Origin of the sequence: Empedobacter sp. GD03861 (genome assembly GCF_029840885.1) — a bacterium.
Taxonomy (GTDB): domain Bacteria; phylum Bacteroidota; class Bacteroidia; order Flavobacteriales; family Weeksellaceae; genus Empedobacter; species Empedobacter falsenii_B.
The window spans coordinates 57,672-115,342 of record NZ_JAOCDJ010000003.1; the positions used below are offsets into that span (position 1 = coordinate 57,672).

Below are 57,671 nucleotides of genomic sequence, written 5' to 3' on the forward strand. Positions count from 1 at the left end.
AACTCTTCAAATTTCTTGAAGTTCGCTTTGAATTTATCTGCTAATTCTTTCGCATTTGCTTCGTATGCTGCTGTAGAATCAAAAGAAGTCGCTGGACTTAATTTTTCTGAAGCAACACCTTCGATTGCAACTGGAACTTCAAATCCGAAATAAGGATCTTTTTTGAATTCAGCGTTGTTCAAATCTCCGTTTAAAGCTGCATTGATAACCGCACGTGTATCTTTTAAAGACATACGCTCTTTTTTACCATTCCAACCTGTATTGATTAACCAAACATTTACACCAGTTTTCTCAACTTTATCGCTCAACATTTCAGCATATTTAGTTGGATGTAACGGCATAAATGGCGCACCAAAACATGTAGAGAATGTAGTTTGAGGCTCTGTAACACCAGCTTCTGTACCAGCAACTTTAGATGTATATCCTGAGATAAATAAGTAAGCCGCTTGATCTGGGTTTAATTTTGCAATTGGAGGGAAAACTCCGTAAGCATCAAACGATAAGAAGAAAATATTTTTAGGATTTTTTCCTACAGATGGAACTGCAATATTTTCGATATAATCAATTGGATAAGAAACACGTGTATTTTCTGTGATAGATGTATCTGTAAAATCAACCTCGTTAGTTCCTGGAACTAATTTACAGTTTTCTAATAACGCACCATCTTTGATTGCTGCAAAAATTTCTGGCTCACCTTCTGGAGATAAGTTGATAACTTTTGCGTAACAACCACCTTCAAAATTGAAAACAGTATTGTCTTCTGTCCATCCGTGTTCGTCATCACCAATCAAACGTCTGTTTTTGTCTGCTGATAAAGTTGTTTTTCCTGTTCCAGATAAACCAAAGAACATTGCTGTATCTCCATTTTCACCAGAGTTTGCAGAACAGTGCATTGGTAAAGTATTTCTAAATACGGGCATGATGAAGTTTAAGGCAGAGAAAATACCCTTTTTCATTTCTCCTGTATAACCAGTTCCTCCGTTTAAAACGATTTTACGTTTAAAATTTAAGATAGAGAAATTGTGTTGTCTTGTACCATCTTCATTAGCGTCTGCAACAAAAGTTGGCGCATTGATAATTGTCCATTCAGAATCACCAAAGTTTTTTAATTCTTCTTCCGTTGGACGAATAAACATGTTATAGATAAATAAATTAGCAGCAGGAGTTTCTGTAATTGCTCTAATCTTTGTTTTGTAAGAATCATCAGCACAAGCAAAAGCATCACGTACATAAATTTCGCGGTTGCTTAAATGCTCAACAACTTTATCATACAAAGCGTCAAATTTATCAGAATCAAAAGGAATATTGATGTTTCCATCCCACCAAACGTTTTCTGCAGTAATATCATCTTTTACAATAAAACGGTCTTTAGGAGAACGTCCTGTAAATTCTCCTGTTAACATATTTACTGCTCCAGAAGATGTAATTTCTCCTTGTCCTAGCTCTACCATTTTCTCCGTAAGCTCTTGAGGAGATAATTGATAGTTAATTTTGGAATTTTTTATTCCGTAAGATGCCAATTCTATGCTCATTTTTGTGATTTTTATAGTATTTTAAAATATTAAAGGTAAAAACTTTGGACAAAGTTACAATAAAAAGAAGCGTGAAAAATTTGACTTATGTCATTCACTTAAACGTTTTCGTGAATATTTATTCACCATATATTTGCAAGTTCTTATGCGTGCATATAAAAAAAAGCTTGTATTTAATATAAGTTTTATATTTTTGCACTAGTTTACAACAATTAAAATTAGAAAATTATGTCTGACATTACATCAAGAGTGAAAGCGATTATCGTAGATAAATTAGGAGTTGACGAAAGCGAAGTTACGCTAGAAGCAAGTTTCACTAACGATTTAGGAGCTGATTCATTAGACACAGTAGAATTAATCATGGAATTCGAAAAAGAATTTGATATCCAAATTCCAGACGATCAAGCAGAAAAAATTTCTACTGTAGGTCAAGCTGTAACATACATCGAAGACTTAAACAAGTAATAGTTCCTATTTTATGGAATTAAAAAGAGTAGTAGTAACAGGTTTAGGCGCGCTAACACCAATCGGAAATACATACCAAGAATATTGGAATGGATTAGTGAATGGTGTAAGTGGCGCTGCGCCTATTACGCTTTTTGACGCAACTCTTTTTAAGACACAATTTGCTTGTGAGATCAAGAACTTCAATATTGAAGATCATTTTGATCGTAAAGAGGCAAGAAAAATTGACCGTTGTGCCCAATTGGGAATTATTGCAGCTAGAGAGGCAATAAAACACAGTGGAATCTTAGAAGATGCAAATGTAAACAAAGAGCGTATCGGCGTTATATGGGGATCTGGTATCGGTGGAATTAAAACTTTTGAAGAAGAAGTTTCTAATTACGCAACAGGAAATGGAACACCACGTTTCAATCCTTTCTTTATCCCTAAGATGATTGCAGATATCACGCCTGGTCATATTTCAATGGAATTTGGTCTTATGGGACCTAATTATACAACTGTTTCGGCATGTGCCTCTTCTACAAATGCAATTATTGATGCTTACATGTTATTAAGACTTGGAAAAGCTGATGCAATTGTTGCAGGAGGGTCAGAAGCAGCAATTACAGCTGCAAGTATTGGAGGTTTCAATGCATTACATGCGTTATCTACACGAAATGATGATCCACAAACTGCTTCTCGTCCATTCGACAAAGACCGCGACGGTTTTGTAATGGGAGAAGGAGCTGGAAGTATTATTTTAGAAGAATACGAACATGCAATTGCACGTGGAGCTACAATCTATGCAGAATTAGTAGGAACAGGAATGACAGCAGATGCTCACCATATTACAGCACCACATCCAGAAGGATTAGGCGCACTTAATGTGATGAGAGAGGCTTTATTAGATGCCAATATCAACGTAGAAGACGTGGATCATATCAATATGCACGGAACATCTACACCATTAGGTGATATTGCAGAATCTAAAGCAATTCAAAAATTATTTGGAGAACATGCTTATAATATTCAAATCAATTCAACAAAATCTATGACTGGTCACTTATTAGGTGGTGCAGGGATTATTGAAGCGATTTCGGCTATTGGAGCAATCAATAACAGTATCGTTCCACCAACAATTAATCATTTTACGGATGATGAAAATCTTGATCCGAAAATCGATTATACATTTAACAAAGCAAAAGAGAAAAATGTAGATTATGCATTGAGTAATACTTTTGGTTTCGGTGGTCACAATGCTTGTGTGATATTTAAGAAGTATAAGTAATGTCTTTCTTAAAAAAATTATTTTCTTTTAAAAATCATCGTGATGATTCAAATTCATCTGATCCTTTTTTGAAATTTTTGAAGTCGATTTTGGGTTATACTCCTCGCAATGTTGAGGTTTTTAAAGAAGCATTTACCCACAGATCTGCACAGAAAAAAGATGAAAATGGAAACAGTATAAACTTTGAAAGATTAGAGTTTTTAGGAGATGCATTACTTGGTGCTTCTGCAGCAATGCACTTATACTACAAAGCGCCAGATCAACAAGAAGGTTATTTGACAAAAATGCGCTCTAAAATTGTTTCGCGTAAACAATTGAATGCCGTTTCCAAACAACTTGGCTTGTTAGATTATTTGGATCCAATGAACAATCACAACAATTTAGGTGAAGATGTAAATGGTGATATGTTGGAGGCGTTGGTTGGTGCAATTTATGTTGATGGAGGCATAGATGCTGTACAAAAATTTATTCAAGTCAAAATTATTGACCCTTATGCGGATTTAGACCGTTTGGAACACACGATTACAAGTCACAAATCGTTGATTTTGGAATGGAGTCAAAAAACGAGAAATACGATAAGATTCAATACATTTGAGGAGCAAAATGCAGAAGATTTGCAGGTTTTTGTATCAGTTATCCGTCTCAATGATAAAGTCATCTCGAAAGGGAGAGGAACTTCTAAAAAGAAAGCCGAAGAAAGCGCAGCAAAACGCGCGTACTATTCGCTACAAAAGAAAATAGAAAAAGTTTAGAAACATGGCAGAATTACTCTTATATGATGATTGGATAGATTTTCATCTCATAGGCGTAAATTCTAGTTTTAACACTTCTACACAATTTATTTTCCATCTCAACTCTACTTTTGATACGCGTTTTCAGCGTATTCAGGATTTGGATATTCGGTTAGATGAGCATACTTATTTTTTCGAAACCTATCAATGGTTAGATGAAGCAAATAAAATAGATTATCATATTATTAAAAATACGCCAAATCAATACGATTTTAAAAAAAATGAAGTAGATTTATCCAATCTTTTCAAAGGGAGCGTTATTCTTGTGCCAAATTACAAGGATTGCAACTATGTAGTAAAAATCTCTGGTTGGGAAGATGAACTACAATATCTTCAACTACCATTTGTAGAAAAAGATTTTATAAAAACGATCAAAAAAATAGATATCGATTTGATTAGCAATGCAGATCAATTGGTTTTCTAACAAAATATTGTGCATAAAAAAAGGGAAAAATTATGATTTACGATAGACAATATCTTAAAAAGACAAAAATTGTCGCGACTCTAGGTCCGGCAACCGATAGTCCAGAGATTTTATTAGAAATGATGAGAAAAGGAACAGATGTGTTCCGTATCAACTTTTCGCACGCAGATTATGCGGATGTGAAACGTAAGATTGAAACAATTCATCAATTAAATAACGATCATGGCTACAATACAGCAATTTTAGCAGATTTACAAGGTCCTAAATTGCGTATTGGAAAAATGGAACACGAAGATTTTATCATCAATCCAGGAGATATTTTAACTTTCACAAACGAAGATGTTGTAGGAACGAAAGAAAAAGTTTTTATGACGTACAAAAAGTTTGCGCAAGATGTGCAAGTGGGAGAAAATATTTTGATTGATGACGGAAAATTAATCTTCAAAGTAATCGAGACAAACGGAACAGATACTGTAAAAGCAGAAACGATTCAAGGTGGTCCATTACGTTCTAAAAAAGGAGTTAACTTACCAAATACAAATATTTCTTTACCAGCTTTAACAGAAAAAGATAAAGAAGATGCAAAATTCGCAATCGAAAATCGTGTCGATTGGTTTGCATTATCTTTCGTTCGTTCTGGACAAGATGTAAAAGATTTATCAGAATTTATCAAAGAAAATGGAACATTAAAAATTCCAATTATCTCTAAAATTGAAAAACCAGAAGCATTAGAAAATATCGATGATATTTTAGAATTTTCTGATGGATTAATGGTTGCTCGTGGAGATTTAGGAGTTGAGGTTCCGTTTGAAATCGTTCCAAAAGCGCAAAAACAATTAATTGACAAAGCGAAATTAGCGCGTAAACCAGTTATTGTTGCAACGCAAATGATGGAAACAATGATTTCTAGTTTGACACCAACTCGTGCGGAGGTTTCTGATGTTGCAAATGCAGTTTTTGATGGAGCAGATGCAGTAATGTTATCTGGAGAAACTTCTGTAGGACAATATCCTGTACAAGTTATCGAGAAAATGACGAAGATTCTTCAAACTGTTGAAGATGATGAGCACGTACATGTACCAGAACACAAACCAAAGATCAAAAACGAACGTTTCGTAACTGATATGGTTTGTTACAATGCAGCTAGAATGGCAGAAGATACAGGAGCGAAAGCAATTGCAACTTTAACGTATTCTGGTTATACAGCTTTCCAAATTTCTTCTCATCGTCCAAATTCATTTATTTTGGTTTTCAATCCAAGTAAACGTATTAACCGTATGTTGAATTTGTTATGGGGAGTAAAAGCTATCAATTACGATCCTCGCGATACTTCTACAGATCAAACGGTAACTGAAGTAAATATCTTGGCGAAAAATGCAGGTTATGTAGAATATGGTGATTATATCATCAATCTGAATGCAATGCCAGCATTTGAGAAAGGAATTACCAATACACTACGTATTTCGATGATTTAATAAAATCAATACTAATACTTTAAAGCGTTCAATTTTGAACGCTTTTTTTTGTGCTTAAAAGAAAAATCATAATAGAATGCAATGATATAGTAGTTTTTAATAACTTTACAAGTTCGAATTAGAAGAATTTATGTGTATTTATAATGTGATCTTATCTGGAGGAGTAGGAAGTCGTTTATGGCCACTTTCTCGTAAAAGTCATCCAAAACAATATTTACCTTTGTTTAATGAGCAATCATTATTTGAGTTAACGATTCAGAGAAATCGTCCAATTGCTGATAAATTAATGGTGATTGGGAATAAAGATAATGACCATTTAAGTCAAGAAGTACTTGATAAAATGAATGTTGAATACACAAAAATTGTAGAGGCTGTTCCTCGTAATACAGCTGCGGCGATTGCATTTGCAGCTTTGGCAGTTGAGGATGATGATATTCTAATTGTTACACCATCTGATCATTTGATCGAAGATATGGAAGCGTATCAAGTTGCGATGAAAAAAGCGATTGCGTTAGCCGAAAAAGATTATATCGTAACATTTGGTGTGCATCCAACTCGTCCAGAAACAGGTTATGGCTATATTGAGCACAAAGAAGACACTGTGTTATCGTTTCGCGAAAAACCAAATCATATTACGGCGCAAGATTTTATCGAGCAAGGGAATTTTTTGTGGAACAGTGGAATGTTTTGTTTCAAAGCACGTGTCTTATTGAAAGAACTAAAGAAATTTGAGAAAGATATTTACGAAAAATCTAAAATTGCTTGGTCTGAAAATATCAACGGAGAGTTGAACGAAGAACTTTCAATGAATATTCCATCAAATAGTATCGATTATGCTGTAATGGAACGAAGCAAGAAGATAAAAGTAGTTCCAGCAAAATTTGTTTGGAATGATTTAGGTTCTTTCGAATCCTTGTATGATTATTTTGTGATGAACGGACATTATGTCGATCGTAATGGAAACATGGTGATTGGAACAGATGTTTATACTTCTTTTGTTGGTTTGCAAAACACTATTTTTGTGAATACCCCAACCGCGAATTTAATTCTACAAAAAGAATATTCGCAGGAAGTAAAGAATGTTTATACGCATTTAGAAAAAAGAAATTCTGAATTAATTTAAATACCTAGCACTCGATTTGAGTGCTTTTTTTATGTCATAAAAGCTTACAATTAATTCAATATAAATCCCTAAATTTGTCGCTCCAACAATAGTATTATAAAATGACAACGGGAATTACATTCGGTATATTTGACTTGCTTCATGCAGGTCATGTGATGATGCTCGAAGAAGCTAAAAGACAATGCGACTACTTAATTGTAGGGCTTAATACAGATCCTGCAAGTGTAGACCCTTCAAAAAATAGTCCTACGCAATCCATCGTAGAGCGCTATATTCAATTAGAAGGTTGTCGTTATGTCGACGAAATAATCCCATACGAAACCGAACAAGATTTGTTTGATATGTTAAGTGCTTTACCAATAAATGTTAGAATTATAGGGGAAGAATACCGAAATATCGACTTTACGGGAAAACAATATTGTTTAGATAATCATATTCAAATTTACTACAACAAGCGTACACACCGCTTCTCTAGTTCAGGATTAAGAAAAGTAGTTGCGACTTCTGAAAAGGAGAAATAATGAAAACAGTATTCATAACTGGTGTAGCTGGTTTTATAGGTTACCATTTAGCTGAAAAATTAATCGAAAAAAATATCAAAGTTGTTGGAATTGATAATATTAACGATTATTACACTGTTCAGTTAAAATATGATCGATTAAAAGAATTAGGAATCAATCAAGAATTTGCTTCAAATTTTGATCAGAAAGTTCTTTCTTCTAAACATGAAGAAAAGATGATTTTCTATCGAATGAATTTAGAAGACAAAGAGTCATTGGCTCAAATTTTTAAAGAATATTCGTTTGATGCGGTTGTTAATATGGCAGCTCAGGCTGGTGTTCGTTATAGTATCGAAAATCCTGATGCCTATGGACAAAGTAATTTGGTTGGTTTTCTAAATATTTTAGAAAGTTGCCGAAATTATAACGTCAAAAAATTACTGTACGCAAGTAGTTCAAGTATTTACGGAAACTCTTCAGATGTTCCTTTTTCAACAAATCAAAACGTTGATCATCCTATTAGTTTATACGCAGCTACTAAAAAAGCAAACGAGCTAATGGCGCATGCGTATAGTCATTTATACAATTTCCAAACGATAGGTTTGCGCTTTTTCACGGTTTATGGACCTTGGGGACGACCAGATATGGCCATGTTTTTGTTTACAGATGCTATATTGAATCATCAACCTCTAAAAGTGTTTAATCACGGTGATTTATCACGAGATTTTACGTACATTGACGATATTATTCAAGGAATTGATAAAATTCTTGAAAATCAAACAATAAAAGAAAATTACCAATTATACAATATAGGAAATAGTAAACCTGTTCAATTAATGGATTTTATCAAAGAAATCGAAAAGTCAACAGGAGAAAAAGCTATTTTAGAAATGTATCCGATGCAAGCAGGAGATGTCAATCAAACATGGGCAGATGTCCAAGAGTTGAAAGATAAATTTGGTTATAATCCTCATTATCCGGTTGACAAAGGAGTGTATAACTTTGTACAATGGTACAGAAAATATTATAATAAATGAATCAACAACATAAAATAGCAGTTATCGGTTTAGGTTACGTAGGTTTACCTTTGGCTCGATTATTTGCAACAAAATACCCTGTTGTTGGGTTTGATATCAATCAGAAACGTATTGCTGAATTAAATAATGGAGTAGATTCAACTTTAGAAGTTGAGAATAATGTTTTACAAAATGTTTTATCAACACAAAATCCTTTTATTCAAGTAGAAAATGGATTGTTTTGTTCATCAGATATAACGGATATTGAAGATGCTACAATTTATGTGGTAACCGTTCCTACGCCAGTGGACAAAAATAATCGACCAGACTTGACTCCTTTGAAAAAAGCTTCGGAAACGGTAGGTAAAGTGTTGAAACCAAATGATATTGTTATTTACGAATCTACGGTTTATCCAGGTGTTACAGAAGAAGAATGTATTCCAGTATTGGAACATTCTTCGGGATTGAAGTTTAACCAAGATTTTTATGCGGGATATTCTCCAGAGCGAATTAATCCAGGAGATAAAAAACATACGGTTGAGAAAATTTTAAAAGTAACCTCAGGTTCAACTCCAGAAATTGGAAAAATTATTGATGATTTATATCAATCAGTAATTGTTGCTGGGACTCATTTAGCACCTACAATCAAAGTTGCAGAAGCATCAAAAGTGATCGAAAATTCGCAACGTGATATCAATATTGCATTTATCAATGAATTATCGAAGATTTTTTCGCTAATGGATATTGATACCAATGATGTGTTGGAAGCTGCAGGTACAAAATGGAATTTTTTACCATTCAAACCAGGTTTGGTTGGAGGACATTGTATCGGTGTTGATCCATTTTATTTGGCTCAAAAAGCACAAGAAATTGGATATTATTCTGAATTGATTTTAGCAGCAAGACGATTAAATGACTCGATGGGAGCATTTGTGGCTTCTCAGGTTGTTAAATTGTTAATAAATAACGACATCAAAGTAAAAGGAGCAAGAGTTCTAAATTTAGGAATTACCTTTAAAGAAAATTGCCCTGATATTCGTAATTCGAAAGCAATTGACGTGATTCATGCATTAGAAGAATATGGAATCGAAGTGATAACGTTAGACCCTTGGGCTAACCCGGATGAGGTAAACCATGAATACGGAATAACTTTTTGTAATACATGGGATCAGGTTTTCCAGTTCACTAATTCACAAGTTCACCAATTCGACGCCATTATATTAACCGTTTCACACGACGAATTTTTAAATCTTCAGTTAACTGATTATTTAAAAGGAAATGGTGTGATTTATGACGTAAAAGGCGCTTTGCCTAAAGAAGAAGTTGATAAACGATTATAATGAAAGCAACAGAAACGAAATTAAAAGGCTGTTTCATTTTAGAACCAACTGTTTTTGAAGATTCAAGAGGGTATTTTTTTGAATCGTACAATGAAAATAAAATAGAAGAAATTTTAGGGTATAAACCAACTTTTGTTCAAGATAATCAGTCTAAATCTTCTTACGGTGTAGTTCGTGGATTACATATGCAAGCAGGAGAACATGCCCAAGCAAAATTAGTTCGCGTTGTAGAAGGTGCTGTAATTGATGTTGCAGTTGATGTTCGTCCAGGTTCTGAAACCTATGGACAGTCTGTTTCGGTAGAGTTATCTGCAGATAATAAAAGACAATTGTTTATTCCGAGAGGATTTTTACATGGATTTTCTGTTATTTCTGATTCAGCTACATTTTTCTATAAATGTGACAATGGCTATAATAAAGCTTCTGAAGATGGAGTTAACCCTTTAGACAGCGAACTGAATATAGATTGGCAAATTCCAACAGATAAAATGATAATCTCTGAAAAAGATCAAGAAGCACAGTCGTTTGAAGAGTTTAAAGTTAAGGGGGTAACAAGTGAACAAGTGAAGAGGTGAAGGAGTGAAGAAGTGAAGAGGTTAACAAGTGAACAAGTGAAGAAGTGAAGAAGTGAAGGAGTTAACAAGTGAAGGAGTGAACAAGTGAAGAAGTAAAGAGGTTAACAAGTGAAGAGGTTAACAAGTGAAGAAGTAAAGAGGTTAACAAGTGAAGAGGTTAACAAGTGAACAAGTGAAAAAGTTAACAAGTGAACAAGTTAACAAGTGAAGGAGTTAACAAGTGAAGAAGTTAACAAGTGAAGAGGTTAACAAGTGAAGAGGTGAAGAAGTTACAAGTTCACAAGTTTACATGATCACACGTTCACACGTTTACATGATCACACGTTCACAAGTTTACATGATCACACGTTTACAAGTTAACAAGTGAAGAAGTGAAAAAGTGAAGAAGTGAAGAGGTTAACAAGTGAACAAGTTAACAAGTGAAGAGGTGAAGAAGTGAAAGAGTTAACAAGTGAAGAGGTTAACAAGTGAAAGAGTTAACAAGTGAAGAAGTTTACATGATCACACGTTTACAAGTTAACAAGTGAAGAAGTGAAGGAGTGAAAAAGTGAAGGAGTGAAAAAGTGAAGAAGTGAAAGAGTTAACAAGTGAAGGAGTTTACATGATCACACGTTTACAAGTTCACAAGTTCACAATTTGACAAGTGAAGGAGTGAAAAAGTGAAGAAGTGAAAGAGTTACAAGTTCACACGTTTACAAGTTTACAAGTTCACCCTTTAACCATCTAACCATATAACCGTTTTAACAACATAAAAAAAAACATGAAAGGAATAATATTAGCAGGAGGATCTGGTACGAGATTACATCCATTAACATTGGCTGTAAGCAAGCAATTGATGCCTGTTTATGACAAACCAATGATTTACTATCCGTTGTCGACATTAATGTTGGCAGGGATAAATGAAATATTGATTATTTCTACTCCTCATGATTTACCTCATTTTGAAAAATTATTAGGTGACGGATCTCAAATCGGATGTAAATTTTCTTACAAAGAACAGCCAAGCCCTGATGGTTTAGCGCAAGCTTTTATATTAGGAGAAGAATTTATTGGAGATGATAAAGTTGCGTTAATTTTAGGAGATAATATTTTTTACGCTTCTGGAATGTCAAAATTATTACAAGATTCAGCAGATCCTGATGGAGGAGTAGTTTTTGCTTATCAAGTTTCAGATCCTGAAAGATATGGTGTTGTTGAGTTTAACGAGAATAATGAAGTAGTTTCGATTGAAGAAAAACCTACTAAACCAAAATCAAATTATGCTGTGCCAGGCTTGTATTTTTATGACAATGATGTCGTTGAAATTGCGAAAAAGATAAAACCATCCTTTCGAGGAGAATTAGAAATTACAGACATCAATGCTGAATACCTTAAAAGAGGGAAATTGAAAGTTGGTGTTTTCAACCGCGGAACAGCATGGCTAGATACAGGAACAATCAATTCATTGATGCAAGCTGGTCAATTTGTTCAAGTGATCGAAGAGCGTCAAGGAATGAAGATTGGTGCCATAGAAGAAGTAGCTTATCGTATGGGTTACATTACAAAAGAAGAATTAATGAAAATTGCCGAACCTTTGAAGAAAAGTGGTTATGGTGAGTATTTAATTAAAATAACTAAATAAAATTTAGTTATTAATAGTTAAACAGTAATAAAAAATGAAAATAACAATTGTAGGAACAGGGTATGTTGGTTTATCAAACGCCATATTATTAGCACAGCATAATGAAGTTGTGGCATTAGATATAATACCTGAAAAAGTAGAGATGTTAAATCAGAAAAAATCTCCGATTGAAGATAAAGAAATAACAGAGTTCTTAACAACAAAAGAGTTAAATTTCAAAGCGACATTAGATAAAGAAGAGGCATATAACAATGCAGATTTTATTATTGTTGCTACTCCAACTGATTATGATGCCCAAACCAATTTTTTTAATACGAAGAGTGTTGAAATTGTATTAGAGGAGGCAAATAAAATTAATCCTTCTGCGGTTATTATTGTGAAATCTACTGTACCAGTAGGTTTTATTAATACAATAAAAGAAAAATATGGTTTTGAAAATGTAATTTTTTCGCCAGAATTTTTAAGAGAAGGAAAAGCATTATACGATAATTTGTATCCATCAAGAATAATTGTAGGCGAAATTAGTGAACGTGCAGAGAGATTTGCTGACTTATTAAAAGAAGGAGCTATTAAAAAAGATGTACCAACACTATTTACGCATTCAACCGAAGCGGAAGCAATCAAATTATTTTCGAATACATATTTAGCTTTACGTGTAGCTTATTTTAATGAGTTAGATAGTTATGCACAAACTTTCAACTTGGATAGCAAGCAAATTATAGAAGGAGTTGGTTTAGATCCGCGTATTGGTTCGCATTATAACAATCCATCGTTTGGATATGGTGGATATTGTTTACCTAAGGATACAAAACAACTTTTGGCAAATTATGAAGCAGTACCAAACAATATTATTCAGGCAATTGTAGATGCAAATAGAACACGTAAAGACTTTATTGCAGATTCTATTTTAGCGAAGAAACCGAAAAAAGTTGGGATTTATCGTTTGATTATGAAATCTGGTTCAGATAATTTCCGTGCATCTGCTATTCAAGGAATCATGAAACGCATCAAAGCAAAAGGAATAGAAGTAGTTGTTTATGAACCAGTTCTTGAAGAAGAAACATTTTTTGGTTCTACAGTAATGAAAGATTTTAATCAATTCAAGGCAACATGTGATGTCATTATCTCTAACCGAAATGCGCCTGAATTGGCCGATGTACAAGAGAAAATTTATACACGCGATTTGTTTGGAAACGATTAAGGATATGGGAAAAGTATTAGTAACTGGAGCAGCGGGATTTATTGGATTTTATACCGCTAAGAAATTAATCGATTTAGGTTATGAAGTTGTTGGATTGGATAATATCAATGATTATTACGATGTAAATTTAAAATATGCGCGTTTAAATGAATTAGGAATTAATCGAAAAGAAGCAGAAATTGAAAATAATATTGTGCAATCTTCTATTCATCCTTCTTTTCAATTTGTTCGTTTAAATTTAGAAGACCGAGAAAATCTTCCAAAATTATTTCATGCACAACAATTTGATTCAATAATTAATTTAGCAGCTCAAGCAGGAGTTCGTTATAGTTTAGAGAATCCTATGGCGTATGTGGATAGTAATATTGTTGGCTTTGTAAATCTATTAGAATGCTGTCGCTACAATAAAATCAACCATTTAGTGTATGCATCAAGTTCATCTGTATACGGAGAAAACGATAAAATCCCATTTGGAGAAAATGACCAAGTTGATCATCCAGTCAGTCTGTATGCAGCAAGTAAAAAAGCAAACGAATTAATGGCGCACACCTACAGCCATTTATACCAAATTCCTACTTCAGGTTTACGTTTCTTTACGGTCTATGGACCTTGGGGACGCCCAGACATGGCACCTATATTATTTGCAGATGCGATGACAAATGGTCGTGAAATTAAGGTGTTTAATAACGGAGAAATGAGCCGTGATTTTACTTACATAGACGATATTATACAAGGAATTATTATTACCTTACAAAATCCAGATGTAAAAGGGAATGGTTATCAATTGTTTAATATAGGGAATGGATCTCCAGTATCATTATTGCATTTTATCCAATGCATGGAAAATTCGTTAGGAATTAACGCACAAAAAAACATGATGCCGATGCAGGCTGGCGATGTTCCTCGTACATGGGCAGATACAACCCAGCTAAATGTACTAGGTTATCAAAGTACTACACCAATTGAAGAAGGTGTAGAACAGTTTGTACAATGGTTTAAAGAATACTATAAAAACTGATGAAAACAAAACATTTGATTATTTTTGGAACAAGGCCAGAAGCTATAAAGATGGCACCTTTAGTTCAAGAATTCAAAAAACACAACGATTTTGATACGAAAGTATGTGTCACTGCACAACACCGTGAAATGCTAGACCAAGTATTAGATTTTTTTCAAATCACACCTGATTACGATTTAAATTTAATGAAACCCAATCAAAATCTATATACGTTAACTGCTGATATAATTACAGGTCTACAGCCAATATTTGATGAATACCAGCCTGATTTCGTATATGTACACGGTGATACGACCACTACTATGGCGGCAAGTATTGCTTCGTTTTATTCAGGAGCAAAAGTGTGTCATGTGGAAGCAGGTTTACGAACATTCAATAAGCGCTCTCCTTTTCCAGAAGAAATCAACCGTCAAGTAGCAGGGAGAATTTGTGATTTTCATTTTGCACCTACTATTCAATCCAAAGAAAATTTATTAAAAGAAAACATCAAAGAAGACAGTATACTTGTTACTGGTAATACCGTTATTGATGCTTTATTAGATAGTTCATCTCGTGTACAAGAAATTCAAAATGCAGAAATTGAACATTTAAAAACAATTGTAGATTCCGAAAAGAAAATGATTTTAGTAACGGGGCATCGCCGCGAAAATCATGGTAAAGGATTTATCAATATTTGTGAAGCGTTAAAAGAAATTGCAACTACACATCCTGATGTTCAAATTATATATCCAGTGCATTTGAATCCAAATGTGCAAAAACCAGTGCACGAAATTTTATCGGGTATTGAGAATATACATTTAATTAATCCATTAGCTTATCCTGCATTTGTATGGTTGATGACTCAATCGTATGTAATTATCACCGATTCAGGGGGGGTACAAGAAGAAGCACCTTCATTAGGAAAACCGGTTTTAGTAATGCGAGATACAACTGAAAGACCTGAAGCTGTAGAAGCTGGTACTGTTATTTTAGTAGGCACCAATACAGCTAAAATTGTTACCGAAGCCAACGATTTATTAACAAATACAGTTCGCTATCAATCAATGAGTGCCTTACATAATCCGTATGGTGATGGAAAAGCGTGTGAACGTATTGCAGAATTTATCAAAAGTTCATAATGATTAGTAAATTACTCTATAAAGTTAAAAATAATAAGCAATATTTAAATAGTTTTTGGTCCTTAATAGGTTCAGTTTTACCTAAATTAGGTGTGTTTATTACATCTATTCTATTAGCTAGAATATTAGAAGCAGATAGATTTGGAGATTTAAGTATTGTTCGCTCTACAATTAATATGTTTACCATATTTGCAGCATCAGGTATAGGTATTACAGCAACTAAGTTTATTTCTGAACACTATAATGAAAATTTTAAAAATGAAAATAAAGTTGCAGAAATAATTAGTTTAGTAAATTTTGTTTCTTTAGTATTAGGTATTATAATTTCATTAGGTATCATAATCTTTTCTAATCAATTAAGTGAAATAGTTATAGGGAAGAAAGATTTGAGAAATGATTTAATAATAGGTGCCATGATGTTATTATTTAATGCACTAAATGCTGCTCAGATAGGAATAATAGCAGGTTTTCAAAAATATAAAACGATAGCAATAAATTCAACATTAGCTATTTTTATTAGTTTACCATTTCAAGTTTTGGGAGCTATTTATTTTGAAATTGAAGGAGCATTATTCGGGTTTGCAATAAATTTTTTATTACTTTATCTTTTTAATAAGTATTCAATATATAAGTTAACAAAGGGATTTAAAATAAAACTTTTAGACTTCAGAAAAAATTATAAAATTTTATATCAATTTACATTACCAAGTTCATTATCAGGTTTAATGGTTATGCCAATAACTTGGGTAACAACTGTTTTGTTAACAAGGAGTATTAATGGGAGTTTTAATTTAGGGATTTTTGAAGCAGCAAATCAAATAAAAATGGTAATCATTTTTATCCCGATAGCTCTATCAAACGTTCTATTACCAACCCTAATGGAAAAAAACAGTGATAAGAATGACTTAAATAATACGATAAAAAATAACTTATTATTAAATATAAGTATATCATTAATTATTTGTTTAGTTATTTGTCTTTTTTCAAGATTAATTATGTCTTTGTTTGGACAACAATTTAAGGATTATTATCTAACATTAATCATTTTATCTATATCAACAGTTTTTATGGCGGCAAATAACGTTATAGGACAAATAATTGCGTCTAAAGATAAAATGTGGATAGGTTTTTTATTTAATTTTTTATGGGGAATGACTTTAATCCTATCTAGTTACATTTTTATTTATCATTATAAATTAGGAGCATTGAGTCTAGCTTTAGCTTATTTAGTCTCTTATTTATTACACACTTTTTGGCAATTTGCTTATTTAAAATTAAAATATGAAAACAATAATAATATTACATAAGAGTAAAGTTTCATCTTTTCCTCCATTGTTATCACTAATACAGGTATTAAAAGTTTTAAAAATTAATGTTGTTTTAATATGCAGTCAACATGATGATCCGCTTTTTTTAAAGAGATTGGAGGAATATTGTTTTAAAATTCACTTAGTAGATATTAAAATAGGTAAAAATAAATTTGAAAAAGCTTTAAGTTGGTATAAAACTAGAAAATTATTTTGGGAGATAATTGAAAATAATGACTATAGTAAAGAATTTTTATGGATACCAACTGCAGATACAACATTAGCCTTAGGTAAAAAATTACTGCGTCATAAATACATATTAAATTTATTTGAACTATTTGATATGTATCCTTATTATCAAAAGAATCTTAAGATATATGCACAAAATGCACAATTAGTTATCTGCCCAGAGATTAATAGAGCTCACATTTTAAAAGTATGGTATCAATTAAAAAAATTACCTTTTATATTAGAGAATAAACCTTTTGATAATATTAGAGGTAGAAATCTGACATTACCAAGTGAGTTAGAAGATAAAATAAATAAATTAAAAGCTCATAATAAAAAAATTGCAATTTATCAAGGTATTATGTCAAATGACAGAGGACTTGAAGAATTATGTAGTTTATTTGATAAAAGTGGATCATTCATTCTTTTGATGATGGGGGCAACAACAAAATTTTCACAAGAACTAGAGAAAAAGTATAAAAATGTAGTTTTTATTCCTTTTGTAGCTCCACCTTATCATTTACATATTACTAGCCATGCAGATGTTGGTATTTTAACTTATGATGAGTCATCTTTAAACAATATATACTGTGCACCGAATAAAATCTGGGAATATTCAGCAATAGGTTTACCAATGTTAGGTAATAATATTCCTGGTTTAATTAATGTAATTAATCAGAATAATCTAGGAAAATGTTGTGATTTTAATAACATTTTAGAAGTTGATAAAAACTTAAATTATATTTTAAAAAATTATGAAGAACTTTCATTAAATTCATCAAAATTTTATAATACGGTAGATGTTAAAAATAAAATAGAAGATATAATTAGTCAATGCAAAATTTAGAATTAATAAGTTATAGTAATTATATATTATTATTTATTTCTGCAATTTTTTTATTTTTAAATGTAAAAAAATTGCTTTCAAATAAAAGAAATATTGTAGATTTTATTTATATCGTTTTTTTTATTTTTTATATTCTTCCTATTTTTTTTGAAGAATTTAAAGGTAAACCAAATTATAATTTAGTATATTTTCCAAAATTTCGAATTGTTACATCAGATTTTTATACAAATTTGATTTATGTGACAATGATGATAATATTTCAGGTTATTTTATATTTTAATTTTAAGAAAAAAAAATATAGAAATATAATATCTAATGTTACATTCTTTAAATTAAATAGATTTCAAAACATATTAATTCATTTTGTTATTTTTTTACCAATTATATTGTTTTTTTGTTCTTCAGAACAAGATAAATTGTTGGTATATGGAACAAATAGTGTAAAAGGTATTGTAGACACAGATTACTTTAATTTAATTGTAAATGCAACCAATATATCTACTTTATGTGTTGGTTTATTAGTTATTAATAAAAATTATAATTTAAAACTTTTTTTAAAATATTCATTAATATTATTATTAAACATTTGGTTAAATGGGAAGAGAAATATTGTTGTATTGATATTGTTAATTTTCATTTATATATTATTAAATAATAAAACTATAAAATTAAAGTCAAAATTGTATATTTCTTTATTGATAACTAGTTTTTTGATTTTTTTTAATTCATTTTATCTTGAAAATTTTAAAAATTATAATAATGATAGATCTGAAGAATTTGATTATGCTTTAATGAGAATTGATTATGGAAGAGATGATGTTTTAAAAATGGCTATCTATCACGAAATTAATGATCAATATAGTCCTATTCTTGAATACAGGGGACAATCAATGTTATTTGTTATCACTGCTTTTATTCCTAGAGATTTTTGGCCAGATAAGCCTTTAACATATACAGGATATTTTACAAGTTCATTAATTAATGAACCTCCAGCTTTTCAACATTTTGGTATGACAACAGGGGTTTTTGATGAGTTTATCGTAAATTTTAGTCTAATCTTAGGGTTTTTTATCTCAGTGTTCCTTATTATTAAAGTTTTATCTATTACAATTAAATTAAATAACATATTTTTTAATTTATTTACAATTCTTGTTATATCATTATTGTTAACTAATGATATAAAGTCATATTTAGTTATTCATATGTTATGGATTATAACTTATATTCTTTTAAAGAAAAAAATAATAAAAATTAATAATTTATCATACAGAAAATGAAAGTTTTATTTATACATGACCATAAATTTATAAAAAAAGAAAATCTTATCTATACTACAGGTGGTCTTCCTAGTACTGTTTGGCAAAATTATATAATAAATGATCAAATAAATCTAACTGTATTTGGGAGAATTAATAATACTTTAAAGTCTGATACTTTAAGTTCGTATGAAAATGTAGAATTTGTATTTTCTAAATATTATAATAATCCTAAAGATTTTTTTATTCATAAATCAAAAATAAAATCAGAATTAAAAAAACTAATAGATGATCATGATAAAATTATTATAAGGTTACCTAGTTTTTTAGGTTTAATAGCAAGTGAAATATGTATAAATGAAGGAAAAACATTTTATTCAGAAGTCGTAGCTAACGGATATGATTCACTTTATAATTATAATTTATTTGGTAAATTTTTAGCAAACTACTATCATTATAAATCTAAGAAATCTATTAGTAAGTCTTCTTATGCTTTATATGTAACAAAAGACTATCTACAAAAAGTATATCCTTGTAAAAACATAACAGATTATGCATCTGATGTAGAAATTTCAGAAAACCATAATAAAATTGAATTTAAAAGTGTAGCTCCTAAAAAAACTTTTATTTGTGGTACTGTAGGAAATCTGGAAGTTAAATTTAAAGGATATGAAATTTTTTTCAAATCTTTAAAACTGCTAAAAAAAGATGGATATAATATCAAGTACAAGATTGCTGGAGCTGGAAATTCAGCATACCTACATAATTTAGCTGTAAAATATGGTATTGAAGATGAAGTTGAATTTATAGGTAAATTAGATCGAATTCAGATCGAAACATTTTATAAAAGTCTAGATTTATATATTCATCCATCTTTCCAAGAAGGTTTACCTAGAGTGGTTGTAGAAGCAATGAATTTTGATAATGTTATTTTAGCATCAACAATTGGAGGTATCCCTGAATTAATTAATGAAAGATTTTTACATAAACCAGGTGATTTTAGAAAGTTATACGAGGATTTTAAACTAATAACTAATAATGAAGAATTATTCAATGAAGAGATAGTTAGAAATAGAGAAACTGTAAAAAAATATCAGAGAGAAACATTAATAGCAAAAAGGAGAAACTTTTTAATAAAATACTTATATGAGTAATACAGGGAGAGAAAAATTTAGAAAAAATAAAATTGTAATCAATTTTATTGCGATTTTTTTTTCAATTTTTGGTAAAGGGATTAATAAGAAATTATTAAATATATTTAGAAATTTAAATGGTAAAATAGGAATCTTATTAAGATATGTATTATTAAAAAATATTTCTAAAAAAATTGGTGATAATGTTTCAATACAACCAGGATGTTTTTTGTTTCATACAGAAAATTTAGAAATAGGGGATAATGTAAGTATTCATCCAATGTGTTATATAGATGCAGAAGGTGGTATTTTAATAAAGGATAATGTTTCTATAGCTCATTCTTCTACATTAATTGCAGCAAATCATTCGTGGTCTGATGAATCTTTACCAATTAAGTATAATAAATTAATACTTTCACCTATTATTATAGAAGAAGACGTATGGATAGGTTGTGGTGTTAGAATTTTAGCTGGTGTTAAAATATCTAATCGTTCAATTGTAGCTGCTGGTGCTGTTGTAAATAAGTCATTTGATGAAAGAAGTTTAATAGGTGGAGTTCCAGCTAAATTATTAAAGACAATATAAATGAAAATCGCTTTAATCGAAAACTTCGGTTCTGATTTTTATGGTGCACGTTTACGTTATGCGCTTTTTTTACAAAATTTAGGACATGAAGTAATAGCAATAGTACCAAACGACGGGTATGCAGATAAAATAAAAGAAGCTGGGATTACAACTATTGCTTTAGATATAGATATTAGACAGAGAAGTTTAGGAGCTATGCTTTCTTTTGGTTTTCAGTTAGGAAAAATCTTTAAACGAGAAAAGTTTGATATAATTCATTTGTATCGTATGCAACCCAATATTATTGGGACACCATTTGCTTATTGGTATGGAAAGAAAGTTAAAATAGTCAATCATATTACAGGTTTAGGGGTAGCATTTACAAAAGATTCATCTAAATTTAATTTAATTAAGTCGATAATTAAATCGTTGTATAATATTAATAATTCGATATTTAGAGCACAGTTAATTTTTCAGAACGAAGAAGATAAAAAAGAGTTAGGTAATCATTCCTCTTTTCAAGTAATAAAAGGAAGTGCCGTAAACGAGGATCGTTTTAATACAACAATTCAACCTTCGGCTAAATTATTAGAACAATTAAAAAAGGAATATCACTTAACAGAAGGTAAAACCCTAATTTTTGTTTCTCGTTTATTAAAACAAAAAGGATTATCTTATTTAATTGAGGCGATTAATCAAATCAATCAATCAGAGAGTCAAAAAATTAATTTATTAATTGCAGGTTGGATAGATCCAAATAATCCCGATTCTTTTACAGAAACAGAGATTAAGCATTATGGAGGGCAAGAAGGAGTCATTTTTTTAGGAAAACGTAACGATATTAATGATATTATTGCTTTAGCAGACATTGCAGTGTTACCAACCTATTACAGAGAAGGTACGCCACGATTTTTATTAGAGGCAATGGCAATGGGTAAACCAATTCTTACAACCGATATGCCAGGGTGTAACCACTTGGTAAAGGATAATAAAAATGGTGTATTAGTACAACCACAGAGTACAGAAGAAATTTTAAAAGGATTACAATATTTATTAAAGGCTGATTTAGAAAAAATGGGATATGAAAGTAATAAATTATACCTTGAAGAATTTTCTGAAGATGTGGTGTATAACCAAATACTAAATTTATATAAAAAGTAAAACATGCATATTACCATTACAGGTGCGTCAGGTTTTGTAGGTCAAAATTTATCTGTTTATCTAAAACATAAAAATCATTCGGTCCATGAGTTGTCTTTGAGAGGCATTAATTGGCAATCGAACCTAGATAAAAATTCTGAAGCAATAATTCATTTGGCTGGAAAAGCTCACGATACTGAGAATACATCTGAAGAAAAAGCCTACTTCGAGATTAATAGAGATTTAACGATTGCCTTGTTTCAAGAATTTTTAAAATCCGATGCAAACGACTTTTTTTATTTTAGTTCTGTTAAAGCAACGGCTGATACAATTGAAGGAGTTTTAGATGAAAACCATATTTCAGATCCTAAAACACCTTATGGTAAATCTAAATTAGAAGCGGAAGAATATTTATTAAAACAACAATTACCAGAAGGTAAAAGACTTTTTATTATTCGTCCATGTATGATTCATGGTCCAGGAAATAAAGGAAACTTAAATCTTCTTTATAAAATAGTTGAAAAAGGTATTCCTTGGCCTTTGGCTGCTTTCGAAAATAAAAGATCATTCCTTAGTATAGATAATCTTTCATTTTTGATTTTAGAAATGCTTAAAAATAGTACTATTTCATCTGGAATTTACAATTTTGCAGATGATAAAAGTCTTTCAACAAATGAGTTGGTTACTTTAATCGCAAATGCGTCAGGTAAAAAAGCAAAACTTTGGAATATTTCGAATAAAATGATTTCTAACGTTGCTAAAATAGGGGATAAGATAAAACTACCGTTAAATTCAGAACGTTTAAAAAAACTGACAGAATCTTACGAGGTTTCCAATCAAAAAATTAAAACAGCTCTTGGAATAAAAGCTTTACCTTTAACGGCAGAACAAGGACTTATTAAAACAATACAAAGCTTTAAAAACAAATAATAAAATGACAAGACTTTTCGACATATTATTCTCTTTTTTTGGTCTCTTATTTTTGTGGCCAATTGGAGTAATTTTATATATTATAGGGTTGTTTGATACAGGTTCACCTATTTTTATGCAAGAGCGTGTAGGAAAAAGTAAGAAACCATTTAAACTAATCAAATTTAGAACAATGGATGTTAATACAAAGTCAGTTGCATCACATCTAGCAAGCCAAGCACAGGTAACAAAATTTGGAAGTTTTTTACGTAAATCAAAGTTAGACGAATTACCTCAATTAATTAATGTATTAAAAGGAGATATGAGTTTAGTTGGAGCGCGACCTTGCCTTTTTAATCAAACAGAATTAATTGCTGAAAGAGAAAAAAGAGGTGTTTTCAATCATCTTCCTGGGATTACAGGATTAGGTCAAATTAATAATGTGGACATGTCGACACCTGAAAAATTAGCGAAATTAGATGCTGAAATGTATCAAACAATGTCAATTTCTAATTATTTTAAATATATAATCGGAACTGTTTCTGGAAAAGGACAGGGAGATGCCGTGAAGAAATAATATAAATATATACAAGTTATAAAGAGTCTATTTCTAGACTCTTTTTTGTTATATTTGAAATAAATCTAAACATTTAATGCAAACTAAAATCTGGCTTTCATCTCCACATCTTTCAGGAAATGAAATGAAATACATTCAAGATGCTTTTGATAAAAATTGGATGACATCCATTGGTGATAATATTGACGGATTTGAGTCTGATATTCAAAAAGCATTGAATACATCAAATCCAATTGTTGCATTAAATAGTTGTACATCAGTTTTGCATTTAGCTCTTGTGATGTTAGGGGTGAAACAAAATGATGAGGTTATTACGCAAACATTGACTTTTTGTGGTTCAACAAATCCGATTGTTTATTGCGGTGCAACGCCTGTTTTTGTAGATTCTGAAAAAGATACATGGAACCTTTGTCCAATTGCATTAGAGGAAGCGATTAAAGATAGAATTTCAAAAGGAAAAAAACCAAAGGCGATATTAGCTGTTCATTTGTACGGAATGCCTTATAAGGTTGATGAAGTACATGATATAGCTGAAAAATATAACATTCCTGTGATTGAAGATGCTGCAGAAGCATTGGGTTCTACGTTCAATGGTAAAGCTTGTGGAACTTTTGGACGTTTCGGAGCGTTATCGTTTAATGGAAATAAAATTATAACAACTTCTGGTGGAGGAGCTTTGGTTTCACATACACAAGAAGATAAAGATAAAGCGGTATTTTTAGCGACACAAGCGCGTGATAATGCTCCTCATTATCAACACTCACATATTGGGTACAATTATCGTATGAGTAATATTACTGCAGGAATAGGACGTGGACAAATGGAAGTTCTACAAAGTAGAGTAGAAGCTCGTCGTGCAATGAATAAATTCTATCAAGAGTTGTTTGCGGATATTGATGGCGTAACGGTATTTACAGAACCAAGTTCTGATTATTTCTCTAACCATTGGTTATCTGCGATTTTAATAGATCCAAAAGTAGCAGGGAAAACACGCGAAGAGTTGCGTTTAGCTTTCTTAGAAGATGATATCGAATCTCGTCCATTATGGAAACCAATGCATATGCAACCTGTCTTTGCAGATGCACCTTATTATGGAGGAACAGTAGCAGAAGAATTATTTGAAAATGGTTTATGTTTACCTTCTGGTTCTAATTTGACAGATGCAGAAAGTGAACGAATTGCAGTAAAAGTAAAAGAAGTTTTTGGAAAATAATTCTCGAAAATAAGATATCAAACAAATCCTCTCAAGTTTTCTTAGGAGGATTTTTATTTATAAGAATTAGACGTTTTTAATAAAAGTACTCGAATAATTTGTTATAAGTTGATTATCGGTTAAATTTGTAATCAAATTGATCAGAAATTATGATTGACCAAATCAAACAATATATTGAAGAAGTAAAAAACTTCCATTCAACAAATGCTGCTGAAATTGAAGAATTCAGAATTAAATTTTTAGGAAAAAAAGGAATTTTAACGGACTTGTTTACACAGTTCAAATCTGTTCCGAATGAACAAAAAAAGGAATTTGGTCAAGTTGTGAATGAATTAAAAACATTGGCAACAGAAAAATCAACTGTTCTTAAAAATGAAATCTCAAACGAAGGAAAAACTGATTCTTCTTTAGATTTAACGCGTCCTGGAGAGCCATTTACATTGGGATCTCGTCATCCAATTAATATTACAAAAAATCGTATTATCGAGATTTTTAATCGCATTGGATTCAGCGTTTCTGAAGGGCCAGAAATCGAAGATGATTGGCACAATTTTACAGCGTTAAATTTGCCTGCGCATCACCCTGCGAGAGACATGCAAGATACATTTTTCATCGAAACTGATCCAGATATTGTGTTGCGTACGCATACATCTTCTACGCAGATTCGTCATATGGAAAAAAATCAACCGCCAATGCGTTTCTTAGCGCCAGGTCGTGTTTACCGTAACGAAGCGATTTCGTCTCGTTCGCATATGATGTTCCACCAAATCGAAGGTTTGTACATAGACGAAGGTGTTTCGTTTGCAGATTTGAAACAAACTTTAAGTTATTTTACAACTGAGTTATTTGGTAAATCTGAAATTCGTTTACGTCCTTCATATTTCCCGTTTACAGAGCCTTCTGCAGAGGTTGACGTATATTGGGGATTAGAAACCGAAACTGATTATCGTATGACAAAAGGGACAGGTTGGTTAGAAATTATGGGATGTGGAATGGTAGATCCTAACGTTTTGCGCAATGTAGATATCGATCCTGAAAAATATTCGGGTTATGCATTCGGTATGGGAATTGAGCGTATTGCGTTGTTGTTGTATCAAATTGGGGATATCCGTTTGTACACAGAGAATGATAAACGTTTCTTAGAGCAATTCCAATCAGAATTATTTTAAGATTAATAGAATATAAATGAAAAATCTGCTTATCAAGCGGATTTTTTTATTGGAATAATGTTTTAAATAATATATTAGAGATTATATCCTTTAGTTTTAATTTTCATAAAAAAGCATTTAGAAATTGTCATGCCGAGACATCACTCTATTTATTTACAAAGTAATAATTAATGTAATCGTCCTATTAAAAATGGCCTTAAATTTATGACGTTAAGAAAATAATTGAATGTAACATTAAAAAGATTTTAGCCCGTAGGGTTTTTAAAAACTTTAGTGAAATGAAATTATTTTTAGTCTAATAGATTTACAGTCTTGACTTTTTGGTTACTTTTTAGTCAAGTAAAAAGTGACATAAAATATAAGGAATATCTAATTATATGATGTGTTTAATTTTCATAAAAAAGCATTTAGAAATTGTCATGTCAAGCTTGTTGAGACATCTCAATTATTATTTAAGTATTGATTTAACATTTTTCTTATCAATTTGTTGATTGTTGACTTCTACGAAATAATCTTGTTGCCAATTTTGAGTTTTCTCCGCTTGTTTATTTTCAGGTTTTACCCAATTCGGATAAACTCTAAAACCTCTTTTTCCTTCTTTTTTAATTGAGGTCAAAATATTCTTTTCAATTAAAATTGATGTCGGAAAAATATAAAAACCTAGTTTAGAATCATCTTCTGTAGCAATAATGTAATAATCAAAACCATCATTTTCGTTGAAAGACTCGGTGTGTTTAGCGGCATTTCGTTTCCATAACGTTACAAATTGACCAACTTTTTTAGGCGTAATTTTAGCTTTTCTAAATTTTATAGAAAACTCATTAACATTGAAATTATAACCTATATATTCGTCACATTCTGCATCTTTTTCTAACTTAGAAATGGATAAATTCATTGATTTTAGAACAAAATCTTCGAATTTTTGAATAATTTCAGTCATTTATTTCAATTGTTGATAAAAGTATAAATCATAAGTTGGAAATAAATTTGGATAGAAAATCTTTCCTAAATCATTCAAAATAATATCTGGGCGAAGAATTCCTTGCTCAAAATAATCATTCGAACCTTTTGCATTCATACGTTTGTTGTAAGCGTACACATTTCCTTTCTTAAATGCATCAAACCACGCATAGTTTGGATAAGAAGCTTTCATTTCTGCCAACGTATTTACGTTTGTAACATTGATCCAATAATTTGCAGATTTTCCAGCTGTATAAACTTCTTCAAATGTTAAGCTCAAACTATTTTCACCTGTTTTATTCTTGAAAATATAATTTCCTTTCGCATCGTCTATTAATTTTGCTTGCAACAAGTCATTTGTCGGAACGTACCAAATGTCGCCATACATTGTATTCACAATTGTTGAAACATTACCTTGACCTTTGGTTTGAATGATATTTTTGATGGAGTCGTAATTATTTTTAACCGTTTCTACGCGTTTTTCAGCTTCTGTATCTTTTCCGAATAATTTTCCGAAAACCTTCAAATACTCAACTTGTCCCAATGGGTTTTGCTCTTTGTATTCATCTAAATACAATACTTTTATTCCATTTTGTTCTAATTGTTGATGAAATTTTGCTAAAACAGGATTAGAACTTGCGATAATCAATTGTGGTTTATTTTTTAAGATAATTTCTGTGAATAGTTCGTTTGAATTTCCAACTTTTAAGATTGATTTATTCGCAATTCCTTCTGCTATTTTAGGATTGTAAATAAAATCTGCATCGCAAACTCCTTTGATTAAGTCAAGACTTCCTAATTGATCTAAAAACGTAACGGCAGATGAAGTTTCAACCATCACAGTTTTGATAGGCAAGTCTTTTTTATCAAATGAAATTGTATTTCCAGAAGATTTTATCGTGATTGTTTGGTTGTTTTCTTCGATAGAAATATTTTTTGCAAACTGAAAAGTTGTATTTTCTTGTTCAGTTTTAACAGCTTCTTTTGACTGTTTACAACTACTAATGGCAAGAAGAACGAATGAGGTTAGAATAAATTTTTTTATCATTTGGATTGAATTTAGAGCAGGCAAGTTAAGAAATAGGATGAAATCATAAAAAAATATTTTTGTAAGCAATTGATTCGTTGTAAATTAAATTAATGTTTAGAATTTTTCTTAAAAAGATTAGGTTTTTACGATGAAAGTGCTGTATATTTGCATTCGAAAATAAAGGAAAATACTTTCAATTATTTCAAACGGCCGAGTGGCGCAACTGAATAGCGCACTTGATTACGGCTCAAGAGGTTACAGGTTTGAATCCTGTCTCGGTCACAAAAATGCTCAGCGTCAATCGTTGAGCTTTTTTTATGAATGTTAAATTCTATTGTTATCAATAAAAAAGTCCATCTACAAATTGTAAATGGACTTTTTGGATTTTTATTATTTCTTTCTGAAGTAAACTTCAACTGGAACTCCTTCAAAATTGAACTCCTTTCTCAATTGATTTTCGATAAATCGTTTGTAAGGATCTCTAATATATTGTGGCAAGTTACAGAAAAACGCAAATTGAGGCGTTTTTGTAGGTAACTGCGTTACATATTTGATTTTGATGTATTTTCCTTTTACTGCAGGTGGAGGTGTAATCTCGATAATCGGTAACAAGGTTTCGTTTAATTTACTTGTTTTGATACGACGACTACGGTTCTCGTAAACTTCGATAAATGTATCCACAGCTTTCAAGACACGTTGTTTTGTAAGAGCCGAGATAAACAACACAGGAACGTCTGTAAAAGGCGCAATACGTTTTAGAATAGCATCTTTGTATTCTTTCATTGTATTGGTTTCTTTCTCCAATAAATCCCATTTGTTGATTAAGATGACAACACCTTTTCGGTTACGTTCTGCTAAATAAAGAATGTTCAAATCTTGTGCTTCAATTCCACGTTCTGCATCAATTACTAAGACACAAACGTCACATTCTTCGATTGCACGAACCGAACGCATCACAGAATAAAATTCTAAATCTTCGCTAACTTTTCCTTTTTTACGCATTCCAGCAGTGTCTACCAAAACAAATTCGTGTCCAAATTTATTGTACAACGTTTCGATAGAATCACGTGTTGTTCCTGCGATATCGGTTACAATATTACGTTCTTCACCTAATAATGCATTAATTAATGTAGATTTTCCAGCATTTGGACGACCTACGATTGTAATTTTAGGTAAACCTTCGAATGGATCAATGTGTTGTTCTTCTGTAAAACAATCTACCACATCATCTAATAATTCACCTGTTCCACTTCCGCTCATTGCAGCGATAGTGTACATTTTTTCGAATCCTAAGTTATAAAACTCATAAGAATCGTCTAAATTTTTGTTGGTATCGACCTTATTCACAACTAAGAATGTAGGCTTCTTAGTGCGTCTTAAAAGGTTGCCAACTTCCTTATCCATATCCGTTAAACCAACTTGATTGTCTACCATGAACAAAATTACATTTGCTTCATCAATAGCCAATTCAACTTGCTTGCGGATCTCTTCTTCAAAGGTATCATCTGAACCAACGACATACCCTCCGGTATCGATTACGGTAAACTCTTTTCCATTCCAATCAGATTTTCCATAGTGACGGTCACGTGTAACACCAGAAGTGTCATCAACGATAGCTTGTCTTTTTTGGATCATTCTGTTGAAGAACGTAGATTTACCAACGTTTGGTCTTCCTACAATTGCAACTATATTTGACATTCTGCAAAGGTATAATTTTTCGATTTATTTTTTACATTAATTTTTTGATTGATAAAGTATTGTAAATAAAAAAGGTTAGACAAACTCTAACCTTACTCAATTTTTATTTTACAACTTTAAGAAGTTCTTTTTCAGCAACCACTTTTCTAAGTCCAGAACTTGAGAAACGATGATCTCTTGAATTGTAATACAATTCGATTCCTTTTTCTTCACAATATTTACGTCCTGTGAAGTTTTTATCTTGGTATTCAATACCTAAGATACGAACATCAATTTTGAAAGATCTCAAAACATCTTCCAAGTCTTCTTCAGTTGCATAAGGAACAATTTCATCGACGAATTTGCAACCTTTTAACTGAATGTAACGTTCTACAACAGTTTGTGTAGGTTTGTTTTTTTCTGGTCGATCTAATGTTGGATCTGTTTGTAAACCTACAATCAAATAATCGCAATGTTGTTTTGCGTCTTCTAGCATTTTGATATGTCCCGCATGAAGCAAATCAAAAGCACTAAATGTAATTCCGATTTTCATAGTCAATTAGTTTAGTCTTTTATAGTTAGTTTTTATTAATCTTCAGATGATCGGTTGTAATCATCTTCGATGCGAATGATGTCTTCTTCTCCAAAATACGTACCATGTTGAACTTCGATAAAAATTAATGTTTCATTACCTATGTTCTGAATACGATGTTTTGCTTTTAATGGAATAATAACGACTTCACCCGCTTTGTATTCATATTCTTTATCATCAAGTGTCACCATTGCGGTTCCCTGAACAATTGTCCAAACTTCTGCACGATGATTGTGATATTGGTAAGACAAACGCCCGCCAACATTCACTTCTATTCTCTTCAATTTATATATATCGGTGTCCTCTAATACATAGTAAGAACCCCAAGGTCTATTTCCTATTTCCATGTTTTACGCAATTTACGGAATATTTAGATACAACTCTAAAATACTCGATGAATAAATTGTTATGTTCATTCAAAAAAAAACCTCAAACACATGCTTGAGGTTTTATAAATGTGGTGGTGCCTCCAGGAATCGAACCAGGGACACAAGGATTTTCAGTCCTTTGCTCTACCAACTGAGCTAAGGCACCGTCATTTTGGATTGCAAATATAAGAAGGTTTATTTATCATTTCCAAAATTATTTTTAAATATTTTCTGTTAATTTTTTAAGCAGTTGATTTTTATTCATTTATTTTTATAAAAAATTACGAATTGGTAACAAATGGAATGGTCAATCACACTTTTGCACATCTGGAATTTTATCAAAGAATGGTATTGGGTTCCGCTTACAATCCTTTATATAATGGTGATTGTTACTATTTTGATCGAAAATCGAAACCCAACAAAAACAATTGCATGGATATTAGTGATTGTTTTTCTGCCATTTATCGGAATAATTCTATATTTTTTCTTTGGACAGAAATTCAAAAAAGATCAATTTTTTAGTCGAATAGATAAAAATCACCAAAAAATCATCAATGAAAAATGGACTGAAATGGATCAATTTGTTCAAGATGATTTAGATAAAGTAAATACAAGAATAGGTTCGTTGTCACAGGTTTATCGATATTTAAATAATGCAAGAGTTGCTTATCCTGCAACAAATAATAAAGTAAAGTTGTTGACAAATGGAGAAGATAAATTCCCTCTTTTTTTAGAAGCTTTACGAGAAGCGAAAGATCATATTCATCTTGAATATTACATTTTTGATGAAGATCATATTGGAAATGAAATCATTGATATTCTGATTGAAAAAGCTAAAAATGGTGTAGAAGTTCGTGTAACTGCGGATGATTTTGGTTCACCAAAACTGAATAAACATCAATCAAGATTTGATGGAACAGGTGTGGAATTTCAAACATTTTTACCTGTTCGATTTTCTTCTTTGGCAAATTCTAATTATCGTAATCACCGCAAAATTTTGATTGTTGATGGTAAAAAAGCATTTGTAGGCGGAATTAACATTAGTGATAAATACATTAATCAAAATGGTGTAAAAAGCCCAAATAATAAGGTTTATTGGCGTGATACTTCTGTGATGATTGAAGGCGATTCTATCAATAGTTTGCAATTGCATTTTTACTTAAATTGGATGATGACCGAAGGCAAAAAGTATAATATTTCTGATTCAAATTATTTTTACAATTCTCAAAGTAAGATTTTTGAAGATGCTGCAACTGTTAGTTTTGGACTTTCTTCGCCTGGTAGTGATTTACATTCGGCAATGGAAGCGATGATTTTGGCAATTACTTTAGCGAAAAAGAAAGTGCAATTGTGTACACCATATTTTATACCAAGTGACGAATTTAAGACAGCGATGATGATTGCTGTTTCGAGCGGAGTAGAAGTGGAGTTGATTATACCTAAAAAAGGCGATTCGATAGTGGTACAACAAGCGTCATTATCATTCCTAAAACCTTTGATGAAGCGAGGTGTGAAGGTTTATTTGTACGAAAAAGGATTTATTCACGCCAAAACAATAACGGTTGATGATAAATTGGCTTTTATTGGAACAGTAAACTTAGATTACCGCAGTTTTATGATTAATTTTGAAATTACTTCTGTAATTGAAAATGAGACTTTATTAAAACAAATGAGTGCTCAATTTGATATAGATAAAGAGGATTCAGAATTATTAACGCTAGAAAAATGGGAAAATAGACCTTGGTATTACCGTGCATTTGCATCAATTTGTAGATTGTTAGCACCGATATTGTAAATATTTATTACATTCGATTTTAGATCAAGGTAATATGAAAAAGCTATCTTTATTAACAATTGGAAAAATTGCTATAGGTGCAGTTCTTGCATATGGTTTCCTAAATTTTATAGATCAACCAGATGTTATGATTGAATCTTTTAAAACTGGATTTTTAGAAGGAATCTTAGGAAAATAAAACAAAAACCTCCACATCAATTAAAGTAGAGGTTTTTGTTTTTTATTGATTTTTAAAATCTTCGATTTCTTTTCTAATTTCTTCATATCGACTTCTCAAATCGTCCGAAATATTATTCGGGATATCTTTAATTTTCTTCAATTGAAGCGAAATAAAAATAGCAAATAATCCTGATGAAATTACAGCTAATCCAAGCCAAGCTACTGCTGTTAAACCTGCTAATTGTGGAGATGATAATAAAATTAGGGAAATAATTAATCCAATAATTGCTAAAAACAGAGAAACTCCCCAATCTTTTACACCGTAATTTTTTAGGTCAAATGCATAACTAATTCCAGAAATAGAACGGAATAAAATTAAAAATCCAACATAATAAGCAAAAACTTCTAAACTTAGAATTGGATTGATAACTAACATAAATCCAACAATTGCTGTGATAATTCCATAAGTTAATGTCCAGCCCCAACTGTCAATTTCATCTTTATTTGAAATCGAAAAAACAATTTCCGAAATTCCAGAAAATAAAAAAGATACAGCAAAAAATACTGAAAGTGCAACATACGATGCTGTTGGAAAAGCGAATGTGTAAATTCCAAGTCCAACGAATAATAATCCTATGATTAATAAAATCCACCAATATTTGACAGAATTTTTGATTGATTTGTAAAAAGTACGAGCCATTTTGAAAAAAATATTTTAAATATCACTCCTAAATTTAAGACATTTTACAATTAAATCGATACTTTTTTGATTAATTTATAATGAATATCGATTTCTTAAAATTCAGGATTTATTTCATACCTAATAAAAATTAAAATACGCTTAACTTTGAAGTTCGCTTAAAAAATAACGAAAATGAAGTATGGAATAGAGGCGGCTTCTATCTACGTTCCGCATATATATTTACCAATAAAAGATTTAGCAATTCAGCGTAATATTGATCCTGATAAACTTGAAATTGGTTTGGGTTTAAAGAAAATGTCAGTTTTAGACGCTCACGAAGATACAGCAACGATTGCTGCGAATGCTTTGTTGAAATTAATCACAGATTTTGATATAAATCCAACTGAAATCGGACGAATTTATTTAGGAACAGAAAGTGCTTTGGATGGGGCAAAACCAACGGCAACTTACGCAGTTCAGTTAGTAGAATCTGTTTTGGCTAAACAATTTGGTGAACGACCTTTTAGACATACAGATGTTGTGGATATGACGTTTGCGTGCGTGGGTGGAGTAGATGCGATGCACAATTCTATCGATTATGTTCGTGTAAATCCAGCTAAAAAAGCAATTGTAATTGCGGCAGATTATGCAAAATATGGTTTAGAATCGACGGGAGAATATACGCAAGGTGCTGGTGCAGTAGCGATGTTAATCTCGAATCAACCAGATTTGATTGCGTTTGATAACAATTGGGGAATTGGAATGGAATCTGTTTTTGATTTCTTTAAACCACATCAATCAACTTCTGAAGCAACAATTTTGAATGCTTTAGGAACTACAAAATCTGAAATTGAAATTTTTTCAGATGAACCAGTTTTCGAAGGTCAATATTCTAACGAATGTTATAAGAATAGAGTAAGAGAAGCTTATTTTGATTTTAAAGAAAAAGCTGCTGTTGAAGGTAAATTGTACGAAAATTGGCGATATATTGCTTTTCACTTGCCTTATGCATTTCAAGGAAAAAGAATGTTTTCGGATGTTTTTGCGTTAGAAAATGGTCAAGATAATTCGAATGATAACTTGAAAATTGTTTCAAAATCGGATGAATATAAAGCTTTAATCAAAGAAAAAGTAGAACCAACTCAACGTGCCTCTTCGGAGATCGGAAATATGTACACAGCTTCTGTTTTCACGGCGTTTTTATCGGCTTTACAAGTGAGTGCTGATAATGATGAAGAGTTGAATGGAAAAACTGTTGGATTTATTGCGTATGGTTCTGGATCTAAATCGAAAGTTTTTCAAGGACAGATTGGTGAAGGTTGGAAAAATGTGATCAATAAAATAGATTTGTTTAATTATTTGAATCAAAGAGAAGCAATTTCTTTTGAACAATACCAAGATCTACACAATAAAAATCTGAAAACATCAATCAATGCTTCAAAAGGATTTGCTTTAGATCGCATTGAAACTGAAATTCCAGATTTGAAAGGTGCAAGATATTATACTTTTAAAGGATAAAATATAAAAAAATCGCTCATTTGAGCGATTTTTTTTATACTATTTTCTGCTTCCATTTCCCTCGTTTAAAGAGAATAAATGCTAAAATTGCAATAAACGTTTCCGAAACAGGAATTGCTATAAAAACGCCTTCTTCTTTTAGGTTGAAATGATACGTCAACACATACGCTAATGGAATTTGGAATAACCAAAATCCAACAAAATTGATGATGGTTGGTGTCATTGTATCTCCAGCGCCGTTAAAAGCATTCATCATTACCATTCCAATTCCGTATAATAAGAAACCAGTTGCAAGAATGTACATTCCTTCTTTTGCAACAAGTTTGATATGCGCTTCTGTTGTAAAAATTGAAACTAAATAATTGCTTAATCCATAGAAAATAATACTTACAATCAACATGTAAATGATGTTAAATTTCATGGTCATAAGGACTGATTTTTCTGCTTTTTCGGGATCTTTATTTCCTAAATTTTGACCAACTAAAGTTGCCGCAGCATTGCTCAACCCCCAAGCAGGTAACATAAAAAACATCATCAATCGTAAAGCAGTTTGATAACCAGACGATGCAATTTCTCCACCAGATTGAGCAACAATTCGAGCGAGAATAATCCAACTACAACTTGCAATAATGTATTGTACAATAGCAGGAACTGCAATTTTTACAATATTGATAATTAGTTTAGATTTTGGAAGGAAATAGCTCCATTTGATTTGAATTAATGAATCTTTTTTCGTTAAACAATACAATTGATAAACCACACCACCACTTCGTCCAATAGCAGTTGCTAAGGCAGCTCCTTCTAATCCCATTTCAGGAAAAAAGAACCACCCGCGAACAAGAATTGGACACAGAATAATATTTATTCCGTTAGCTAACCACAAACTTTTCATCGCAATTGCTGCATTTCCAGCTCCGCGAAAAATTCCGTTAATCAAGAATAATAACACAATTGATAAACAACTTGCCATCATTATTTTAGTAAAATTCTTCCCGTATTCTGCGGCTTGTTCAGATGATCCCATCCAAATCAATAAATCTTTGGCGAATATAAATCCGAAAATACTCAACAGAATTGTAATGATTATCGATAATAAAATTGCTTGCGAAGCACTTTCCGAAGCTTTTTCGGGTTTCTTTTCTCCAATTCTTCGTGCAATAATGGCAGTTGCAGCCATACTTATTCCGATTGAAATCGAATAAACAATTGTTAATAAAGATTCTGTAAGACCAACGGTTTGTATGGCGAAAGCGCTTTCTTTTAAATGTCCTACAAAATATAAATCGACCAATGCAAAGACAGATTCCATCACCATTTCGAACATCATCGGAATTGCTAATAGAAAGACTGATTTTTTGATTGGTAACGCGGTTAAATCTAAGTTTTCGCTTGAAAAAGATTGTTTAATCAACGAAAAAATAGACCCAATTTTGGCTGTTAAAGACTTTTCTAAAGTCATTTTTTTTTGGTTTTTCAAATTAAAAATACTTGATAAATTTTTAAATCAAAATGAATTTAACGTTAAGTTGCCGCGAAGTTGTAAGTATTCATTTCAATTAAAATCTGAGAGGATTTTGCCCAAAAATAAATCATTTTTTTCAATACCAATTTATCTTTTTGATTTTATTATCTTTACCAAAATAGCTATACTAAGAAGAAATGAAAAAAACTGCTTTTATTTTATTTAATGTTGCCCTTATGGTAGGAGTGAATGCACAGAGTTATAAGAAAAAGTATCCAGATACAAAAAAAATTGATCATGTTGATACGTATTTTGGAGAGAATGTACAAGATCCATATCGTTGGTTGGAAGACGATTTGTCTGAGGACACGAAGAAATGGGTAATTGAACAAAATAAAGCAACTTATGCTTATTTGAATAAAATTCCGTTACGTACGCAATTGAAAAAATCGTTGACGGATATTTGGAATTACGAGAAAATTTCGACGCCTTTCAAAGAAGGAGATTATACGTATTACTACAAAAATGATGGTTTACAACAACACTCAGTTTTGTATCGTAAATTAGGTGAAAATGGAGCAGAAGAAGTTTTTTTAGATCCGAATAAATTCTCAAAAGATGGTTCTGTTTCGTTGGCTGATGTTAGTTTTTCTAAAGACGGAAGCTTAGTTGCATATTCTATTTCAGAAGGTGGATCGGACTGGAGAAAAGTAATTGTTTTGAATGCAAAAGATAAAACTCAAGTTGGAGAAACATTGATTGATGTTAAATTCTCTGGAACAGCTTGGAAAGGAAACGACGGTTTCTATTATTCTTCTTATGATAAACCAAAAGGATCTGAATTATCAGAAAAAACAGATCAACACAAATTATATTACCACAAATTAGGAACAGCTCAGAAAAAAGATCAATTAATTTTTGGTGGAACTCAAACTCCTCGTCGTTATGTTGGTGCTTATTTGACGGATGATGAGCGTTTCTTAATTATTACAGCTGCGAATACAACAACAGGAAATGAGTTGTATTATCAAGATTTGTCTCAAGCAAATAGTCCAATCAAAACGATTGTGAATAATTTTGACACAAATACTTCTGTGATTGATAATGATGGAGAGACTTTCTACATTTTTACAAATAACAAAGCTCCAAACAATAAAGTAGTTAAAGCAACTATTTCTGATTTGAGCGAAGCTGCTTGGAAAACAGTTATTCCAGAAACTGAAAATGTATTATCTGTTTCTACAGGAGGAGGTTATTTATTTGCTAAATACTTAAAAGATGCAATTTCGGTTGTAGAACAATACAAATATGATGGATCAAAAGTTCGTCAAATTACATTGCCCGGAGTTGGTTCTGCATCAGGATTTGGAGGGAAAAAATCAGAGAAAGAAATCTATTTCGGATTTTCAAATTATATCACACCATCTACAAGCTACAAATACAATGTAGAAACGGGATCTTCGGATGTTTACATTAAACCAAATGTGAAATTTAATTCAGATGATTACATTTCTGAACAAGTTTTTTATACGTCAAAAGATGGAACAAAAGTTCCGATGATTATTACGTATAAAAAAGGATTGAAGAAAAATGGTAAAAATCCTACAATCGTTTATGGATACGGCGGATTCAATATTAGTTTAACACCAGGATTTAGTCCAGCAACTGCTGCTTGGATTGAAAATGGTGGAGTTTACGCTGTTCCAAACCTACGTGGAGGTGGAGAATATGGTAAAAAATGGCACGATGGAGGGCGTCAATTCAATAAATTGAATGTTTTTAATGATTTCATTGCTGCTGCAGAATATTTACAGAAAAACAATTACACTTCACCAGATTTTACTGCATTATCAGGAGGATCTAACGGAGGTTTATTAGTTGGAGCAACAGAAACAATTAATCCAAAAATAGCAAAAGTAGCATTGCCTGCGGTTGGTGTTTTAGATATGTTACGTTATCATACATTTACTGCTGGTGCAGGTTGGGGCTATGATTATGGAACAGCTGATGATAGTAAAGAAATGTTCGAGTATTTGAAAGGATATTCACCAGTTCACAATGTAAAAGAAGGAACATGTTATCCTGCTACATTAGTCACAACAGGAGATCACGATGATCGTGTAGTTCCTGCGCATTCGTACAAGTTTGCGGCTAATTTACAAGCGAAACAAGCGTGTGATAATCCAGTTTTAATCAGAATTGAAACAAAAGCTGGTCACGGAGCAGGTCGTTCGACAGAAGTTGTGATCAATGAAACAGCTGATAAATATGCGTTCACTTTATGGAACATGGGAATAAAAAAATTGAAATAATTATAATTTAATTCATTCAAAACCATCTGATTATTCAGGTAGATTTTTTAATTTTATAGGGTTAAAAATTTTAAAAATAATGAACACAAAAACATACGCAGCGTTTAATGAAACTGATCCATTAGCGCCACACACAATAGAACGTCGACATTTACATGCGAAAGATATTTTTATAGATATCGAGTATTGTGGAGTTTGTCACAGCGATATTCATACAGCGAAAGGCGATTGGGGAAAACCAAATTATCCGGTTGTTCCTGGTCACGAAATTATTGGTCGAGTAAAAGAAGTTGGTTCTGAAGTGACAAAATTCAAAGTTGGAGATTTGGTTGGAGTAGGTTGTATGGTAGAATCTTGTCAACATTGTCATTCTTGCGACGAAGGTTTGGAGCAGTATTGTGAAAATGGTTTTACAGGAACGTACAATTCTAAAAACTCGAAACATGGTGGAATCACTTACGGTGGTTATTCAGAAAACATCGTGGTAGAAGAAGATTTTGTGCTTCACGTACCCGAAAATATCGATGTAAAAGCTGCTGCGCCATTGTTGTGTGCGGGAATTACAACGTGGTCGCCTTTGCGTCACTGGAATGTAAAATCGGGCGATAAAGTTGGTGTAATCGGTCTTGGAGGTTTGGGACATATGGGCGTTAAATTTGCAAAAGCAATGGGTGCACATGTTGTAATGATTACAACATCCGAATCTAAAGGTGAGGATGCAAAGAAACTTGGAGCTGATGAGGTTTTGATTTCGAAAGATGCAACACAAATGAAAGCGCATGCAAATTCATTTGATTTTTTATTGAATACAATTCCTGTAAAACACGATGTTAATCCATATTTACAATTATTAAAATTAGATAAAACAATGTGTATGGTTGGAGCTATCGAGCCTTTAGATGCTGTTCACGGAGGTTTATTGATTATGAAACGTCGTAATTTAGCAGGATCTTTAATTGGAGGAATCAAGGAAACACAAGAAATGTTAGATTTTTGTGGAGAACATAATATTGTGTCTGATGTCGAAATGATCGATATTCAAAATATTAATGAAGCATACGAGCGAATGATGAAATCTGATGTGAAGTACCGTTTTGTGATTGATATTAAATCATTGAAAGAATCTTAATCTTAGATATAGAAACAAAAAAATCCGCTCATAAAGCGGATTTTTTATTGAGTTTTCAAGTTCTATTTCGCAACAGAATCTTTTGTTGTTTCTGCTGGATTTACAGTTTTCGAAGAATCTACCGTAACTCCTTCTACAGAATCTGCCGCAGGAATTTCTGCTTTATCAACATTTACAGAATCCTCAGCAACTGTTGTTGGTTCTCCAATACTTTTTGCTTCTTGTTTACAAGAAATTGCTGTGAAAGAAATCGCTGCGAAAGCGAATAACGCTAATTTTTTCATTTGATTTTTTTTGTTTAATCTATTCTACAAATTATTTTTTCTCTGTTGTTGTAGTCGTCGTTGTTTCAACTTTTACAGGAGTTTCTTTTACAACTGCCGAATCTTTGATGACAACAGAATCTTTTCCTACAGAATCAATTTTTACTGAATCTTCGATTGTTGTAATTGTGTCATTTTTTACTTCTGTTTCAGTTTTTGTTTCTTTCGATCCAAATAAATTACAAGATGTTAAACCAAATGCAGTTCCGATTACTCCTAATACGATTACGTTTAATGCTAATTTTTTCATAACTTTAATTTTTTAATGTTTAATTGATTTTTTGTTTTTGTTGATTTTTCAATCATTTTGTTGAACCAAAGTTAAGCGGATATCAAAGTTTTTCGAAGCAAAATAGTTGTAAGATGATTGTAATCCAATCATCAAATATTCAACAAATGTTTTACAACAAAAGAAATCATTTAACAACGCATTAATAAAGAAATACAACTCAACATATCAAAAAAATTATTTTATTTGTAGTTGTATTAAAAGACAATTTGTAAAATCGAAATTATTTTACAAAATACTGAAAACCAAATTTATAAATTTTATTTTTTGAGCAAATTTACAGATATAGAAATTTTCGAAATTCTGAAAAAAACGATTTCAAATCGATTTTTAGAAGAAAATTCTGCTCAATCCGATAATATCTCCGATTGGAAGGGGCAAGAAATTACATCTTTCCAAGACGATTTATTCAATAAAACCAGATCTACCGTTAGCGAAAAGTGGTTTTATACGTATTTTAAGTCAGATTTTAAGAAGCTTCCGCGTATTGATATGCTCAATCTTTTGGCGCAATATTGTGGATTTAAAAATTGGGCGCACTTTCTTAATGTTCAAAAAATAGAACATTTTGGCCCAAATAAAGCTGAAGAATCGACGATTGAAGCAAGAGAAAACGAAGGTTTTTCATCAGAACATATAACTCCAGAAGAATCTGAAGTAGAGATTCCAGCAGAAGTTAAACCATCAACAGAAAAAGAAATAATTCCTGCAAAAGAGGAACCTGTTAAAACAAAACCCAAGCTAAAATTGATTTCAATAATAGCAGCTGCAGTTGTTTTGTTTAGCGGAATTGGCGCAACTATTTATTATTCAATTTTTGGTCAGCGCGAGTACGAATTTTGTTTTGTAGACTCGGACAGACAAGCTGCAATTACCAATTCTGTTGAGGTTACAATTATTAGAGATGGTTTTACGCCACTTTATTTATCGACCAAAACAGGTTGTATCAAATTCGAATCGCAAAAAGATACAATCAAGATGTTTGTGAGTTCGCCTTACTATAAACAAGATACATTTAAGGTTAATTTGCATCAATATAATCAGCCAGAAAAGCTTTTGTTAGAGCCAGATGATTATAAGATTATGCTGTATTATTATTCGAATTCAGCAAAAGATTTGAAACAACGAATTTCTAAGCTAAATCAAATGATTGCGGATGATGCGTTGATTTATCAAGTGTATGACAATGATTTTTTTGGTGTAGAGATTCTTTCTAAACAACAATATATCAATTTAGTTACAATGCCTACGACGTCGTTAAAGAATTTTTCTTTGATCGAATCGGAAAGGAAAAATGGAAAAATTGTGAAATTAAAATTTAAAATCCAACAAGATGAGAACGATAAGTAAAATAGTTCAGTTTAGCATGATATTGCTGATGAGTGTTTGGATGATATTATCGTGCAAAGACGATAAATATAAAGGAGATTATAACCCAGAAGCAATAAAAGGTTACAAAAACGAAGCATCGACAGTAAGTAATAAAATGGATTCGGTAGAAGCTGTAAATTTTATTGCAAAGCAAAAATTGCGCGAGTTTTTCGAGCTTTCGGCACTGGCATCTAATACCAATGATACGGTTGTTGATAGTTTGTTGAGAGATCAATTGTTATCTTATTTTCCTAAAAAAGATACGACCGAAATATTTTCGTTATTGAGAGAACTTCGTTCAAAAAAAGTAACATTTACTTCCGTTTCTAAATTTGCAATTTTACCAAAAGATTCAATTACACCTGACTCTATCAAGCGAATTGCGTATACAATTAATTATTTCAATTCGGATAAAAAATTAATCGAAACCAATAATCATGTTGGGGTATTTGTGTTAAAACAAGAGCCAATCAAATTTCAACGAGAGTTTAAATTCTATTTCAGAACATTAAATGAGAAACAAGACTCGATTCAGAAAGATTCAATTCCATCAGGAGTAATACAAAAATCAAGAGGAAAATCGCCGAAATAAGCGTCTTCAATATATTCAATAGGTCTAAAATAAGTTAGACCTATTTTTTTTGAATTAGGTTTACATCTTGCCAAAAACTTATCATAATATCCCCCGCCGTATCCGACGCGATTTCCTTTTTTATCGGCAACGAACATTGGAATAAAAATAACATCAATCGCTTTAGAATCAATTTCTGAATACTGAGTGGGTTCTGGAATTTGAAGTGAATTTAATACCGTTTCGAAACCTTTTTCTACTTTACAATTAATCATATCATCGCCAACAACCAAAGACAAAACCACATCTTTTTGTTGCTGAAATAGCCAATTTATGATTGGATAAGTATTGATTTCGTTATTTTTTTCGATAGGTAAGAAAATATGAAAAGTCTGATCTGTAGAAAAATCTAATTGTTTAATGTGTTCAAAAATTTGCTCACTGAAACTATTCACTTCTTCTTTGGTGAATGATTTTCTTAACGTTCGGTAATATTTTCTAGCTTCAGACTTTGTCATTTCTTCGTAGTTTGATACGAAGTTAAGAAATTATTAAAGTAAAAAAGTAGAGAGTAATAAATTCCAATTAATTTAGAAAAACTAAAACAAAAATAAAACAAGCGATTGCCATAAATAACAATAAGTTAACAGGTTTTACTTTCATTTTACTAAACAAAGACTTTTTGTAAGTTTTGTGAATTCTCTTCGGTTTTGACATTTTTAATTTCGTTATCAATTCTATTATCTAGATGCAAATATGGTAAAAAGGTTGCTTATAAAAAAAAGGGAAACCGTAAATATCTTTTATGAATTTGTATATTAATTAAATAAAATTAAAAAAATAAAAAGTCCATCAAAATTTTGATGGACTTTTATATAGCTAATGTTTTAACCTAAATTTCTTTTACTGTAATTATATTTACAGGGCAAGCTTTGGCAGCACGTTCGCAATTATCTGCGATAGAATGATCAGGGTCTTTCAACGTGTGGAAACCTTTTTTATCAATTGCTTTTAATAAAACAGATTTACCATCTTTTTTTGACATTCTGAATCGTTCTGGTGCTAACTCATAACAATAGTTGCATCCGATGCATTTATCGCGTTGTAACGTAATAATGACCATTGATAACTATTTTTTTAATGAGAATAAGCGCCTTCTTCAACACTATTTTGTTGTGTTCCTGGCTCTTCTACTTTTACTAATTTGTATAATTTATCAGATGGACGAATTCTAAATTCCATCGGAATTGTAATCGAATCACCTTTTTTAGCTGTATCAGATTTTACATCTTCCACCATCATTTCTGTTACCACCATTTCTTTGGCTCCAGTTGTTGGTCCTGTAACTAAAATTAAATCTCCAATTTTCAAATCATAGGCATCAATTACAAATTGACCAATACTTGGTTTTGGGAAGAAATGAACTCCTTTTCCGATATAAACTTTTTTCTGAGTTGCCATAGAACCTGGAACAGCAGACCATTCTCCTAATTTTTGACCTAAATAATATCCAGACCAAAAACCACGATTATAAACAGTTTGCAATAATCCCATCCAGTAATCCACTTTTTCTTTTGAATATGTTTTATCCGCAATAGAATCAATCGCTTCTCTATACGCACGAATTACAGTTGCAACGTATTCTGGAGCACGTCCACGACCTTCAATTTTCAATACTTTTACACCAGCATCAACCACTTCATCCAAAAATTCCATTGTACAAAGGTCTTTTGGCGACATCATGTATTCGTTATCTAATTCGATTTCGAAACCAGATTCTTGGTCGATTACCGTATATTTTTTACGACAGTTTTGTTTACAAGCTCCACGATTTGCAGAAGAATTGTGCGAATGTAAGCTCAAGTAACATTTACCTGAAACAGCCATACACAATGCTCCGTGACCGAAAATTTCGATTTCAACTAAATTTCCACTCGGTCCACGAACATCATCTTTGATAATTTGTTCACAAATCTTTTTCACTTGTTTCAAACTCAATTCACGCGACAATACCATTGTATCAGCAAACATTGCATAAAATTTTACTGTTTCGATATTCGTAACGTTAATTTGTGTCGAAATATGAATCTCAATCCCAATTTGTCTTGCATAGGCAATAACCGATTGATCCATTGCAATAACAGCCGTAATATTAGCTTCTTTTGCTCTGTCCAATAAGTTTTTGATTAAAGATAAATCGTGATCGTATATAATTGTATTTAAAGTAAGGTAAGAACGCACACCTTTTTCCTCACAACGTTTTACGATTTCTGGTAAATCGTCCATTGTAAAGTTTATTGATGCTCTCGCACGCATATTCAACTGCTCAACTCCGAAATATACAGAATCAGCTCCATTATCTAAAGCTGCTTGTAACGATTCGAAATTCCCAGCAGGAGCCATCAACTCCATTTTTCCATCTTTGGTCATACGAAAATTCTGATTTTAAGGTGCAAAGGTACAACAAAAAATACAAGTGATTAAGTTATTTATATTCAAGTTAAATTTTTGAAAATGAATTTACTTTGAAGTTTGAGCAAGTTTTTAGCATAATATTTGTTGTCAAACAATAATATGATATACTATGAAAAAAATTATTTTATCAAGTATTTTAAGTATTGGTTTATTTGCCTCTTGCGCTTCAACTAAAGAATTGAAACAAGGAGAAGAATTGTTAACAGTAGCTCCAGAAACAAGAGAATGTACTGCAGGAGTTGCGAAAATGCAATGTATGATGGTAAAAGAAGCAAATGCAGCTGAGTGGCAATATTTTTATAATCAGATTGAAGGATTTGAGCATGAACCAGGTTATGAATATCAAATTATTGTTTCAAAATCTAAAATTGAAAATCCACCAGCAGATGCATCTTCATTAAAATATAAGTTAGTAAAAGTTGTAAGTAAAAAATTAGCAACAATGAAATAATTTGAATCTACTTCAAAGAATTTCGAGTAATTTTGTAAAATGTTAATAGAAAGTCTTCAAAATCCAAGGATTAAAAACTTGCTGAAATTGCAAGAAAAATCGAGAGAACGTAAAAATCAAGGTTTATTTATTGTGGAAGGAACACAAGAAAATGAATTAGCTGTAAAAGGTGGTTACGAAGCGGTTGAAATTTATATTTGCGAAGATATTTATAACAAATCAATAGATTTTGGACAAGCAAAAGTATTTACAATTACCAAACAAGTTTTTGAGAAGCTTGCGTATAGAAAATCGACAGGCGGAATTATTGGTGTCTATAAAACGAAATCTTCGACATTGACTGATTTACAATTGCCAGAAAATGCATTGGTTGTTGTTTTGGAAGCGGTAGAAAAGCCTGGAAATCTTGGTGCAGTTTTACGAACAGGAGATGGAGCAAAAGTAGATGCTGTAATTGTTTGTGATGAAACAGTCGATTTTTTCAATCCGAATGTGATTCGTTCTTCGGTTGGAACATTGTTTACTAATCAAATTGCATCAGCAAGTAAAGAGGCTGTTTTGGATTTCTTAAAGTCGAAAAATATTCAAGTTGTTTCCACATTTTTGAGAGAGGAAACGAAGAATTTATACGAGACTGATTTCACAAAATCTTCAGCGATTATTTTAGGAACAGAAGCGACAGGGCTTTCAGATTTTTGGGCTGATAATTCAGCTGTTTTAATCAAAATCCCAATGTTAGGGTTTGTAGATTCGTTAAATGTGAGTAACGCAGCAGCGATTTGTGTTTACGAAGCTGTGAGGCAAAGACAATAAGATATTATAAAAATAAAAGCCACTTCGAAAAGAAGTGGCTTTTTGTTTTATATCCGTAAATAATTAACTAATTTTTTTCATTCTCTTTGCAGCTTCGTCCAACCAAGGTTGATAATTGCAATGTTTTTGTATCGCTTGATAAATTCCGTTGCTATTCGGATCTTTTGGATCAAGTTCGTAAATTAATGAATTAATAAATCCATTTTTTATCGATTGACTTTTGATGTTTTCCAATAAAGCATCCGCAGAAAGACCTTGATATAATTTTTCTTGTAAGTTTGTTAAGACAATATTGCGGTAACTCTGATACGTTCTATAATCCTCGTCATTATCTAAATCGATTTCATCTAATTCTGTCAAAAAATTAACAGGTAATTGCTGAGAAGCAGGATTGTAATATGTGTACGAATCCTTGTACATGTATAACAAATTGATAAAATCGTAATTCAAATTCGTTTTTTCTGTTTTGATGAACGAAGAATTAACTTCTAATTTCTCTAAATCTTCGAAAACTTTTTGATGAAAATTTTTGATTTGATTTTTGAAATCTGGCGGAGCAAGTTTAAACAATTCGGTATGATCAGTTAAGAATTTATCCGTTTGAAAACTTTTGTCAACCAAATAATTGTTTCGATTTTTGCCTATTCCAGAGAATTTGAAATTATTCTCCAAATGTTTTAAATCTGTATTTAGAATCAAACTATCACCTGGAATCAAATAAATTGTAAACTCTTCGCGCTCGATGGAAAGTGTCTTATAACCTTCGTCAACTAACTGAACTGTATCCGAAAAGTTTCCATCAAAATCTAAAGCAAAAGCTTTCTCACGATTATTCAATAATAGGTAAATGCTATCAGTTTGTGCGTTCGCGATTCGTCCACTAAAGTAGACAAGTTCACCTTTTTCTTTTTTGGATGAACAACTGTAAATTGTAATTAAAATTAGTGGGAGAAATCTCCACAACGTCTTCATTTTCATTTTTCTCTCTGCCTCACAAAAGTAGAAAATTATTCTTCGTTTTGATGAATTTCGAAGTAAGAATCTATCTTAAAATTTTCTGGTTTATTTGCTGCCGCAACCGCTAATTTATCAGCTTCTTCGTTCCAATGATGTCCAGCATGACCTTTTATCCATTGAAATTTTACGCGATGAATTTTATAAACTTCTAAAAATCTTTTCCACAAATCAGCATTCTTCTTTCCTTTGAAATTCTTTTGCACCCAACCAAAAACCCAACGTTTTTCCACAGCATCTACCACATATTTAGAATCCGTCACAATGGTAATCTCCGTGTTGGTAAACTTTAGTGTTTCTAAAGCCGTAATGACTGCCAACAATTCCATTCGATTATTCGTTGTTAATCGAAAACCTTGAGAAATTTCTTTTTTGACTTTTTTCTCGGTTTCCAACAAAATACAACCAAATCCTCCTGGACCAGGATTTCCCAACGACGAACCGTCTGTATATGCTACAATCGCCATGTTTTATGGTTTGTAGTTTAACATTGTGTCAATTGTTTGACGCGCAACAAAATGATAATTTGGACGTGCATCTTTGTAAATATTCTTCGCTAAATCTAATTGATTAGATTCTTTTAATGCTAAATACAAAGGCTCTAAAAATTTACGACGACCAACATTTACCAAGAATTCTTTCGCATTTGTGTTGACTTTATCGTAATGCATTAAAAATGCTTTTTCGTACCAAGCTGTTTCTATTTCTGGATTTTTAGAATTCGTAAAATCATAAATAGCATCCAAATAAGCTAAATCTTCCTTTGTGTTTTTAGTCGTATCAATTTGACGAATAAAATGAACCCATTCGTTTGTAGATTTCGTAGAAATTGCCACTTTTTTTGGTGCAACTTTATTTCTTCCGTTTGTAATATCTTGCTGTAATTGTGCTTCTGCTAAATCGAATAATTTTGAAGTAGGTTTTTTCAAATCTTTTGGCCAACCTATGTTATAAATCCATTCTTGAACAAAAGAATCGTCTCCATTTGTCAAATTAGCTTTCAAATATTCGACAAATTTTTCTGTAGTCATTGTTTGGAAAGCGTGCGAAGAAAAATATTGATTCAAGAATTTATCAAACTTTTCTCGTCCATATTTATCTTCTAACATTTTCAAAAATAAATAACCTTTATCGTAAGGAACATCAGAAAAAGCATCATCAGGATTTGCCCCTTTCATGTTTACTTTTAATGAAGTATATTTTTCTGGAATATTTTTCATTGATGTTTCTAAATCTTGAAAACCGATTACCGAAATCATATCCGCATAATCTTTTCCTTCTAATTCTTCCATAATTCTACGTTCGAAATAAACTGTAAATCCTTCATTTACCCAGAAATCATCCCAAGTAGAATTCGTTACCAAATTTCCAGACCAAGAATGCGCCAATTCGTGTGCAATCAAATTCGTCATCGAACGATCACCTACAATAGCAGTTGGCGTAGCAAACGTTAAACGCGGATTTTCCATTCCACCAAACGGAAACGAAGGTGGTAAAACCAAGACATCAAATTGTTCCCAAGGATATTTTCCGTACAATTTTTCAGCAGCAGTCACCATTTTTCCCATATCAGCAAATTCCCAAGCGGCAGCTTTCAATAATCCAGGTTCTGCATAAACACCCGTTCTGTTATCAATTGGTTGATATTGCACATCTCCAACAGCTAAAGCAATCAAATAAGGCGCAATTGGCTGAGGCATTTTGAAAGTATAAACTCCTTCTGCATTTTTTTCTTTCGGATTGATTGCGCTCATCAAAGGCAATAAATCTTTCGGTGTTTTTACTTTCGCATCATATGTAAGACGAACACTTGGTGTATCTTGAATCGGAATCCAAGAACGAGTTAAAATTGCTTGTCCTTGTGACAATAAAAATGGATGTTTTTTATCGTGCGTTTGTTGCGGATTTAACCATTGTAAGGCATTTGCATCAGGCGAAGTTTTATAAAAAACTTTTACAATTGTATCATTTGGTGTAACATCTATGATTAATGCTTGACCTTTGATCGAATCTTTTTCGCCTAATTTATATGTTGTTTTTTGACCATTCGCTAATAAAACAGAATCAATTGTTAACTTTTCGGTATCTAAAATCAATTGTTTTGCTTGATTATTTTCGAATGTATAAGCCGCCGAACCTTTGATTTGATGCGTATCGAAATCAGTTTCGATATCTAAACTCAAATGTTTGATGCGAGCTTTATCTAAATCAGAAAAAGTTTGATTATCCTTTGCTTCAATTTCTGTGTTAGAAGTGATTTGTTTATTGCAACTAACCGCCGTTAAAGCCGTTCCTAATGCGATATAAACTAAATTTTTCATTGTTCTAAATCTTTTAAAATCATGTTGTAAGCAGCTTCTTTCAAAGCAACTTTATCGTTTTTTACATTCAAATCTTTCGTTTCGAAAGTCTCCAATAATCGGACTTTTATTTTTCCTGGATAACCTCTAAACCAATTAAACGGAAACATTTTATTAACACCGTGAATCGCCAAAACAGCCAAAGGCGTTTGTGTTTCAATCGCAATGTTAAACGCTCCGTCTTTGAAAGGATCCAAATAAATCTTGAATTCTTTGTCGTTTGTTACGCCTCCTTCAGGAAAAATAAAAATACTCAGATTTTTGTCTAATTTTTTCTTTGCTTCGGGATAAACAAGTGCTTTACTACGTGCACTTTTTCGGTCGACAGGGATACAAATTCGCTCGAATATTCGTCCAAAGATAGGGATTTTGAGTAACTCTGCCTTGCCTACAAATACGATTGGATGATGTTTTAGAATCGTCAACATCAACATAATATCCATAATCGAAGTATGATTGGCTATAAAAACATAATTTTCTTTTGGATCGAGGGGGACAAGTTTTTTGTAATCTATTCTGAATCCCGTTCCATACAACACAAATTTGCCCCAATATCTAATTAACGGATAAATATATGGGAATGTTTTTTCGAAACTTGCCAAAGGTAGTACGATAAAAACGCCTATTGTTAGGACATAAATTGCAGCTAAAAATATCATCCAAATGCGCCAAATAAGGACAAAAAAACCTGTGATGTATTTCATTGAGTTGGTTTAGTGGAGTAAAGATATGGAGAAATTGAAAACTAAACCTATGTTCCTATTTTTTCAAAAACTTCAAAATAGCTTCATTTAATATTTTTGGCTGTTCGAAAGGAACATAATGTGTCGAATTTGGAATAATCAATAACTCTGCTTTTGAAATATTTTGTTGAATTTCTTTCGTATGACTCTCTTTTACTTCATCTTTTTCACCAGCAATAACCAATACAGGATTCTGAATTTTATTTAGTTCAGATTTCGTAATATTTGGTTCATTTAACATCAATTCGATTAAGCGTAAATTCGCGTTTTCGGAAGGTTTATTTGCTAAACTTTTCAAACTCCCAATCAGTTCTTCGCTTACTCCATTTGGATTAAGAACTGCTCCAATAGTTACAATTTTATTAACTAATTCAGGATATTTAGAATTAAAAATTAAAGCTGTATTTCCACCATCACTCCAGCCAATAAGATTGACTTTCTTTAGATTAAATTTTTGAATGATTTGAAGTAAATCGTTTGCAAATTCTTCGTAAGTGTAAGGTGTATGTGTCAAATCGGTACTTCTACCTTGTCCGCGCGTATCAAGAACAATTACTCGATAATGCTTCGCAAAAAATGGAATTTGTTGATAAAAATCCTCAATACTTCCATTATTTCCGTGCAAAAATATCAAAGGCTCACCTTCTCCATATTCTTCATAATAAATCTTCGCATCGTTTATATCAACATATTTTCCTGACTTATTTTTTCCGTAAATCGACCTTTTAGCTTTCTCTTTATGCTGATAGTATGAAATCAATTCTTGTGTTTTTGCATCAATTTCTTCAGGCTTTTCCTCATTTATAGTCAATTTATCTTTTGAATATAAAATATCTAAGTTAGCTATAAAAACCCCTGCAGAAGCTTCCCAATTACCTTGACTTTGATATCTAAACAACAAGTCTTTTGCTAAAGATTTTTTAGCAGAAACACCAAAAACAAAATCTTCTTGAGCAAGCTTTTTATAATCAACTAATTGTAGTGTCACAGCTATTTTATCCACATTTTTGAATCGAAATTTATATGGTGTTAAATCAATTTTTTGCCATCCAGTTGTAGATGTTTTATAAATAATATTTTCATCTAAAAGCGATTCTGTTGGCAAACCATTTTTAACAACGTAAATATTAACTTTTAACGTGATTTCTTCATATTTGGAACTTGGAATAATATGAAAATTAAATGCATTTAGTTTTGTATTTGGGTAAATTTCAAAAATATTTCCTTGTTCAATTGTTGGTACATTTTGATTAAACATTTTAGAAAAAGTAAGCATTGGACGAGTTTTTTGACCAATAATTTTCTCTTTCATTTTTTCTGTTTTAAGCGTAACTTCTGACAATGAAATTGATTTTTCATTCAAGATTATAATTGAATTCTGTTGAACTTCTTCTATAGATTTTGAAATTTCATCATAACCTAATGCATCAAAAATTAATTGACTTTTAGATAGATTTTCTGGAATTTCGATAGAAAAGTTACCATTTTCATCTGTAATTGCTCCAACTTCTGAATTTTTTATTCCAATCGAACAATATGAAATTGGCAAATTATTACTGTCTTTTACACTTCCTTTTAATTTAATTTGAGCTTGAAGAATTGTACAAATTGTTACGATTAATATAAAAAAATAGTTGCGCATATTTTATTGTTTTGGTTATAAGACGAATTGTTTTTAAAAAGGTTACATGAGAAGATTGATAATTATTTCTTAAATTTTTGTTTCCTACAACGTTATCGTGACAACATTGATTTTGAGATGAAGTTGAAATGATTAAATTTGTTAAGGAAAGAATACTAAAAATATTATGGCTTTAAATACAATCAATCCAACAACTACAAAGGCTTGGAATGCTTTAGAACAACATTTTCAAACGATTCAGCATACATCAATCAAAGAATTATTTGCTCAAAATGCAAATCGTTTTGAAAAATTTTCAATTCAATATCCTTCATTATTAGTAGATTATTCAAAAAATAGAATTAATGCAGAAACGATTCAACTTTTGGTTGATTTGGCGAAAGAAATGGATGTTGATACGGCAATTCAGCAAATGTTTGAAGGAGATGTCATCAACGTGACAGAAAAACGAGCTGTTTTGCATACAGCTTTACGTAATCGCTCTAATGAAGAAGTTTTGGTTGACGGAAAAGATGTGATGCCTCAAATTAATGAGGTGTTAGATCAGATGAAATCTTTTTCGGAAAAAGTAATTTCGGGTGAATGGAAAGGTTTTTCAGGAAAAGAAATTACAGACGTTGTCAACATTGGAATTGGAGGTTCTGACCTTGGACCTGTGATGGTGACGGAAGCGTTGAAACATTATAAAACTCGTTTGAATATTCATTTTGTTTCGAATATTGATGGAACGCATTTAGCAGAAACTTTTAAAGCAATAAATCCAGAAACAACTTTATTTATAGTTGCTTCAAAAACTTTTACGACGCAAGAAACAATGACAAATGCTTTTTCTGCAAAAGAATGGTTTTTGAATTCTGATGCGCAAGAAGCTGATGTAGCGAAACATTTTGTAGCGTTATCAACCAATGCAGAAGGCGTTGCAAATTTCGGAATTGATACGGCAAATATGTTTCAGTTTTGGGATTGGGTTGGCGGTCGTTATTCATTGTGGAGTGCGATTGGTTTGAGCATTGCTTTGGCAGTTGGTTTCGATCATTTCGAAGAATTGTTAGAGGGAGCGCATGAAATGGACGTGCATTTCAAAACAGAAACTTTAGATCAAAATATACCAGTTGTTTTAGCGCTTTTAGGAATTTGGTACAACAATTTCTTTGGTGCAGATTCGGTTGCTTTGTTGCCTTATGAGCAGTATTTATCGCGCTTTGCAGCATATTTTCAACAAGGAGATATGGAATCGAATGGCAAATATGTTGGTCGAGATGGAAAAAAAGTGGATTATGAAACTGGACCAATTATTTGGGGAGAACCTGGAACAAATGGACAACACGCTTTTTATCAATTAATCCATCAAGGAACAAAATTAATTCCAGCAGATTTTATTGCAGGAGCTAATTCATTGAATGTTTTAGGCGATCATCATGCAAAATTATTGTCAAACTTTTTTGCTCAAACAGAAGCTTTAGCATTTGGAAAAGATGAAGAAACAGTTGTTGCAGAATTAGAAAAAGCAGGAAAATCGAAAGAAGAAATTGATTTCTTAGCAGCTTTTAAAATATTTGAAGGAAATCGTCCTACAAACTCAATTTTATATGAAGTATTGACACCAAAAGTTTTAGGAAATTTAATTGCGATGTACGAACACAAAATTTTCGTGCAAGGTGTTATTTGGAATATTTTCTCTTTCGATCAATGGGGAGTAGAGTTAGGAAAACAATTAGCAAATGTGATTTTACCAGAGTTAGAAAATGATGAGCAAGTTACTTCTCATGATGCTTCTACAAATGGATTAATCAATGCTTATAAATATTGGAGAAAATAATTTATCAATATAATTACTAAAAAATCCGCGTGTTGAGCGGATTTTTTTATGAATTTTTGTGACCAGCTTCTTCATGTCTTACATGAACCCAATCAATTTTGTCACTTTGTTTAACTGCAATATTAAAAAAATTGAGACTATCACCAGTTACTGCATAAACACGTTTTATATTCGCTTTTTCTAGTAATTCTACAATTTGATGTGCTACATTCTTTCCCATAATAAAGTATTTTTTTGATTGTGACTAACAAGTTATGAAATTATAGAATGAAAATATTTGGAATAAGTGTTAAATATTTGAACAATAAATTTTTGTAAAATAAAAAAGCCTGTTAAGAAACAGGCTTAAAATTAACACATGAGGACAAAATTTACTCTACTAAATCTTATACGTACATGAATATTTCAATATTTGTGCCAAAACTATATTCGACATAAAAAATAATTGCACAATCTATTTAACCGCTTTTATTTTTCCATTCATTGTTGCAAAATGTCCTGGGAAAGAACATAAGAAATCGTATGTACCTTCTTCTAAAGTAAATTTGATTTGATCATTTTCTTTACCACCTAACAATTTTGTATGTGCAATAATTTCTGATTGTAACTCGGTCGGAATATAATCTGTCGCCTTAGCAGAAGCCGCTGTATTTGCAAAAGCAGAAGCATCAGAACCTGGTTTTAATAAAATAAAATTATGTCCCATTGCTTCTTTTGACATTTCACCAGCATTCATTAAGATTAAAGTTACTTCTTCACCAGCTTTTACTGTAAATTCAGTTTTATCGTAGCGCATATCATCACTCGCTTTCAAAACAATATGATTGTTTGTAGCAGGCGTAGCTGTAGAAGTTTCAGCATCTTCTGATGGAGCTGTACTATAATCTATTTCTGGTTGAGTTGATTCATCTTTCTTAGAATCTCCGCAGCTCATCATCAAAATTGCCGCGAAACTCATCAAAGCTATTTTTTTCATTATTTCAATTTTTTGTTTGATGTAAAAATAATGAAATTCAGTAACTTAAAAAAATTTACTCAGTCTAAATAGAACTGATTTTAAACAGATAAATTTCTAAGGAATATCCAAATATTTGTGTGTTTGTAAAGAATAACGCCATTTTGGATTTTCTTTTACATATTCCACAATCAATGGAAGGTTTTTGTCGCGTTTGCTCCACTCTGTTTGTAAGAAAAGCGTACAATCTTTTCCAACTCGAGCAGCTTGTTCTTCAGCAAATTGAAAATCGTGATTATTGAACACAATACATTTCAATTCATTTGCAGCTTCGCAAACTTCGTCTAACGGCAACATTAATTTCTTCGGAGAAAGACAAACCCAATCAATTTCTCCGCTCAACGGATAGGCACCCGAAGTTTCAATATGGATTCTTGCACCTTTTTCGTGTAGTTTTTTTGTCAAATAAGTCAAATCCCACATCAAAGGTTCTCCTCCTGTAATGATGATTGTTTTGGCTTGAGAAGTCGCCAATTCTACCAATTCATCAACGTTAGTTAAGGGATGCTTTTCAGCATCCCAACTATCTTTTACATCGCACCAATGGCAACCAACATCACAACCTCCTAATCGAATAAAATAAGAAGCCACACCTGTATACATTCCTTCACCTTGAATTGTGTAAAAATGCTCCATTACAGGCAATAATTTCCCTTCTTGTATCAATTGTTGTTCTTCTGCAGTTGTTGATGCAATGTGTATCATAATTTTATTTTTTGTTGTTGTATGCCAACAATGTGTTTTTTAATAACATAGCGCGTGTCATTGGTCCAACTCCTCCTGGAACTGGCGTTATCCACGATGCTTTTTCTTTTACATTATCAAAATCTACATCACCAGCTAATCTAAATCCTCGTGGATTAGTTTCGTCATCAACGCGTGTAATTCCTACGTCAACGATAACCGCTCCATCTTTTACCATATCAGCTTTTAAGAAACCTGGAACACCTAATGCGGTAATCACAATATCAGCTTCTTTTGTAAATTGTTCTAAATTTTGAGTTTTCGAATGAGTTAATGTTACTGTACTGTTTCCGGGATTTCCGTTTTTACTCATCAAAATACTCATTGGGCGACCAACGATGCGAGAACGACCAATCACAACTGTATGTTTACCAGCTGTATCAATGTTGTAACGCTCTAGCATTTCCATAATTCCGTAAGGAGTAGCAGGTAAAAATGTTTCCATCTCTAACGCCATTTTACCGAAATTCATCGGGTGAAAACCATCTACATCTTTTTTAGGATCAATTGCATTGATAACCGCTTCTTGATCGATGTGTTTTGGTAATGGTAATTGCACGATAAATCCGTCCAATGTATCATCATTGTTCCATTTTTCAATTTCTGCAATTAAATCTTCTTGAGAAATTGTATCTGGTAAACGTAATTCTGATGATTCAAAACCTACAAAATGACAATCCTTGATTTTATTGTCAACATAGGTTTGAGAAGCGCCGTTGCTTCCTACTAAAATTGCACCCAAATGTGGTACACGAACTCCTTGGTCCTTGTAATTCTGTACCAGCTCCTTGATCTCTTGTTTGATCTCTTTTGCCAGTTTAATACCGTCTAAAATTTGCATTGTTTTGTTGTGTTTGCGCAAAGATACGGACAAATTGGAAAATAAATCATTAAGTTTTGAGTTGATGATTTTTTGATTATATAGAAAAACCACTTCGTTGTGAAGTGGTTTTAGCATTATTGATATTTTTTCTGCGCTTCTTTCAAGTAATTAAAAACTTGCGTTGTTTTCATTTTTTTAGAATTTATATTAAAAATAAACATGCCAGTTTCGACATTGAAATAATAATCTTTTTCTCCATTTTTCAATTGAAACCATTCCAACAAACCATTTGTAAGATTAACTCCAATCCAATTGATTTGTGAAGTTTTCAAGTCAAAAGTAAAATTATCATTCGGATTATTTGTGGTGATATAATGTATTTTGTCGTCTAAAACATATAAAACACCACTTCCTTGAAACGCTTTCATTTTCCAAAATTTTGATTGTTGATTTCCAAAATTATACCTCAAAACTGCTTTAAACTCTGCATTTGGAGGAACTTGCGCTAACAAAGTATTTTGTTTCTTTTCGCGTGATTTACTTGCCCAAAAAGCAATTCCAAAAATTAACACAAAAGGCAAAATACAACAAAGCAATGATGATAGTAATGAAAGAATATTATCCATAGTAGATTGATTTAAAATGTGTTAAGATAATAATATTATTTCACTTTATCCAAAAATGAGGAAATAGTTTGTTTCCATTCTTGTTCAAATCTATTCAAATAATTTTCATGACCAGCCTCAGGAAATGTTTTAAGAATTTTAGAGTTGGATTGAATATTTTGAAATATTTGTTGTGTTTCTTGATTTGTCACATTTTTATCTTTTTCACCATACAACAGCAAAATCGGTTGTTTTATAGATTTTGCATAATCTTCGGGATTGTGATCAAAAGCCCAAAAATTATTAATCGTTCCTCCCCAAAAGGTCAATAAATTAGACATAGGAAATGTTGGAATATTCATGTTTTTGAAACGATTATCAACCGTTTTTTTCATGGTGCCAAAAGGACATTCAATAATTATAGAGGAAGGATTTACGTCTTTTTTAGCAACAGCTCGCATTATTGCGGAAACGCCCATTGAATTTCCATATAAAATAACGTTTTTATGATTTTTTAATGCAAAATTATAAACTGTTTTCACGTTTTCGGCTTCAAAAAATCCGATGGTTGTTTGATAACCTTCAGAATTTCCACTTCCCATAAAATCAGTCAAAATCGTTGAATATCCCAATTTATTAAAATAATTAGCATTTTCTAAAAGCGATGTTTTTTCTGATGAATATCCATGAAAAAGAAGTACAATTCCTTTTTCGTTTTCAACATTTTTTATCCAAATTTCAAGCTCAACATTACTCTTTAATCGCTCTACTTTATATTCTTTCGGAACAGCTAAATTGGATGAAGGTTTAGGATTTTCAACACCTAAGAAAATCATTTTAACTTTTTCGAAGGTTGTTAAATCATTTGGGGATTTTCTTTTGAATGATTGATCTACTTCAATAAAATGAGTGAATTTATATGCATGAAAAATGGCAATAATATTCATCATTAGAAAAATGAAAACAAATGATGAAATCAAATTTTTTTTTAACTTTTTCAATAGAAGGTTTTAATCAAAAATAAAAAAAGCCAACACAACAATCAAATTATTGTTCAGCTTTTCTAAATATTTTAAATGTAAGATTTTATTACAAATTACTCATTTTTTCTTCCACAAC

General features: G+C 31.6%; 58 protein-coding genes, 2 tRNA genes and 1 pseudogene (2 of these 61 cut by a window edge). 35 read left to right on the plus strand and 26 right to left on the minus strand.

Going from position 1 to position 57,671, the window contains the following annotated elements; translation table 11 throughout:
* On the minus strand, positions 1-1,532 hold the 5' portion of the coding sequence (gene pckA, locus N5D03_RS02350) for a phosphoenolpyruvate carboxykinase (ATP) (RefSeq protein ID WP_280050842.1). The gene continues 40 nt to the left of window position 1, outside the view; only the first 1,532 of its 1,572 coding nucleotides appear in the window; its start codon is at positions 1,530-1,532; its stop codon lies beyond the left edge, outside the window.
* 228 nt (positions 1,533-1,760) lie between these two features.
* Here pckA and N5D03_RS02355 point away from each other — a divergent pair, with 228 nt between their 5' ends.
* The 24 genes from N5D03_RS02355 (at position 1,761) to N5D03_RS02470 (ending at position 25,810) form a co-directional block, all read left to right on the plus strand.
* Positions 1,761-1,997: an acyl carrier protein gene (locus N5D03_RS02355; protein WP_038336002.1), complete on the plus strand. Its 237-nt coding sequence runs from the start codon at positions 1,761-1,763 to the stop codon at positions 1,995-1,997.
* A 13-nt stretch (positions 1,998-2,010) separates the two neighbouring features.
* A complete protein-coding gene (gene fabF / locus N5D03_RS02360; protein ID WP_038336001.1) occupies positions 2,011-3,264 on the plus strand; it encodes a beta-ketoacyl-ACP synthase II in 1,254 nt (417 codons plus the stop codon).
* Positions 3,264-4,016, plus strand: coding sequence for a ribonuclease III (gene rnc, locus N5D03_RS02365; RefSeq protein ID WP_038336000.1), 753 nt, complete (start codon positions 3,264-3,266; stop codon positions 4,014-4,016). The genes fabF and rnc overlap by 1 nt, the downstream gene beginning before the upstream one ends.
* Before the next feature lie 4 nt (positions 4,017-4,020).
* On the plus strand, positions 4,021-4,479 hold the full coding sequence (locus N5D03_RS02370; protein WP_114998513.1) for an IPExxxVDY family protein: 459 nt from the start codon (positions 4,021-4,023) through the stop codon (positions 4,477-4,479).
* 32 nt (positions 4,480-4,511) lie between these two features.
* The gene (gene pyk / locus N5D03_RS02375; protein WP_280050843.1) at positions 4,512-5,954 is read left to right on the plus strand and encodes a pyruvate kinase; all 1,443 of its coding nucleotides are present in this window, start codon (positions 4,512-4,514) and stop codon (positions 5,952-5,954) included.
* Between the two features lie 130 nt (positions 5,955-6,084).
* On the plus strand, positions 6,085-7,077 hold the full coding sequence (locus N5D03_RS02380; RefSeq protein WP_280050844.1) for a mannose-1-phosphate guanylyltransferase: 993 nt from the start codon (positions 6,085-6,087) through the stop codon (positions 7,075-7,077).
* Between the two features lie 101 nt (positions 7,078-7,178).
* Complete coding sequence (locus N5D03_RS02385; protein ID WP_188319460.1) at positions 7,179-7,598, plus strand: adenylyltransferase/cytidyltransferase family protein; 420 nt, start codon at positions 7,179-7,181, stop codon at positions 7,596-7,598.
* Positions 7,598-8,614, plus strand: a complete 1,017-nt coding sequence (locus N5D03_RS02390; protein ID WP_280050845.1) for an NAD-dependent epimerase/dehydratase family protein — start codon at positions 7,598-7,600, stop codon at positions 8,612-8,614. Before N5D03_RS02385 ends, N5D03_RS02390 begins: the two co-directional genes overlap by 1 nt.
* The gene (locus tag N5D03_RS02395) at positions 8,611-9,933 is read left to right on the plus strand and encodes a nucleotide sugar dehydrogenase (RefSeq protein WP_280035077.1); all 1,323 of its coding nucleotides are present in this window, start codon (positions 8,611-8,613) and stop codon (positions 9,931-9,933) included. Before N5D03_RS02390 ends, N5D03_RS02395 begins: the two co-directional genes overlap by 4 nt.
* Positions 9,933-10,508, plus strand: a complete 576-nt coding sequence (rfbC, locus tag N5D03_RS02400) for a dTDP-4-dehydrorhamnose 3,5-epimerase (RefSeq protein ID WP_280035078.1) — start codon at positions 9,933-9,935, stop codon at positions 10,506-10,508. Before N5D03_RS02395 ends, rfbC begins: the two co-directional genes overlap by 1 nt.
* A gap of 760 nt (positions 10,509-11,268) precedes the next feature.
* Positions 11,269-12,129 carry a glucose-1-phosphate thymidylyltransferase RfbA gene (gene rfbA, locus N5D03_RS02405; RefSeq protein WP_280035080.1) on the plus strand — a complete coding sequence of 287 codons (861 nt, stop codon included), beginning with the start codon at positions 11,269-11,271 and terminating at the stop codon, positions 12,127-12,129.
* Between the two features lie 34 nt (positions 12,130-12,163).
* A complete protein-coding gene (locus tag N5D03_RS02410; RefSeq protein ID WP_280050846.1) occupies positions 12,164-13,330 on the plus strand; it encodes a nucleotide sugar dehydrogenase in 1,167 nt (388 codons plus the stop codon).
* A 4-nt stretch (positions 13,331-13,334) separates the two neighbouring features.
* Positions 13,335-14,348: an NAD-dependent epimerase/dehydratase family protein gene (locus tag N5D03_RS02415; RefSeq protein WP_280050847.1), complete on the plus strand. Its 1,014-nt coding sequence runs from the start codon at positions 13,335-13,337 to the stop codon at positions 14,346-14,348.
* Positions 14,348-15,466 (plus strand): UDP-N-acetylglucosamine 2-epimerase (non-hydrolyzing), encoded by a 1,119-nt coding sequence (wecB, locus tag N5D03_RS02420; RefSeq protein WP_280050848.1) that lies wholly within the window; start codon positions 14,348-14,350, stop codon positions 15,464-15,466. Before N5D03_RS02415 ends, wecB begins: the two co-directional genes overlap by 1 nt.
* Positions 15,466-16,773, plus strand: coding sequence for an oligosaccharide flippase family protein (locus N5D03_RS02425; protein ID WP_280050849.1), 1,308 nt, complete (start codon positions 15,466-15,468; stop codon positions 16,771-16,773). Before wecB ends, N5D03_RS02425 begins: the two co-directional genes overlap by 1 nt.
* Positions 16,748-17,848 (plus strand): hypothetical protein, encoded by a 1,101-nt coding sequence (locus N5D03_RS02430; protein WP_280050850.1) that lies wholly within the window; start codon positions 16,748-16,750, stop codon positions 17,846-17,848. The genes N5D03_RS02425 and N5D03_RS02430 overlap by 26 nt, the downstream gene beginning before the upstream one ends.
* Complete coding sequence (locus N5D03_RS02435; protein ID WP_280050851.1) at positions 17,836-19,125, plus strand: hypothetical protein; 1,290 nt, start codon at positions 17,836-17,838, stop codon at positions 19,123-19,125. The genes N5D03_RS02430 and N5D03_RS02435 overlap by 13 nt, the downstream gene beginning before the upstream one ends.
* Positions 19,122-20,258: a glycosyltransferase gene (locus N5D03_RS02440; protein WP_280050852.1), complete on the plus strand. Its 1,137-nt coding sequence runs from the start codon at positions 19,122-19,124 to the stop codon at positions 20,256-20,258. The genes N5D03_RS02435 and N5D03_RS02440 overlap by 4 nt, the downstream gene beginning before the upstream one ends.
* Positions 20,251-20,823: an acyltransferase gene (locus N5D03_RS02445; protein ID WP_280050853.1), complete on the plus strand. Its 573-nt coding sequence runs from the start codon at positions 20,251-20,253 to the stop codon at positions 20,821-20,823. The genes N5D03_RS02440 and N5D03_RS02445 overlap by 8 nt, the downstream gene beginning before the upstream one ends.
* On the plus strand, positions 20,824-21,963 hold the full coding sequence (locus N5D03_RS02450; protein WP_280050854.1) for a glycosyltransferase family 4 protein: 1,140 nt from the start codon (positions 20,824-20,826) through the stop codon (positions 21,961-21,963).
* Positions 21,964-21,966: 3 nt separating this feature from the next.
* On the plus strand, positions 21,967-22,872 hold the full coding sequence (locus N5D03_RS02455; protein ID WP_280050855.1) for an NAD-dependent epimerase/dehydratase family protein: 906 nt from the start codon (positions 21,967-21,969) through the stop codon (positions 22,870-22,872).
* A 4-nt stretch (positions 22,873-22,876) separates the two neighbouring features.
* Entirely contained in the window at positions 22,877-23,428 is a 552-nt protein-coding gene (locus tag N5D03_RS02460; protein WP_280050856.1) for a sugar transferase, read from the plus strand.
* Between the two features lie 76 nt (positions 23,429-23,504).
* A complete protein-coding gene (locus N5D03_RS02465; protein ID WP_280050857.1) occupies positions 23,505-24,641 on the plus strand; it encodes an aminotransferase class I/II-fold pyridoxal phosphate-dependent enzyme in 1,137 nt (378 codons plus the stop codon).
* A 149-nt stretch (positions 24,642-24,790) separates the two neighbouring features.
* Entirely contained in the window at positions 24,791-25,810 is a 1,020-nt protein-coding gene (locus tag N5D03_RS02470) for a phenylalanine--tRNA ligase subunit alpha (RefSeq protein WP_038336503.1), read from the plus strand.
* 448 nt (positions 25,811-26,258) lie between these two features.
* Here N5D03_RS02470 and N5D03_RS02475 read toward each other — a convergent pair whose 3' ends face one another.
* Positions 26,259-26,750 (minus strand): MepB family protein, encoded by a 492-nt coding sequence (locus N5D03_RS02475; protein ID WP_280050858.1) that lies wholly within the window; start codon positions 26,748-26,750, stop codon positions 26,259-26,261.
* Positions 26,751-27,818 (minus strand): ABC transporter substrate-binding protein, encoded by a 1,068-nt coding sequence (locus tag N5D03_RS02480; protein WP_280050859.1) that lies wholly within the window; start codon positions 27,816-27,818, stop codon positions 26,751-26,753. It abuts the gene before it with no gap.
* A 190-nt stretch (positions 27,819-28,008) separates the two neighbouring features.
* Between N5D03_RS02480 and N5D03_RS02485 the strand changes: the two genes are divergently transcribed.
* Positions 28,009-28,082, plus strand: a tRNA-Arg gene (locus N5D03_RS02485).
* A gap of 108 nt (positions 28,083-28,190) precedes the next feature.
* On the opposite strand, the gene der is transcribed toward N5D03_RS02485, so the two are convergent.
* The 4 genes from der to N5D03_RS02505 all read right to left on the minus strand — a co-directional run bounded on the left by der (position 28,191) and on the right by N5D03_RS02505 (position 30,603).
* Complete coding sequence (gene der / locus N5D03_RS02490; protein ID WP_280049488.1) at positions 28,191-29,498, minus strand: ribosome biogenesis GTPase Der; 1,308 nt, start codon at positions 29,496-29,498, stop codon at positions 28,191-28,193.
* Between the two features lie 103 nt (positions 29,499-29,601).
* Entirely contained in the window at positions 29,602-30,030 is a 429-nt protein-coding gene (locus N5D03_RS02495; protein ID WP_180905607.1) for an adenylyltransferase/cytidyltransferase family protein, read from the minus strand.
* A gap of 35 nt (positions 30,031-30,065) precedes the next feature.
* Complete coding sequence (locus tag N5D03_RS02500; protein WP_038336510.1) at positions 30,066-30,416, minus strand: phosphomannose isomerase type II C-terminal cupin domain; 351 nt, start codon at positions 30,414-30,416, stop codon at positions 30,066-30,068.
* 111 nt (positions 30,417-30,527) lie between these two features.
* A tRNA-Phe gene (locus N5D03_RS02505) sits at positions 30,528-30,603 on the minus strand.
* A 132-nt stretch (positions 30,604-30,735) separates the two neighbouring features.
* On the opposite strand from N5D03_RS02505, the gene cls reads away from it, so the two are divergent.
* Positions 30,736-32,232: a cardiolipin synthase gene (gene cls / locus N5D03_RS02510; protein ID WP_280050860.1), complete on the plus strand. Its 1,497-nt coding sequence runs from the start codon at positions 30,736-30,738 to the stop codon at positions 32,230-32,232.
* 34 nt (positions 32,233-32,266) lie between these two features.
* Positions 32,267-32,410: a hypothetical protein gene (locus N5D03_RS02515; protein ID WP_181816261.1), complete on the plus strand. Its 144-nt coding sequence runs from the start codon at positions 32,267-32,269 to the stop codon at positions 32,408-32,410.
* Positions 32,411-32,452: 42 nt separating this feature from the next.
* On the opposite strand, the gene N5D03_RS02520 is transcribed toward N5D03_RS02515, so the two are convergent.
* Entirely contained in the window at positions 32,453-33,091 is a 639-nt protein-coding gene (locus N5D03_RS02520) for a DUF308 domain-containing protein (protein WP_280050861.1), read from the minus strand.
* 174 nt (positions 33,092-33,265) lie between these two features.
* Here N5D03_RS02520 and N5D03_RS02525 point away from each other — a divergent pair, with 174 nt between their 5' ends.
* Positions 33,266-34,591: a hydroxymethylglutaryl-CoA synthase gene (locus tag N5D03_RS02525; protein ID WP_280050862.1), complete on the plus strand. Its 1,326-nt coding sequence runs from the start codon at positions 33,266-33,268 to the stop codon at positions 34,589-34,591.
* 34 nt (positions 34,592-34,625) lie between these two features.
* Here the strand turns inward: N5D03_RS02525 and N5D03_RS02530 are convergent, their stop codons facing one another.
* Complete coding sequence (locus N5D03_RS02530; RefSeq protein WP_280050863.1) at positions 34,626-36,050, minus strand: MATE family efflux transporter; 1,425 nt, start codon at positions 36,048-36,050, stop codon at positions 34,626-34,628.
* Between the two features lie 200 nt (positions 36,051-36,250).
* On the opposite strand from N5D03_RS02530, the gene N5D03_RS02535 reads away from it, so the two are divergent.
* The gene (locus N5D03_RS02535; RefSeq protein WP_280050864.1) at positions 36,251-38,365 is read left to right on the plus strand and encodes a prolyl oligopeptidase family serine peptidase; all 2,115 of its coding nucleotides are present in this window, start codon (positions 36,251-36,253) and stop codon (positions 38,363-38,365) included.
* Positions 38,366-38,444: 79 nt separating this feature from the next.
* Positions 38,445-39,494, plus strand: a complete 1,050-nt coding sequence (locus tag N5D03_RS02540; protein WP_280050865.1) for an NAD(P)-dependent alcohol dehydrogenase — start codon at positions 38,445-38,447, stop codon at positions 39,492-39,494.
* 62 nt (positions 39,495-39,556) lie between these two features.
* Here the strand turns inward: N5D03_RS02540 and N5D03_RS02545 are convergent, their stop codons facing one another.
* Together N5D03_RS02545 and N5D03_RS02550 are read right to left on the minus strand one after the other, a co-directional pair.
* Positions 39,557-39,778, minus strand: coding sequence for a hypothetical protein (locus N5D03_RS02545; RefSeq protein WP_038336556.1), 222 nt, complete (start codon positions 39,776-39,778; stop codon positions 39,557-39,559).
* 31 nt (positions 39,779-39,809) lie between these two features.
* Entirely contained in the window at positions 39,810-40,067 is a 258-nt protein-coding gene (locus tag N5D03_RS02550; protein WP_038336554.1) for a hypothetical protein, read from the minus strand.
* A gap of 306 nt (positions 40,068-40,373) precedes the next feature.
* Between N5D03_RS02550 and N5D03_RS02555 the strand changes: the two genes are divergently transcribed.
* Both N5D03_RS02555 and N5D03_RS02560 read left to right on the plus strand, forming a co-directional pair.
* Complete coding sequence (locus tag N5D03_RS02555; protein ID WP_280050866.1) at positions 40,374-41,456, plus strand: hypothetical protein; 1,083 nt, start codon at positions 40,374-40,376, stop codon at positions 41,454-41,456.
* Positions 41,440-42,069 (plus strand): hypothetical protein, encoded by a 630-nt coding sequence (locus tag N5D03_RS02560; RefSeq protein ID WP_280050867.1) that lies wholly within the window; start codon positions 41,440-41,442, stop codon positions 42,067-42,069. The genes N5D03_RS02555 and N5D03_RS02560 overlap by 17 nt, the downstream gene beginning before the upstream one ends.
* Here the strand turns inward: N5D03_RS02560 and N5D03_RS02565 are convergent.
* The 3 genes from N5D03_RS02565 to N5D03_RS02575 all read right to left on the minus strand — a co-directional run bounded on the left by N5D03_RS02565 (position 42,009) and on the right by N5D03_RS02575 (position 44,478).
* Complete coding sequence (locus N5D03_RS02565) at positions 42,009-42,566, minus strand: 5-formyltetrahydrofolate cyclo-ligase (RefSeq protein WP_280050868.1); 558 nt, start codon at positions 42,564-42,566, stop codon at positions 42,009-42,011. The two genes, N5D03_RS02560 and N5D03_RS02565, sit on opposite strands and share 61 nt — an antisense overlap.
* Before the next feature lie 374 nt (positions 42,567-42,940).
* Positions 42,941-43,171 carry a ferredoxin gene (locus N5D03_RS02570; RefSeq protein ID WP_038336269.1) on the minus strand — a complete coding sequence of 77 codons (231 nt, stop codon included), beginning with the start codon at positions 43,169-43,171 and terminating at the stop codon, positions 42,941-42,943.
* Between the two features lie 14 nt (positions 43,172-43,185).
* Positions 43,186-44,478, minus strand: a complete 1,293-nt coding sequence (locus tag N5D03_RS02575) for a peptidase U32 family protein (protein ID WP_125349183.1) — start codon at positions 44,476-44,478, stop codon at positions 43,186-43,188.
* A 154-nt stretch (positions 44,479-44,632) separates the two neighbouring features.
* On the opposite strand from N5D03_RS02575, the gene N5D03_RS02580 reads away from it, so the two are divergent.
* Together N5D03_RS02580 and N5D03_RS02585 are read left to right on the plus strand one after the other, a co-directional pair.
* On the plus strand, positions 44,633-44,974 hold the full coding sequence (locus tag N5D03_RS02580; RefSeq protein ID WP_038336271.1) for a DUF4377 domain-containing protein: 342 nt from the start codon (positions 44,633-44,635) through the stop codon (positions 44,972-44,974).
* 39 nt (positions 44,975-45,013) lie between these two features.
* Positions 45,014-45,787 (plus strand): RNA methyltransferase, encoded by a 774-nt coding sequence (locus tag N5D03_RS02585; protein ID WP_280050869.1) that lies wholly within the window; start codon positions 45,014-45,016, stop codon positions 45,785-45,787.
* Between the two features lie 63 nt (positions 45,788-45,850).
* Here the strand turns inward: N5D03_RS02585 and N5D03_RS02590 are convergent, their stop codons facing one another.
* Genes N5D03_RS02590 through N5D03_RS02610 form a run of 5 tightly spaced genes read right to left on the minus strand, consistent with a single transcriptional unit; the run spans position 45,851 to position 51,546 of the window.
* Positions 45,851-46,765, minus strand: a complete 915-nt coding sequence (locus N5D03_RS02590; RefSeq protein ID WP_280050870.1) for a hypothetical protein — start codon at positions 46,763-46,765, stop codon at positions 45,851-45,853.
* A 29-nt stretch (positions 46,766-46,794) separates the two neighbouring features.
* Entirely contained in the window at positions 46,795-47,268 is a 474-nt protein-coding gene (gene rnhA, locus N5D03_RS02595; protein WP_038336544.1) for a ribonuclease HI, read from the minus strand.
* Between the two features lie 3 nt (positions 47,269-47,271).
* Complete coding sequence (locus tag N5D03_RS02600) at positions 47,272-49,122, minus strand: M1 family metallopeptidase (RefSeq protein ID WP_280050871.1); 1,851 nt, start codon at positions 49,120-49,122, stop codon at positions 47,272-47,274.
* Positions 49,119-49,865 carry a lysophospholipid acyltransferase family protein gene (locus N5D03_RS02605; protein WP_280050872.1) on the minus strand — a complete coding sequence of 249 codons (747 nt, stop codon included), beginning with the start codon at positions 49,863-49,865 and terminating at the stop codon, positions 49,119-49,121. The genes N5D03_RS02600 and N5D03_RS02605 overlap by 4 nt, the downstream gene beginning before the upstream one ends.
* Before the next feature lie 55 nt (positions 49,866-49,920).
* Positions 49,921-51,546 carry an alpha/beta hydrolase gene (locus tag N5D03_RS02610; protein ID WP_280050873.1) on the minus strand — a complete coding sequence of 542 codons (1,626 nt, stop codon included), beginning with the start codon at positions 51,544-51,546 and terminating at the stop codon, positions 49,921-49,923.
* Between the two features lie 166 nt (positions 51,547-51,712).
* On the opposite strand from N5D03_RS02610, the gene pgi reads away from it, so the two are divergent.
* The gene (gene pgi / locus N5D03_RS02615; protein ID WP_280050874.1) at positions 51,713-53,365 is read left to right on the plus strand and encodes a glucose-6-phosphate isomerase; all 1,653 of its coding nucleotides are present in this window, start codon (positions 51,713-51,715) and stop codon (positions 53,363-53,365) included.
* Between the two features lie 61 nt (positions 53,366-53,426).
* Here pgi and N5D03_RS02620 read toward each other — a convergent pair.
* The 7 genes and pseudogenes from N5D03_RS02620 to N5D03_RS02650 form a co-directional block, all read right to left on the minus strand.
* A pseudogene (locus tag N5D03_RS02620) lies at positions 53,427-53,585 on the minus strand (thiamine pyrophosphate-binding protein); the annotation flags it as partial.
* A 234-nt stretch (positions 53,586-53,819) separates the two neighbouring features.
* The gene (locus N5D03_RS02625; RefSeq protein WP_125349193.1) at positions 53,820-54,341 is read right to left on the minus strand and encodes a plastocyanin/azurin family copper-binding protein; all 522 of its coding nucleotides are present in this window, start codon (positions 54,339-54,341) and stop codon (positions 53,820-53,822) included.
* A gap of 96 nt (positions 54,342-54,437) precedes the next feature.
* On the minus strand, positions 54,438-55,085 hold the full coding sequence (locus N5D03_RS02630) for a 7-carboxy-7-deazaguanine synthase QueE (protein WP_280049250.1): 648 nt from the start codon (positions 55,083-55,085) through the stop codon (positions 54,438-54,440).
* A 4-nt stretch (positions 55,086-55,089) separates the two neighbouring features.
* A complete protein-coding gene (locus tag N5D03_RS02635; protein ID WP_038336522.1) occupies positions 55,090-55,965 on the minus strand; it encodes a bifunctional 5,10-methylenetetrahydrofolate dehydrogenase/5,10-methenyltetrahydrofolate cyclohydrolase in 876 nt (291 codons plus the stop codon).
* 116 nt (positions 55,966-56,081) lie between these two features.
* Positions 56,082-56,573 (minus strand): hypothetical protein, encoded by a 492-nt coding sequence (locus N5D03_RS02640; RefSeq protein ID WP_125349194.1) that lies wholly within the window; start codon positions 56,571-56,573, stop codon positions 56,082-56,084.
* 35 nt (positions 56,574-56,608) lie between these two features.
* Entirely contained in the window at positions 56,609-57,553 is a 945-nt protein-coding gene (locus N5D03_RS02645) for an alpha/beta hydrolase (RefSeq protein ID WP_280050875.1), read from the minus strand.
* An 88-nt stretch (positions 57,554-57,641) separates the two neighbouring features.
* Positions 57,642-57,671: the 3' end of a hypothetical protein gene (locus N5D03_RS02650; RefSeq protein ID WP_180905633.1), read on the minus strand. It continues 384 nt past the right edge of the window; 30 of the gene's 414 nt are visible here — the last part of the coding sequence; its start codon lies beyond the right edge, outside the window; the stop codon is at positions 57,642-57,644.

Coding starts and splice junctions, on each gene's coding strand:
- rnhA (WP_038336544.1), bottom strand. CDS start 47,268: ATGGCGATTGTAGCATATACAGACGGTTCGTCGTTGGGAAATCCTGGT.
- N5D03_RS02560 (WP_280050867.1), top strand. CDS start 41,440: ATGAGAACGATAAGTAAAATAGTTCAGTTTAGCATGATATTGCTGATG.
- N5D03_RS02470 (WP_038336503.1), top strand. CDS start 24,791: ATGATTGACCAAATCAAACAATATATTGAAGAAGTAAAAAACTTCCAT.
- N5D03_RS02535 (WP_280050864.1), top strand. CDS start 36,251: ATGAAAAAAACTGCTTTTATTTTATTTAATGTTGCCCTTATGGTAGGA.
- N5D03_RS02480 (WP_280050859.1), bottom strand. CDS start 27,818: ATGATAAAAAAATTTATTCTAACCTCATTCGTTCTTCTTGCCATTAGT.
- fabF (WP_038336001.1), top strand. CDS start 2,011: ATGGAATTAAAAAGAGTAGTAGTAACAGGTTTAGGCGCGCTAACACCA.
- N5D03_RS02435 (WP_280050851.1), top strand. CDS start 17,836: ATGCAAAATTTAGAATTAATAAGTTATAGTAATTATATATTATTATTT.
- N5D03_RS02570 (WP_038336269.1), bottom strand. CDS start 43,171: ATGGTCATTATTACGTTACAACGCGATAAATGCATCGGATGCAACTAT.
- N5D03_RS02430 (WP_280050850.1), top strand. CDS start 16,748: ATGAAAACAATAATAATATTACATAAGAGTAAAGTTTCATCTTTTCCT.
- N5D03_RS02540 (WP_280050865.1), top strand. CDS start 38,445: ATGAACACAAAAACATACGCAGCGTTTAATGAAACTGATCCATTAGCG.
- cls (WP_280050860.1), top strand. CDS start 30,736: ATGGAATGGTCAATCACACTTTTGCACATCTGGAATTTTATCAAAGAA.
- N5D03_RS02500 (WP_038336510.1), bottom strand. CDS start 30,416: ATGGAAATAGGAAATAGACCTTGGGGTTCTTACTATGTATTAGAGGAC.
- N5D03_RS02450 (WP_280050854.1), top strand. CDS start 20,824: ATGAAAATCGCTTTAATCGAAAACTTCGGTTCTGATTTTTATGGTGCA.
- N5D03_RS02370 (WP_114998513.1), top strand. CDS start 4,021: ATGGCAGAATTACTCTTATATGATGATTGGATAGATTTTCATCTCATA.
- N5D03_RS02630 (WP_280049250.1), bottom strand. CDS start 55,085: ATGATACACATTGCATCAACAACTGCAGAAGAACAACAATTGATACAA.
- N5D03_RS02600 (WP_280050871.1), bottom strand. CDS start 49,122: ATGAAAAATTTAGTTTATATCGCATTAGGAACGGCTTTAACGGCGGTT.
- N5D03_RS02565 (WP_280050868.1), bottom strand. CDS start 42,566: ATGACAAAGTCTGAAGCTAGAAAATATTACCGAACGTTAAGAAAATCA.
- rfbC (WP_280035078.1), top strand. CDS start 9,933: ATGAAAGCAACAGAAACGAAATTAAAAGGCTGTTTCATTTTAGAACCA.
- N5D03_RS02525 (WP_280050862.1), top strand. CDS start 33,266: ATGAAGTATGGAATAGAGGCGGCTTCTATCTACGTTCCGCATATATAT.
- pgi (WP_280050874.1), top strand. CDS start 51,713: ATGGCTTTAAATACAATCAATCCAACAACTACAAAGGCTTGGAATGCT.
- N5D03_RS02410 (WP_280050846.1), top strand. CDS start 12,164: ATGAAAATAACAATTGTAGGAACAGGGTATGTTGGTTTATCAAACGCC.
- N5D03_RS02460 (WP_280050856.1), top strand. CDS start 22,877: ATGACAAGACTTTTCGACATATTATTCTCTTTTTTTGGTCTCTTATTT.
- N5D03_RS02390 (WP_280050845.1), top strand. CDS start 7,598: ATGAAAACAGTATTCATAACTGGTGTAGCTGGTTTTATAGGTTACCAT.
- der (WP_280049488.1), bottom strand. CDS start 29,498: ATGTCAAATATAGTTGCAATTGTAGGAAGACCAAACGTTGGTAAATCT.
- N5D03_RS02440 (WP_280050852.1), top strand. CDS start 19,122: ATGAAAGTTTTATTTATACATGACCATAAATTTATAAAAAAAGAAAAT.
- rnc (WP_038336000.1), top strand. CDS start 3,264: ATGTCTTTCTTAAAAAAATTATTTTCTTTTAAAAATCATCGTGATGAT.
- N5D03_RS02575 (WP_125349183.1), bottom strand. CDS start 44,478: ATGACCAAAGATGGAAAAATGGAGTTGATGGCTCCTGCTGGGAATTTC.
- N5D03_RS02550 (WP_038336554.1), bottom strand. CDS start 40,067: ATGAAAAAATTAGCATTAAACGTAATCGTATTAGGAGTAATCGGAACT.
- N5D03_RS02385 (WP_188319460.1), top strand. CDS start 7,179: ATGACAACGGGAATTACATTCGGTATATTTGACTTGCTTCATGCAGGT.
- N5D03_RS02495 (WP_180905607.1), bottom strand. CDS start 30,030: ATGAAAATCGGAATTACATTTAGTGCTTTTGATTTGCTTCATGCGGGA.
- N5D03_RS02465 (WP_280050857.1), top strand. CDS start 23,505: ATGCAAACTAAAATCTGGCTTTCATCTCCACATCTTTCAGGAAATGAA.
- N5D03_RS02475 (WP_280050858.1), bottom strand. CDS start 26,750: ATGACTGAAATTATTCAAAAATTCGAAGATTTTGTTCTAAAATCAATG.
- N5D03_RS02635 (WP_038336522.1), bottom strand. CDS start 55,965: ATGCAAATTTTAGACGGTATTAAACTGGCAAAAGAGATCAAACAAGAG.
- pyk (WP_280050843.1), top strand. CDS start 4,512: ATGATTTACGATAGACAATATCTTAAAAAGACAAAAATTGTCGCGACT.
- rfbA (WP_280035080.1), top strand. CDS start 11,269: ATGAAAGGAATAATATTAGCAGGAGGATCTGGTACGAGATTACATCCA.
- N5D03_RS02625 (WP_125349193.1), bottom strand. CDS start 54,341: ATGAAAAAAATAGCTTTGATGAGTTTCGCGGCAATTTTGATGATGAGC.
- N5D03_RS02605 (WP_280050872.1), bottom strand. CDS start 49,865: ATGAAATACATCACAGGTTTTTTTGTCCTTATTTGGCGCATTTGGATG.
- N5D03_RS02455 (WP_280050855.1), top strand. CDS start 21,967: ATGCATATTACCATTACAGGTGCGTCAGGTTTTGTAGGTCAAAATTTA.
- N5D03_RS02355 (WP_038336002.1), top strand. CDS start 1,761: ATGTCTGACATTACATCAAGAGTGAAAGCGATTATCGTAGATAAATTA.
- N5D03_RS02580 (WP_038336271.1), top strand. CDS start 44,633: ATGAAAAAAATTATTTTATCAAGTATTTTAAGTATTGGTTTATTTGCC.
- N5D03_RS02520 (WP_280050861.1), bottom strand. CDS start 33,091: ATGGCTCGTACTTTTTACAAATCAATCAAAAATTCTGTCAAATATTGG.
- N5D03_RS02590 (WP_280050870.1), bottom strand. CDS start 46,765: ATGAAAATGAAGACGTTGTGGAGATTTCTCCCACTAATTTTAATTACA.
- N5D03_RS02395 (WP_280035077.1), top strand. CDS start 8,611: ATGAATCAACAACATAAAATAGCAGTTATCGGTTTAGGTTACGTAGGT.
- N5D03_RS02530 (WP_280050863.1), bottom strand. CDS start 36,050: ATGACTTTAGAAAAGTCTTTAACAGCCAAAATTGGGTCTATTTTTTCG.
- wecB (WP_280050848.1), top strand. CDS start 14,348: ATGAAAACAAAACATTTGATTATTTTTGGAACAAGGCCAGAAGCTATA.
- N5D03_RS02445 (WP_280050853.1), top strand. CDS start 20,251: ATGAGTAATACAGGGAGAGAAAAATTTAGAAAAAATAAAATTGTAATC.
- N5D03_RS02380 (WP_280050844.1), top strand. CDS start 6,085: ATGTGTATTTATAATGTGATCTTATCTGGAGGAGTAGGAAGTCGTTTA.
- N5D03_RS02640 (WP_125349194.1), bottom strand. CDS start 56,573: ATGGATAATATTCTTTCATTACTATCATCATTGCTTTGTTGTATTTTG.
- N5D03_RS02515 (WP_181816261.1), top strand. CDS start 32,267: ATGAAAAAGCTATCTTTATTAACAATTGGAAAAATTGCTATAGGTGCA.
- N5D03_RS02425 (WP_280050849.1), top strand. CDS start 15,466: ATGATTAGTAAATTACTCTATAAAGTTAAAAATAATAAGCAATATTTA.
- N5D03_RS02415 (WP_280050847.1), top strand. CDS start 13,335: ATGGGAAAAGTATTAGTAACTGGAGCAGCGGGATTTATTGGATTTTAT.
- N5D03_RS02610 (WP_280050873.1), bottom strand. CDS start 51,546: ATGCGCAACTATTTTTTTATATTAATCGTAACAATTTGTACAATTCTT.
- N5D03_RS02545 (WP_038336556.1), bottom strand. CDS start 39,778: ATGAAAAAATTAGCGTTATTCGCTTTCGCAGCGATTTCTTTCACAGCA.
- N5D03_RS02585 (WP_280050869.1), top strand. CDS start 45,014: ATGTTAATAGAAAGTCTTCAAAATCCAAGGATTAAAAACTTGCTGAAA.